Source organism: Flavobacterium anhuiense (assembly GCF_900101855.1).
In the GTDB taxonomy this organism is placed as follows: Bacteria; Bacteroidota; Bacteroidia; order Flavobacteriales; family Flavobacteriaceae; genus Flavobacterium; species Flavobacterium anhuiense.
Genome location: NZ_FMVC01000001.1, coordinates 1 through 57,671, shown reverse-complemented (window position 1 = coordinate 57,671; position 57,671 = coordinate 1). Strand labels below are relative to the sequence as shown.

Below are 57,671 nucleotides of genomic sequence, written 5' to 3'. Positions count from 1 at the left end.
GGCAACTTTGGCTTCAAAAGCCTTTCTTCCCGCAATAACCGCTTCCTTAAAAGCTTCGGCCATTAACTTTGGATTTCCAGCAACGGCAATAGCTGTATTCACCAATACAGCATCAGCGCCAATTTCCATTGCTTTGGCAGCATCAGAAGGAGCTCCAATTCCAGCATCGACAATAACGGGAACCGTACTTTGTTCGATTATGATTTCAAGGAAATCAATCGTTTTTAAGCCTTTATTGCTTCCAATTGGCGATCCTAAAGGCATTACGGCAGAAGTTCCAGCACTTTCTAAATGTTTGCACAAAATAGGGTCAGCGTGAATATACGGAAGCACAATAAAACCCAATTTCGCCAATTCTTCTGTGGCTTTTAAAGTCTCAATCGGATCAGGCATTAAATATTTCGGATCGGGATGAATTTCTAGTTTTACCCAGTTTGTTTCTAGAGCTTCTCGAGCCAATTGCGCCGCAAAAACAGCTTCCTTGGCATTTCTTGCACCCGAAGTATTAGGCAGTAAATTAATGTTTGGATGTTTTAAATGCGATAAGATAGCATCAGTATCTGTTTCGAGATCAATGCGTTTTAGTGCAACGGTAACCAATTCGCTTTCTGAAGCTAAAATGGCGCTTTCCATTTCTTCATTTGAACCAAATTTTCCCGTGCCGAGAAACAAACGAGATTTGAAGCTTTTGTCTCCTATATTAAACAATGATGTTTGCATACAATTTTTCTTTTAGTTGTTGAATTAATTTTTCCTTTTCATCACTTTCAGTAATGATTCCAGAAACGGCAATTCCGAAAATTCCGGTTTCCATTAACGGACTTACATCACGGAATGTGATGCCACCAATGGCATAAACAGGAATGCTTATTTTATTCTTTTTCAGTTTTTGTAGAATGTCATAATAACCTGATAAGCCTAAAATTGGACTCAGTTTTTCTTTTGTGGCAGTAAAGCGAAAAGGACCTAATCCGATATAATTACATCCATTTTTGACGTGATTTTGAATGTCTTCAAAAGTATTAGCCGTTCCTCCGATTACTTTTGAAGGGCCCAGAAAAATTCTAGCTTCGTCGATTTTAGTATCAGTTAAACCTAGATGAATGCCGTCAGCGTCTATTTCTTTAGTGAGTTGCAAATTGTCGTTTACAATAAAATTGGCTGTATATTTTTCGCATAAAGGTTTTACCGCTTCCGCTAAAGTAAAAGCGTCCTTTTGTGTCTGGTTTTTAAAGCGCATTTGCACCCAATTGCACCCTGCGTCCAGCGCTTGATGAATATTGTACAATTGTTTTTCGATAGTTTCGCCCTGCGAGATATATTGAAGTTTGCTATACATAATGATATCCGATTAAAGTTGACGTTGAACTCAGGTAATTTTCGATATAGATTTTAGCATTTTTGCAGGCAGTTTCCATATTTTGATTTAGTGCTAAATTTGAAGCGATTGCAGAAGAAAGCACACAGCCAGAGCCATGTTTTTCCGAACAATTTTTTTCTGTTGGGAATAATTCAATAATCTTATTTTTTATAAACAATTGGTCTTTTCCAACTTCATTTAAATTATGTCCTCCTTTAAGCAGAATAGCAGTCGAAATTTCATTCTCAATCCAAAGATGGTCTTTTATAAAGCCAGGAATCAATTGTTCAATTTCTATATAATTGGGCGTAATCAAATCGATTTTGGATAGTACTTGATTTAAGTTTGAATGATCTTCAATAGTAAGAAAATCAAATGCTGTGGTTGATTTTAAAACTGGATCCCAAACAATTTTTGTGCTTGGTGAAACTAGTTTTATACAGGAAAGAATCCGATTTAAATAAGACAAAGAAGGTACAATTCCGATTTTTGCGGCGCTGATTTTATAGCTTTTAAATAAAATTTCAATAGATCGTATCACAAAATTGATATTGACCCATTCAATCTTGTGAAATTCATTTTCAGTCTGAATTGTGTTAGCTGTCGCAATGGCAAAACCAGTAACTTTATGCTGTTCAAATGTTTTGATATCAGCCAAAATCCCAGCACCGCCAGACGGATCTAAACCTGCGATTGTGAGTACGAAAGGGCGATTTTCTGACATAATTTAAATTGTTTTACAGGATTTTCATTGTTCCAAATACTTCCCAAAAGAGCGATATCGTCAAAACCATTTTCAAGTGTTTTTTGAATGTTTTCAGCATCAATTCCGCCCAAAGCTATCACTTTTGTTTCGCTGTTGGTTTTTGATTTTAAAGCTTCGAAGAGATCAATTTCTGGATAATAATTTTCTTTAGAAATACTTTTAAAAACAGGACTTAAGAATGCATATTCAAAATCATTTTCTAACGAGTTAAAATCTTGAATCGAATGTGTTGACGTTGATTTAGACCTACAAGGTTTTGAAAACCTTGCAGGATCATTAGAATTACTTTTTCTCTCTTTTTCAGCAAAATGAAATCGGTTAATGCCAAAATCTTCTGCTAAATGATGATGATTGTGCAAAACCATTTTATTTCGAAATTCTAGTTTTATCTGATGAATAAATTGAGCCATTTCCAACTCAGAAAAATCAGGTTTCCGAATATGAAGCAAAGACAATCCTTCTTCTAATAAAGAATTCAGTATTTCAATTTCATCTTCAACAAAAAAAGGATTAGAAATTACAATCATATCTTTTTTCTATATTGTTTCCTTTATTTTCTAAAACACTAAATATAAATCTCTTTACCTTGCTCAATAAATTCCTCTGATTTCTCCTGCATTCCTTTTTCTGCGGCAGCGACATCTCTAATTTCTTGTGATATTTTCATTGAACAGAATTTTGGTCCGCACATCGAGCAGAAATGCGCCACTTTTGCACCATCGGCAGGAAGTGTTTCATCATGAAATTCTCTTGCTGTATCTGGATCTAAAGCCAGATTAAACTGATCTTCCCAACGGAATTCAAAACGCGCTTTACTCAAAGCATTATCACGATATTGCGCTCCCGGATGACCTTTTGCCAAGTCGGCAGCATGAGCCGAAATTTTATACGTGATTACGCCGTCTTTTACGTCTTTTTTGTTTGGCAAGCCAAGATGTTCTTTTGGCGTTACATAGCACAACATCGCACAACCATACCAGCCAATCATTGCGGCGCCAATAGCAGAAGTAATGTGGTCGTAGCCTGGCGCAATATCTGTGGTTAATGGGCCTAAAGTATAAAAAGGCGCTTCATGGCAATGTTCTAATTGTTTGTCCATGTTTTCTTTAATCATATGCATCGGAACGTGTCCTGGACCTTCTATAAAAACTTGCACATCATGTTTCCATGCAATTTTTGTCAATTCGCCTAAAGTTTCCAATTCGGCAAATTGTGCAGCATCATTCGCATCTGCAATCGAACCTGGACGTAAACCATCTCCTAGAGAAAAAGCAACATCGTATTGTTTCATGATTTCGCAGATTTCTTCGAAATGTGTGTACAAGAAGTTTTCTTTATGATGAAACAAACACCATTTTGCCATAATGGATCCGCCTCGTGAAACGATTCCTGTAACACGGTTTGCAGTTAAATGAATGTAACGAAGCAAAACCCCAGCATGAATTGTAAAATAGGAAACACCTTGTTCTGCTTGTTCAATTAACGTATCGCGGAAAATTTCCCAAGTTAAATCTTCTGCAATTCCTTTTACTTTTTCTAAAGCTTGATAAATCGGAACGGTTCCAATTGGGACAGGAGAATTACGGATAATCCATTCTCTGGTTTCGTGAATGTTTTTTCCTGTAGATAAATCCATAATCGTATCAGCTCCCCAGCGGCAAGCCCAAACGGCTTTTTCAACTTCTTCTTCAATACTCGAAGTCACGGCACTGTTTCCAATATTAGCATTAATTTTCACTAAGAAATTACGTCCCACAATCATTGGTTCGCTTTCTGGATGGTTGATGTTATTTGGAATAATAGCTCGTCCAGCCGCAACTTCAGAGCGCACAAATTCAGGAGTGATTTTGTTTTTTGGAGTATTAGCGCCAAAGCTATTTCCATTATGCTGGCATTGCATCGCTTTGGTTTGTTCGTTTAAAAGTTCAATACGCTGATTTTCACGAATAGCAATATATTCCATTTCTGGTGTAATAATGCCTTGTTTGGCGTAGTATAATTGTGTTACGTTCGCACCTTTTTTAGCACGTTTTGGCTGATGCAGATACTCAAAACGAAGATGATTCAGGCTTTCATCTTTCAGTCGGCTTTGGCCATAATCTGAAGTGATTTCATCCAAAATCTCAACATCATTTCGATCTAAAATCCATTGTTCTCTTATACGAGGAAGCCCTTTTCTAACATCAATTTCAACGTTTGGATCTGTGTAAGGTCCAGAAGTATCATAAACCGTTACGGGAGGATTTTTTTCTACTCCGCCATTTGAAAGTTTGGTGTCGCTCAAGGCAATTTCGCGCATGGCTACTTTTATAGGATGGATTTCACCATCGATATAAACTTTTTTGGAATTCGGAAATGGGGTTCTGGATATTTGTTCTTCTGTAGTCATAGTATTTTTTGTTTCAAGTTTCATGTTTAATCTGATTGGGGTATTTCACGTTGTTAATCGTAGAGGCGCGCTGCAGTGCATCAAAACCCAGTATATAATTGGAATTTTTATTTTTTGATTTAGAATTTAAATTTTAACCACCCTGCGTAGCAGAAATAATCAGAATTTCGTCAGTTTCCTGTACGAGGAATTCGTTCCATTTGAGTTTTGGAACAACGGTATTGTTGACAGCAACGGCGATTCCGTTTTGTTTATTCGGAATTTCGAGATCGAGCAATGATTGAATGCTTAGCGATTCAGCATTGAATTTTTTGGTTTGTTGATTGATTTTTAGTTCCATTCCTTTTTCAGTTTAGTGTATAGATACACATTAGGAATGGCTGCAATAACGCATAGAAATGCGTTCAAGAAGTCATCTTACTTTTCCCTACGCTAGTATGAACTAGATCAGGTTCAGAGGGTAAAATCTCAGCCTGCGCGATGCAGACACCCCTAAAGTGTGAAGCAAATATATGTAATTTTTTTTAAGTTTTCAGTCTCGGTCTCAGTTTGCAGTCCTTAAAATATAGTTTCAAGTTTTGAAATACTCAAAATTAGCACTGAAAACTGTGGCTGCGACTGATAACTATTTATTTCTCGTCCAACAATCTTCTACATGATCATTGACCATTCCAGTCGCCTGCATGTGAGCGTAAATGACTGTTGAACCTACAAATTTAAAGCCTCGTTTTTTTAAATCTTTGCTTATAGCATCAGAAATTGGAGTAGTGGCTGGAACATCTTTTAGAGTTTTAGGTTTATTGTCAATTGGTTTTCCATTAGTAAATTTCCAAATGTACTCAGAGAAGGTCCCAAATTCTTCTTGAATTTTCATAAAAGCCTGAGCGTTTGAAACGGCAGAGTTTATTTTTAGTTTATTGCGAATAATTCCTGTATTCTGCATTAATTCTTCGATTTTATCTTCAGAATAAATGGCGATTTTTTTATAATCAAAATTGTCAAAAGCAGTTTTGAAGTTTTCTCTTTTATTTAAAATGGTAATCCAGCTTAAACCTGCTTGAAAGGTTTCCAGAATTAAAAATTCAAAAATAGTTGGGTCGTCATAAACAGGATTTCCCCATTCTTCGTCATGATATTTTTTATATAAATCGCTAGCAGAACACCAGCCACATCTTATTGGTTCCATCTTTTTATTCTAAATTATCTTCCAATCTGCCAGCTATATCCTTTTACACTAGGAATATAAGCTGAACGTCCAACTATAACTAAATTATTGTAAACTTTTTTGTTGTATTTAATGCCAATCGCATTTCCAGAAGTATACATTTTATTGGCTTTAAAGACTACTTTCATTTTGCCGTCTTCCAGTTCTGCATCAGAGACTCTTTCGACAAACCAAGTGGACTGCCATTTTACAGCCAATTCATTTTCTGCTGTTTTAGTTACACTTTTTACTAATTTGAGAGCTTCTTCCGGAATTTCAAAGTTCTCAGTTAACTGCTTTTGGGTCATGGTCTGGCCCATTTTACATTTATCTAATATTTTGCGAATATTGACAAAATTTAATAGCTTCTCGTTAACTTCCTTTTTTATAGGAGTTGGTGGAGTGGCTATGTTATTTGTGGTTTGCGAACTTAATGGTTTAAATTCTATTGGGTTTTTGATTGCAAAAGGATCTTTTTGGACAACAGTCTTTTTTGAGTCAAACTCTTTTGGCGCCGTAATGCTTTTTGAAGAAATTTTAGGATTTACTTTTACAGAAGCAGGTGTCAACTTATTGACAGATTGAATGACTTTTTTAGGCTGTTTTTTTTCGTCATTGCCACAGCTGAAAAAGAGATAGGTAACAGAGAATAAAATATAAAAGTAATTTTTTTTCATGACCTAAATATTTTTTATCCTTTATGTGCAGGATCTTCGTCCAAATATTTTTTAATTAGATGATGTCCTAAATATATCGCTGGAGTCAATAAAATAGCTATTGCTAATTTAAAAGTATATCCTATTAATCCTGAAGATATAAAGGTGTCAAAATCAATTTTTCCAGGCAACCAAAAAGCAATTCCTAAAACAATAAATGAATCAAATAATTGCGAAATAACAGTAGAACCGGTTGCTCTCAGCCATATTTTCTTCTCGCCAGTTCTGTTTTTAAAAAACCAAAATATCCAAACATCGATAAGCTGCGAAGCCATGAAGGCTATTAAGCTCCCAACTATAATCCACATACTTTGCCCAAATACTGCTTGAAACTGATCATCATTTACTGGACTAATTCCTTTTGCAGCGGGAATAGTAACGGCCATAAAAAGGATCAAAAATGCATAAGCAATCAGACATGCGGTTATGAAAGAAAGTTTTTTTACACCCTTTTCACCGAAATATTCATTAATTAAATCGGTGGTTAGAAATACAATTGGCCATGGCAAAATTCCTATACTCATCACAAAAGGTCCAATTTGGATTAATTTACCTCCAATTAACTCAGCCACAACGGCATTGGTTATAAATATTCCTGCTAAAATTACAAAAACAATTTCTTTTCTGGTTCTAAACATTTGATTTTTGGTATTGATGTTTCAAAAATAAACTATTTCTTTAAATCTTTGAAACTATAATTTTTTAGCATATGAAGTTTGCTCTTGATTAGTTAATTTTGAGATTCTGTTGCATTTTTTGCCAGTCAAATTTTGCATAAAATTAATTAATGCATTTGTTATGAAAACACCTATAGAATTAGATAATCCATTGTTAAAAGATTGGTCTGGACCTTATGGAGGCGTTCCAGATTTTACAGCCTACAAAGTTTCAGATTTTAAGCTCGCAATAGAATTTGCTATTAAGGAAAAATTAGAAGAAATTGATGCAATTGCCAATAATCCAGAAGAGGCGACCTTTAAAAATACGATTGAAGCATTGGAACTTTCTGGCGAAAAATTGGATAGAATTCACGCAGTTTATGGTATTTACAGATCCAATTTAAGTACTCCAGAATTTAATGCGATTGATACCGAAATGTCTCCAAAATTGGCAGAGATTAATGATAAACTGTTTCAGAATGAAAAACTGTTCTCTAGAATTGAAAGCTTATACAAATCAGATGAAAAGCAAAATTTAACCAAGGAACAGCAGCGTGTGCTTTGGTTGTATTATACTGATTTTGTTAGGGAAGGAGCAGAGCTAAATGAAGAGAATAAAGAGAAAGTGGCTAAGATCAATCAGGAATTGGCAACACTTTTTACAGCTTTCAGTCAGAAGTTGTTGGCAGAAGAAAACAATCAGTATATAGAATTAAAAACAGAAGATGATTTTGAGGGTTTACCTGAAGAATTTAAAAATGCTGCTATTGCAGAGGCAAAAGAGCGAAATCTGACTGCTTTAGGCTGTATTGGAAACACTAGATCTTCAATTGAACCTTTTCTGACTTTCTCAAACAGAAGAAATTTAAGAGAAAAAGCTTTTGATATTTTCGTTAAACGAGGCGATAATAAGAATGAAAATGATACAAACAAAACACTTGTGTCGATTCTAAAATTAAGGGCTGAAAAGGCAAAGATTTTAGGTTTTAAAAACTTTGCAGAATGGAGTTTATCAAATAAAATGGCTAAAGATCCACAGAAAACGCTCGATTTGATGCGTTCTGTATGGAAACCAGCGGTAGAAAAAGTAAAAAATGATGTTTCAGCCATGCAAAAAATGGTTGATGAAGAAGGCGGAAATTTTAAAATTCAGCCTTGGGACTATCGTTTTTATGCAGAAAAAGTGCGTAAAGCAAAATACGATTTAGATCAAAATGAAATTAAACAGTATTTACAGCTTGAAAACTTGCGCGAAGGAATGTTCTGGACGGCTGGAGAATTGTTTAACTTAGGTTTTAAGCAATTATTTGATGTTTCTGTTTATCATCCTGATGTTCGTGTTTGGGAAGTGAATAATAAAAATACAGGAGAAGCGATAGGACTTTGGTATTTTGATCCTTATGCGCGTACAGGAAAGCGTTCAGGGGCATGGATGAATTCGCATAGGGATCAGCAGAAGATAAAAGGGAATGTACTTCCTATTGTGTCGAATAATTGCAATTTTATAAAAGGAAATAGCGAAGAACCTGTTTTGATTTCGTGGGATGATGCAACGACATTATTTCATGAATTTGGCCATGCGCTTCATGGTTTGTGCTCAAATGTTACTTATCCAAGTCTTTCAGGGACTTCTGTTGCCAGAGATTATGTGGAATTTCCATCTCAGCTGTTAGAGCATTGGCTGGCAACGCCTGAGGTTTTAAATAAGTTTGCACTTCATTATAAAACAAATGAACCATTGTCTCAGTCATTGGTGGAAAGAATAGGGAAGGCTGCTAATTTTAATGAAGGATTTGCAACGGTAGAAACGATTTCAAGTTCGTTTGTCGATATGGAATTGCATTTAACGACAGAAACGATTGATCCGCATGCATTTGAAAAGAAAGTTTTAGACGAGATTAATATGCCGTCAGAAATTGTAATGAGACATAGAATTCCGCAGTTTGCTCACATATTCTCAAGCGACGGATATGCGGCTGGCTACTATAGCTATTTATGGGCAGATGTCATTAATGCAGATGCTTATGAGGCTTTTCTGGAAGCAGATGGGCCGTTTGATAAAAGTGTTTCTGAACGTCTTTATAAAACAGTTTTAAGTGTCGGAAATACTATTGATAACGAAGAAATGTATGAGAATTTCAGGGGACATGCCCCAAAATCTGATGCATTGATGCGAGCAAGAAATTTTCCAGTTGAGAATTAGCTTTATATGAAAATAAAAAAGCCCGAATAAATAAAATATTCGGGCTTTTTATATTGAAAATAATATATTAACCTAAAGTAACTCTTTTGAAACCTGTAATTTCAACATTGAATCCTTTAACATAATCACCAACTTTTTTACTATCATCTTTGATGAAGTTTTGATCTAAAAGAGCTTTCTCTTGATCTAAAGTAGTGTTGTCAGAAATGAAACGTTGAACTTTTCCTGGAAGAATTTTGTCCCAGATTTGCTCTGGTTTTCCTTCAGCTTTTAATTCAGCTTTAGCATCTTCTTCAGCTTGTTTAATAACTTCAGGAGTTAACTGAGAGAAAGAGATGTATTTAGGAACATTTTTCAAAGTTTTTCCTAAACGTTTTGCTTCTTCGTTGTCTTTTTCGATTACAGCAATACGAGCAGCAAGTTCAGATTCAACGAAAGCAGGATCAAAATCTTTGTAAGATAAAGTATCAGCTCCCATAGAAGCAACTTGCATAGAGATATCTTTTGTTAAAGTTTCAGCGTTTGGAACTGGAGCAGAAATTGCAGTTAAAGCAGCAATTTTGTTAACGTGAACATAAGATCCAACGTAAGCACCTTCTAAAATTTCAAAACCGCCGATTTCGATTTTCTCACCAATAACTCCAGTTTGCTCGATTAATTTCTCAGCAACTGTAATTCCGTTGAAATCAGAAGCTAATAATTCTTCTTTTGTAGAGAAGTTGATAGCTCTTTCTACTAAATCTTTAGCTAAAGCAACGAAAGCCTCATTTTTACCTACGAAGTCAGTTTCACAGTTTAAAGTGATGATAGCTCCTTTAGTGTTGTCAGCATTGATAAAAGAAACAGCAGCACCTTCAGCAGACTCACGGTCAGAACGGTTAGCAGCAACTTTTTGTCCTTTTTCTCTAAGGATTTGTATCGCTTTATCGAAATCTCCTTCAGCTTCAACTAAAGCTTTTTTACAGTCCATCATTCCGGCACCTGTAGATTGTCTTAATTTATTTACGTCTGCAGCAGTAATTGTTGACATAATATTTTGAATTTTTAATGTTAAAAGTAAAAAATTCCAGCTTTTAAATCCCAAACTCCAATTTTATTAAATTATCAACATAACGTTTTTAATTTTGTATTTTGGAATTTGGAATTTAAAATTTGGAATTTAAAATTTGATTTATTCTTCAGTTTCAGTTGCAGGAGCAGCTTCAGCCTCAACAGCAGGAGCTTCTTCAGCAGCTTCAACTTCTTTTTCAGCACCTCTGTCAGAAAGACCTTCGATTACTGCAGTAGTTACTAAAGATAAAATTTTGTCAATTGATTTAGAAGCGTCATCATTTGCAGGAATCACGTAATCAACCTCTCTTGGGTCAGAATTCGTATCAACCATTGCGAAAACTGGAATGTTTAATTTTTGAGCTTCTTTTATTGCGATGTGTTCAGCTTTGATATCTACTACGAACAATGCTGCAGGTAGTCTAGACATATCAGCAATTGAACCTAAGTTTTTCTCTAATTTAGCACGTAGACGATCAACTTGTAAACGCTCTTTTTTAGATAAAGTGTTGAAAGTACCATCTTTCTTCATTTTATCGATAGAAGACATTTTTTTAACTGCCTTTCTGATAGTTACGAAGTTAGTCAACATACCACCTGGCCATCTTTCAGTGATGTAAGGCATGTTTGCAGCTTTTGCTTTATCAGCAACGATGTCTTTTGCTTGTTTTTTGGTAGCTACGAATAAGATTTTTCTACCTGATGCAGCGATTTTTTTCAAAGCTTCGTTAGCTTCTTCAATTTTAGCTGCAGTTTTATATAGATTGATAATGTGAATACCATTACGCTCCATATAAATGTAAGGAGCCATGTTTGGATCCCATTTTCTAGTCATGTGTCCGAAGTGAACACCTGCTTCTAGTAATTCTTTTACTTCTATTTTGTTTGCCATTTTTGTACTAGTTTACGTTCTGTTGATTAGCAATGTGTGAATGGCGATTTCTCTGGCTTCATACATTTAGATGCTAAACTATATCCTACCTCAATAGGAGAGCAACAATAACTGTGTTTTTTAATTTCAATAAATAATTGATAATGTCTTGTCCCATCTGAACAAGACAGGTAATATTAACGTTTAGAGAATTGGAATCTCTTACGAGCTTTCTTCTGACCGAATTTCTTACGTTCAACCATTCTTGGGTCTCTTGTTAATAAACCTTCTGGTTTAAGGATAGCTCTGTTTTCAGCGTTAACTTCACACATTACACGTGCTAATGCCATTCTTACAGCTTCTGCCTGACCAGTTGTACCACCTCCGTAAACGTTTACTTTTACGTCAAAGTTGCTAGCGTTTTCAGTCATAGAAAGCGGTTGTAAAACTTTGTATTGTAAAGTTGCAGTTGGAAAGTAAGTTGCGAATTCTTTTTTGTTTACAGTGATGTTTCCAGTTCCTTCAGAAACGTATACACGTGCAACAGCGGTTTTTCTTCTACCGATTTTGTGAATAACTCCCATTACTTAAGATCATTTAGGTTAACAGTTCTAGGTTTTTGAGCTCCGTGTTTGTGCTCAGATCCTACAACAACATTTAGATTTCTAAAAAGTTCAGCACCTAATTTGTTTTTAGGCAACATACCTTTTACAGCTTTTTCTACTAATGCAGCTGGATTTTTAGCTTGCAATACTTTAGCAGTTAAAGTTCTTTGTCCTCCTGGGTAACCTGTATGACGCATGTAAATTTTGTCATTCATTTTTGTACCTGTAAGGTTAATTTTTTCTGAGTTGATAACAATTACGTTATCTCCACAGTCAACGTGCGGTGTGTAACTTGGCTTGTACTTACCTCTTAAGATCATTGCAACTTTAGAAGCAAGACGTCCTAAGTTATGACCTTCAGCGTCAACAACAATCCACTCTTTAGTTACAGTGGCTTTGCTTGCTGAAACTGTTTTGTAGCTTAATGCGTCCATAATATTATTTTAATTAAACATTCCATCCCCAATAAAGGGGATGCAAAAGTACAATTAATTATTTTAAAACCAAATACCTGAAAAGAATATTTTATCTGCTGAAAATCAGGGCTTCAGTTTTTTAATTAAAACATTCAAAAAAGTATTTGAATTATTTGATGGAGAAAGCTTTTGAAATTGTATGTTTTTTGTGCAAAAATATTGTTTATAAGGTATATAGAACAATTTATAATATAGATTTCAGAAAAATCATATCGTTTGCTGGTTTTCTTTGGAAAAGGCTTGATTATTTTAAATACTGATAGGTGTTTTTTGTTTTATTTTAGGTAATTCTACTATATTTGTATTAATTACATAAAATTCAATTGGATGAAAGCTAAAGCAACTCTAAAACAAATTGCGAAGGAACTTGGTGTTTCTGTTTCGACTGTATCTAAAGCGTTGAATGACAGTCCAGAAATTAGTGAACAAACAAAGGTGAAGATTAAAGAGTATGCCAAACTCAAAAATTATAAGCCGAATGTTATTGGTTTGAATCTAAAAAATCGTAAAACAAAAACGATTGGGGTAATTATTCCTAATATTTTAAATTCTTTCTTTGCGAAAGTTTTTAGCGGTATTGAGAAAGTTGCCGATAAAAAAGGATATAATGTAATTACGTGTATCTCTAACGAATCTTTAGAGAAAGAAATCCACACGCTTGAAATGTTAAGCAATGGAACAATTGACGGATTTATTCTTTCGGTTTCAGAAGAAGCTCAAAAACTTCAAGATTACAATCACTTTTCGGAAATTATTAACGATGGAACGCCAATTGTGATGTTTGATCGTATTGCTGATGAAGTTGATTGTGATAAGGTTGTGGTAGACGATTTCGATTCGGCATTAAACTCAACTCAGCATTTAATTAATCTTGGATGTAAAAATATTGCTTTAATATCTTCTGTAGATAATCTAAGTGTTGGAAAACTAAGAGCTGATGGTTATTTAAAAGCTTTAAAAGACAATAATATTCCAGTTAACGAAAAAATTATTCTTCGTACCGATTCTGAAGAAGACATGAAAGCTAAAATAGATGCGCTTTTTGAGAATAAAATTGATGGAATTTTTGCTTTGGACGAAAATGATTCGGTTGCGGCTTTAAGAGTAAGTTTGAAAAAAGGATACAGAGTTCCAGAAGATATTTCGATCATTGGTTTTGCTGATGGTATTTTAGCTTCAAGACGTTTGTCGCCAAGTTTGACTACAGTAAGTCAGCATGGAGTTGAAATTGGAGAAGTGGCTGCCAAAAGATTAATCGAAAGATTAGAAGAGCCAGAAGGAACAGTTTCAGATTATGAAACAATCGTCATCAAAACAAAATTGAAAGAAAGAGAATCAACTCGAAAAAAATAAAATAAATATATTTTGACAAAAAAAAGGACTGTGTGAACAGTCCTTTTTTTATACGTTATTCTCCTTCGTCGAAATAGACAAGATTGGATGATTTTTTATTTATAAATCCAAAATCAACAATCTAATCTGAAATCTAAAATATATTAATGCGCTTCTAACCAATCTTTACCCATTCCAAGTTCTACTTCTAAAGGAACCGACATTTTAAAAGCATTTTCCATTTCGTGTTTAATCATAGGCTGGATTTTTTCGAGTTCATCGTTATGAACATCGAACACAAGCTCATCATGCACTTGCAGTAGCATTTTAGATTTCCAGTTTTCGTCACGAAGTTTTTTATGAATATTGATCATGGCAATTTTAATCACATCGGCAGCGCTTCCTTGAATTGGCGCGTTGACAGCATTTCGTTCTGCGGCGCTTCTTACAACGGCATTAGCAGAATTAATGTCTTTTAAGTATCTACGGCGCCCTAAAATAGTTTGCACATAGCCTTTTTCTCTTGCAAAATCTACTTGATCTGAAATATAAGATTTAAGACGTGGATAAGTTTTGTAATAAGCATCGATCAAAGCAGCACTTTCGCTTCTTGAAAGTGAAGTTTGGCTACTTAATCCAAAAGCAGAAACACCATAGATAATTCCGAAGTTTACCGTTTTGGCATTGCTTCTTTGTTCGCGGGAAACTTCTTCTAAAGCAACATTAAAAACCTTTGCAGCGGTTGCTCTGTGAATATCTTCTCCGTCTTGAAAAGCTTTGATCATATTTTCTTCGCCACTTAGAGCTGCAATAATTCTTAATTCAATTTGCGAGTAATCGGCAGAGATTAAAGTATAGTTTTCATCGCGTGCCACAAAAGCTTTACGAATCTGGCGTCCTCTTTCAGTACGAATCGGAATGTTCTGTAAGTTTGGATTGTTAGAACTCAAACGACCAGTTGCAGCAACTGCCTGCATATAATCGGTATGAACGCGTAAGGTCTTTTTGTCAACCTGTTCTGGTAATGCTAATATATAGGTGCTTTGCAGCTTTACCATTTGGCGCCAATCTAAAATATCTTTTACAATTGGATTGTCATTTGCTAAATAAGTCAAAACTTCCTCACCAGTTGCATATTGTCCGGTTTTGGTTTTCTTTTGCTTAGCTCCGCCAATTTTAAGTTTATCGAATAAAATATCTCCTAATTGTTTTGGAGAAGCAAGGTTGAATGTTTCGCCAGCTGTTTCGTATATTTTCTGTTCCAAAGATTTGATTTCAACATCCATTTCTTTAGACATTTGTTTTAAGAAATCAACATCTAAACGAATGCCTTCCATTTCCATATCAGCCAAAACGCTTACTAGTGGAATTTCGATATCATCAAACAGCTTCTTAGTTTCAGTTCTATCTAGTTCAGTTGTAAAGATTTCTTTCAGTTGTAATGTAATGTCGGCATCTTCAGCAGCATATTCTTTAATGTCTTCCAAAGGCACATCACGCATATTAAGCTGATTTTTTCCTTTTTTACCAATTAGAGTTTCAATTGATTTTGGAGAATATTTCAAATAAGTTTCTGCTAAAATATCCATATTATGACGCATATCTGGATTGATCAGATAATGTGCAATCATAGTATCAAAAAGCTTTCCTTTTACAGTAACGCCGTAATTAGAAAGGATTTTTAAATCATATTTTAAATTCTGCCCAATTTTTTCAATGTTTTCATTTTCAAAAAACGGAACAAATTTTTCAATCAAAGCTTTTGCTTCTTCTTGATTTTCAGGAAACGGAACATAAAATGCTTTTCCTTTTTCGTAAGAAAATGACATTCCTACCAATTCTGCGTGCAAAGCATCGATTCCTGTAGTTTCTGTATCGAAACAAACTGCAGACTGTTTTTGCAGATTCTGTAAAAGCAATTTAATTCCTAAATCACCTTGTATGGTCTGATAGGAATGTTCTGTGTTTTCTAAAGTGTTATAGAAAGAAGTTCTTGGAGCCTCTGTATCTTCATCTGCACTAGCACTTCCAAAAAGATCAAATTGATCTTCATTTTTGGCAGGAGTTTTTTTAGCTGGTTTTGCATCTGGAGCAGCATTGGCAGTCTGAGCGCCATCTGTTCTAAATAAATTGTCGAACTGCTCAGCCATTCTTCTGAATTCTAATTCTTGAAAAATAGCATCTGTTTTTTCTATATCTGGACGAGAAAGTTCGTAATCTTCCTCATTAAAAGTAACGTCGCAATCTGTAATAATGGCCGCCAGTTTTTTAGAAAGAATTCCTTTTTCTTTATTCGCTTCAATGTTTTCTTTCATTTTACCTTTTAGCTTGTCTGTATTAGCCAAAAGATTTTCCATAGAACCAAACTCTTTCAGGAATTTTTTCGCTGTTACTTCACCAACACCGGGCAATCCAGGAATGTTATCCACCGCGTCGCCCATCATTCCAAGAAAATCAATTACTTGCTCAGGTCTTTCAACTTCAAATTTTGCCAAAACCTCAGGAACTCCCCAAATTTCGATTCCGTTACCCATTCGGGCAGGTTTATACATAAAGATATTTTCAGAAACCAATTGCGCAAAATCTTTATCGGGCGTTACCATAAATACCTGATAGTTTTGTTTTTCGGCTTGTTTGGCAATTGTTCCAATCAAATCATCGGCTTCGCAACCTTCAAGTTCAATAATCGGAATATGCATGGCTCTTAATAGCTCTTGAATATACGGAACAGCAATTTTAATTGCCTCTGGAGTTTCATCTCGGTTTGCTTTGTATTCTACAAACATTTCGGTTCTCACATGGCTTCCCCCTTTATCGAAAGCAACAGCCAAATGATCTGGTTTTTCTCTTTTAATAACATCTAAAAGTGAGTTCATAAAACCCATAATTGCAGATGTATCCATTCCTTTTGAGTTGATTCTCGGGTTTTTTATAAATGCATAATAACCACGAAAAATTAGTGCATAAGCATCTAGAAGAAAAAGGCGTTTTTGAGTTGACATATTAAAAATATTAGTCTGTAAAAATAAACAATTGAGGTTGCAAAAATTAATCAAAAAAGAAATTTTTTACCATATCAAGGTATATAAGTTCATTTTAGCTGAGATGCGTCTGTAGGGAAGCACCGCAGTGCGTCTTCTATTTCATCTGTAATATTATTTTATAGTGAATATTTAAAATGAACTTATATACCTTGATATGGTGAAAATCTGCAAAGCGTTAATATCAAGTTAAAATTTTTTATTCAGGGATTTCTTCATTTTCTCTTCATGTTGCGAAGGTAATTTTGATCTGTAAAATAAAAGGTATTAATTCTTAAATCTTAGAAATCATGAGAAATTTATTAATGGTATTAGTGGCAGTTTTAGGAACAAGTGCAATGGTTCACGCATTTCCTGCAAAAGATGGTAAAGATGCTCCTGCAAAAGAGGTAAAAGCAACAAAACACCCAAAAAACAAATCTGATAAAAAAGTAAAATCAGGAAAAAGTGAAGCTTCAAAAACAGAAACAGCAAAAGTAAATAAAGAAACAAAAAAAGAAGCAAAAAAATAATTTAATATATAAAGTTGGTTAATTTAAAAATTTAAAGATCATGAAAAAATTAGTTTTATTAGCAGTAGCAGTTCTAGGAACAAGTGTAATGGTAAACGCTCAAACAACTCCAGCTCAGGCAGCGCCTGCAAAAGAAGTTAAAGCAACCAAACATCATCATCATAAAGGAAACAAAAAAGCAAAAGCTGAAGCGCCAAAAGAAGAGGCTGCAGCTGTGAAAAAATAAGAATTGCTCTCGTTTTGTTTTCGAAGCATTGTAACGGAGGCAAAAACAGGAATAATGATTATGAGAATGCGATTGAAGAAGCTGATGAAGAAATTTGTCAGCTTTTTTCATTCGTTAATTTTTTAATAATGTACAGCTGAATTTTTGATAATTGATTAATTTTAGTTGTGCTTAAATGCTTTGTCTATGAATGTTTTAATTGTTGAAGATAATAAAGAGCTTGCTGTAGAAATTTACGATTTTTTATGTAATGCAGGTTATATCTGTAAAATTGCCAATAGTTGTGCAGATGCTTTGGAGGAATTTGGAAGCAATGATTATGATGCCATGCTGTTGGATTTGGGTTTGCCTGATGGAGACGGTTTTGAGGTTTTGCAGACGATTCGAAAAACTAAATCAAAAATCGCAGTAATTGTGCTCACCGCCCGAGGAGAATTGGATGACAGGATTAACGGGCTTCATCTTGGAGCCGACGATTATTTGACTAAACCTTTTGCTTTAACAGAATTGGCGGCAAGATTGTTTGCAGTGATTCGTAGGATTCATGGTTTTACCTTAAACAATTTAAGTATTCATGGCTTTTTGCTACAGCTTCAAGATTATAAAGTAAGTTTTAATGAAATTCCTTTAAGTCTTACCAAAAAGGAGTTTGATATTTTCCAGTATTTAGTTCTTAATAAAAACCGTGTCATTACAAGATTGCAATTGACCGAACATATCTGGGGTGATATTTTAGAAGTGAATTCAGATTCTAATTTTATCGATGTCCATGTTCGAAATCTCCGAAAAAAATTAGACAAACATACTTCAATAGATTGGTTTGAAACAGTTCGAAATGTGGGTTATCGTATAAACGAATAAATTTATTCTTGTGAAAATAAAACATCAATTAGCCATTTTTAATGCCATGACCAGATTGTTGGTCATTTTGATTTTATGGCTAATGCTTCCTATTTTGGTCGAAAGTGTGGTATATCGCCATATTAATAACACATTGCTGGAGAAAAAGAAAAAATTTATTGAACATCTTAATCAAGAAGAAATAAATGATTTTATAGAAAATCCAGATGACACGACTGAGACTTTTGCTGAATTTTCAACTTTGCATAGTGAGTTTTTGGTGCTGTCTAGGGTTCCTATAAAGCCACATCAGAAAAAATCAACTTTTACGAACGAATATCGTAAGATTGAAAATGAAGAAAGCGAGTACAGAATATTACAGCATCATTTTACTTATGAAGGTGTAGATTATCAGCTTGAAATAGGCAGCAGTCTCAGTGAAGTCAACGATTTGACTTTTGTAATCAGACTGTTTATTATAATTGTATTTGTGGTGATTCTATTCATTACTTTTTTGGCTGATACTTTTTTTATCGAATACCTTTTAAAGCCATTTTATAAAATAATTGATACCAAAATTAGGCGTGTAAACGAACCTGAAACGTTTGACCATACTCCGATAAAAGCGGCTTCAAGAGATTTCAGAGAATTGGATTTTGTTTTGAACCAAATGATGGATCGAATTGCGGAGGTTTTTAAAAAAGAAAAACAGTTTATTTCGAATGTTTCGCACGAACTTTTAACACCGATAGCATTGCTCAAAAATAAACTAGAAAACTTGCTGCAGAATGAATCTTTAGATGACAATGCGGTTGATAAAATTGCGGGTTCTTTAAAGACGCTAGATATGCTCAAAAAGATTATCAATAATTTATTGCTGATTTCCAGAATAGATAATAATCAGTATGAATTGAATGAAGCAATTAATCTTCGCGAAATTATTTCTGATCTGCAAGAGGATCTTCAAGATCGTATTGACGATAAAGAAATTCACTTCCAAAATAAAATGGAAAACAATTTTGTTTTTACCGGAAACAAAACTTTAATTCATATCCTGATTTATAATTTGGTAACCAACGCCATAAAATATAATAAACCGCAAGGAAAGATTATTGTTGAAGATGGTTTTGCAGATCATCATTATTTTATTTCGGTAAAGGATTCCGGAATTGGAATGGATGAATCACAGCTTGAGAAAATATTCAGCCGTTTTGCCAGAATCAACTCCGATCAGGAAGGGCAGGGCTTAGGTCTTGCAATTGCTAAGAGTATTGCTTCTTTTCATCATATAGAAATTACTGTAGAATCTGAATTAGGAAAAGGAACTTCTTTTAAATTATGGTTTCAAAATCACAATTAAAAGTTAAACTTTTCTGTAAGACTTTTTCTTCATTTTGTCTTCATTTTCTGATTATACTTTTGACTTATAAATAATGAAAATAACAAATCATAAAAATTTAAAGTCATGAAAAAATTAGCAATTTTAACAGTAGCAGTTTTAGGAACATTTGCAATGGCAAGTGCGCAAACAACTCCAGCACCAGCAAAAACAAAAGAGGTAAAAACTGAAAAACAAGATAAAAAAGCAAACAAAAAAGCTAAAGGAGAGAAAAAAGCAGAAGCTGCAAAAAAAGAAACTCCAAAAGCAAAATAATTAAATAGTTTTAAAGGTTGGTAGATTGAAGCTGAAAGAGTGATCTTTCAGCTTTTTTATTTTAACAGCGTTAAATTTTTTATAATAAAAAGAAATAGAATTTTCATTCTTTGTTACTTTGTTTAAAACTATATATTAAATGATTTTTCGTTTTATAATTCTATGTGCTCTTTTATTATTTATTGAGTTCTATTCCTATCAGGCTTTTCGAACTTTAATCAAAACACGCTGGATTTTGATTGGTTATCAGGTTATAAGCTTACTGGTTTTAATTTTTATTATTTATTCTTTTTCGCAGGTAGATCGATCTGTCGGTCAAACTAGGCAATTTATGTTTACCACAGGTTTAATGCTAACGGTATATGTGCCTAAAATTTTGCTTACGCTAATAATGTTCAGCGAGGATATTTTTAGAATAGGAGCTAGTATCGTAAATTATTTTATTTACAATACTCCACGCAAAGAAATGATGCCTGACAGAAGGAAATTTGTTAGCCAACTGGCGTTAGGTTTGGCAGCGATTCCATTTCTTTCTATTATCTACGGAATTTTTGAAGGCAAATATAATTTCAAAGTAATCAAACAAACTGTGTTTTTTCCAGATCTTCCAGATGCTTTTGATGGATTTAAAATCACTCAGATTTCAGACGTTCATAGCGGAAGTTTTGATAATCCTGAGAAAATAAATTACGCTATTGATTTAATCAATGAACAAGAATCTGACTTGATTTTGTTTACTGGAGATATTGTAAACACGCATGCTAAAGAAATGCATCCGTGGTTGGAAACCTTTAGCCGTATTAAAGATTATAAATATGGAAAGTTTGCAGTTTTAGGAAATCACGATTATGGCGAGTATGTGACTTGGCCTTCTGAAAAGGAAAAAGACGAAAATTTTAAGGCAATTAAAAATTTGTATGGCCAGATTGGTTTTAAATTAATGCTGAATGAACATACTTACATTCAAAAAGGTGATGATAAAATTGCTCTGATTGGTGTTGAAAACTGGGGAGTGAATTTTAAGAAAGCAGGTGATTTAAATAAAGCGTCTGAAAATGTTCACAAAGACGATTTTAAAGTGTTAATGAGCCATGATCCAAGCCATTGGGATGCTGAAATCAAAGATCACCCAAAGAATTTCCATCTTACGTTTGCAGGCCACACGCATGGTATGCAGTTCGGAATTGAAATTCCAGGATATTTTAAATGGAGTTTGGCACAATACATTTACAAACAATGGGCAGGATTGTACGAAAATGTTGGAAGATACGTTTATGTTAACCGCGGCTTTGGTTTTCATGCTTATCCAGGACGAGTTGGAATTATGCCCGAAATAACAGTAATTGAACTAAAAAAAGGCCAGAATGTCGGTTAATTCGTTAAAAATGCTACATTTGTATAATATTTATTTCTTTTAGAGATTTAAAAAACTTAATTTTTTGGTTTTATGTCAAAATTTGGAGAACTAATAAATGCCCAAGTTCCAGTGTTAATTGATTTTTACACAGATTGGAATGAATCTTCAGTTTCTATGCATCCTGTCATTAAGGACGTAGCTGCTGCGCTTGGCGATAAAGCCAAAGTAATCAAAATTGATGTAGATAAAAATCAGGAACTAGCAGAAGCACTTCGTATTAAAGGGCTTCCAACTTTAATGATTTACAAAGAAGGCCAAATGATCTGGAGACAATCTGGAGAGCTTGATGCCAATACTATAATCGGAATTGTTCAGGAACAATTTAACGTCTAAATAACTTCTCTTTTGTTGATGTTATTTAGTGGATAATGTCAAACTTATATCCGTTTTCTTTTAAAAAATGCAGTGTTCTAGGCAAAGCAAATCTTAAATTTGGAGAAGCTTTAATGCTGTCATGAAAAACAATTACGCTGCCAGATTTTACATTTTTGGTTACATTTTCAAGGCATTTTTCTGGAGTAATGCTTTGATCGAAATCAGCGCTTAAAACATCCCACATCACAATTTTATAGCCCAAACTTCTAAGGATTTTAGATTGCGCTTTTTTAATTTTTCCATAAGGGGGACGGAATAATAAACGACGAGGAGCTTTTTCTTGCTCATCCAAAATAGCGGCACAATTTTTTACATTTTCGATATATTCATTGGTATGGATTTTCCATCCATTTACATGATTCATCGTATGGTTGCCAATGGAATGTCCGTCTGTAATTAGCTTTTCAAATAAAGCCAGATTCGCTTTAATGTTTTTACCGATGCAGAAAAAAGTAGCTTTTGCATCAAATTTTTTTAATTCAGATAAGACCCAGTCTGTAATTTCTGGAGTAGGGCCATCATCAAAAGTCAGGTATATTTTCTTTTCGTTGTTAGGGATGTCCCAGCAATATTTAGAAAATACCTTTTTTATAAATGCGTTAGTTTTTACCCAATAAAAGCTCATTTTGAATTAAAATTGTATTAGTATGCATAAAATTAAAAAATGCAGCGCTATTTATCAAACAGCGCTGCATTTTTTTAATAAGTAAGATTTTTGTATATTATTTATTCTTTTTCACGTCCAAAACGCTCAAAAACATTCACGTAAGTATTAAATGTTGTTTTGTGCTGGTTGTAAAAAGCAGTGTCTTTATTATCATCCATTACATGCAATAAGCTTCTGTAACGCTCAATATCTGTAATAATGTCTACAGCCAAATCAGTTTGATCAGAAGGAGTCAATGTACTGTAATAGTTTAGATTCTCTTTATATTTCTGAACCAATTTGTTTAATAGATCTTGTGCTTTGGCTTTTTCTCCAACTTTGTAATAACCATCTGCAAAAGCTTCAACTAATGAATAATATCCGTATTTGTCTAAAGGCATTTTGGTCATCGCTAAATTGATTACGTTTTTAGCTTTGTCAATTTTACCTTCTGCAATAAGCTGATTCATTAATCTCGAAAGATTAGTACGGTAAGTAATGCTATTTCTTCTCGTTTCAGGATCGTGATAGATGTTTCCATTGCTATTGCCCCAATCCCATTTCATTACAATATCGTACATTTTATCTGCATCAATTTGTCCCATATCTAATGGTCCGCCATCTTTAGAAGGAGTATTTTTAATTGGAACCAATTTATATACCATTCCGTCCAATTGCAGATAATCTTTTAACCATAAATAATCTTCATCATCAAAAGCTCCGCCGCTAAAATAAATTGGTCTCTTCCAATTGTTATTAGCTAAAATATCAAGCATCATTAAACGGTTTTTGTATAGCGCGCTTCCTTTGATATCAATGTCTAAGTAAGGAACAATAGAATCGTAATACTTAGGATTCACTACTTTATTTTGAATAATAGTGTTTTTGTCCACATTTACTCTAATCTTGTTTGTTGGGTAGAAATGAATAGTTTGTCCGTTTTGCAATCCAACAGTCGATTTAGGATTTTTGATGAAATCGATAAAATCTTTAATGTTCCAACGAGTATCAATTTTTTGAATATAAGCTGTGTAATCCAAGTTATCTCCCACATATTGGCTATGAACAAAAGAAATAGGCAACGGATTTGATTCATAAGACTTCGCTTTCATTTGGTCAATGTACCAGTCTGTCATAAATAAACTCGTATTTACAATCTTCACATCGGTTCTAAAATGCTCAATTTCCTGCGCATACCAAAGAGGGAAGGTGTCATTGTCTCCAATGGTAAATAAGATCGCGTCTTTGTCGCAAGAACTTAAATAAGCTTTTGCCATTGCAACTGCTGTATATCTTCCAGATCTATCGTGATCATCCCAGTTTTGAGAAGCCATTAAAACAGGCGCAGCTAATAAACTTCCAGCAATAATTACCGGTCCAGCAATTTTTGGAGCCAAGTATTTATACAAACTTTCATAGAGCGAATAAACACCAAATCCGATCCAGATGGCAAAGACATAGAATGAACCTACAAGAGCATAATCTCTTTCACGAGGTTCAAAAGGTCTTTCATTCAAATATATTTTTAGTGCAATTCCTGTAAATAAAAATAAAGCTAAAAGTACATAGAAGCTCTTCAAATCTTTGTTTGCATGATACATAATACCAATTAATCCTAAAATAAAAGGTAGGAAATAATAAGCGTTACGACCTTTGTTGTTTAAAACATCTGTTGGAAGGTTGTCTTGTGAGCCTAAATGAACAGAATCTAAAGCTTTGATACCGCTGATCCAGTTTCCGTCCAAATTATCATATTTACCTTGAACATCATTTTGGCGTCCAACAAAATTCCACATCAAATATCTCCAGTACATGTATCCAAACTGGTATTCAAACATAAAACTGAAGTTGTCCGCTGTAGATGGTTTTTCGATAATTAAATATTCTCCGTAGCTTCTTAAGAATTTTACATAACCTTCGTTGTCAATTTGTTTTTGAGCATACGCTCTTCTAAACTCAGAAACTGTTTTTTCAACTTCATTACGCAATTGAGCTGTAGCTTTGTTGTATTCGTCTTCGCTCAATTGACTAGCGTCGATTCCGTATTTTGCCAAATCTTCATCATAATTATAATTAGGATTGATTCGGAACTTTGGAGGATTTGTAAAGTTGATATAGTTTTGAATGTGTCCCGTTTCTGTACTCCACATTCTTGGCAGAATGGCTTTCTGGTTGTCATCAGAATTTTGTTCTGCATTTTTATAATTATTGGTAATAATATATTTACCTGTTTTATAATCTCTTTCGTAGTTTGGTTTTTTATCTAAATAAGGCGTTTTAGCGTCAAGACCAGCAAAAAGTTCCGTGTATTGAGGACCATAAAACAAAGGATTTACACCATATTGTTCACGATTATAGTAAGCTAAAACCTCTGTAGCGTCTGATGGTTTGTTTTCGTTAATAACCGTATTGGCATTTGCACGAACAGGAAGCATTAACCAAGTTGAGAAACCAATCAAAATGAATAAGATACATAATATAATAGTGTTGTAGAATATTAAACCTTTTTGTCTAGTGTATTTTAATCCAAAATAGAAAAACGCAATAAATAATAATGCTACAAAGATAGTTCCTGAGTTGAACGGAAGTCCCATGCTGTTTACCATGAAAATTTCGGTTTTTCCGAAAAATGCCATAGTAAGAGGAAGAAGTAATTTGAAAATGAATAATAAAATTCCAATAACAACTACATTGGCAATAAGGAAGTTTTTAATCGTAACTTTTTCGTAGTGTTTGAAATAGTATAAGAATCCAATAGAAGGAATGGTCAAAAGAGCCATGAAGTGAACTCCAAACGAAAGACCAACTACCAATGAAATGATTAAAAGCCATTTATTTCCTTTTGGTTTGTCCATGTCTTGCTCCCAGCGTAAACCAAGCCAGAAAAGCAATGCGATTAATAAAGAAGCCATTGCGTAAACTTCGGCTTCTACTGCATTAAACCAAAAGCTATCAGAGAAAGTGTAAGCCAAAGCACCTACAAAAGAACTTCCTAAAATTACAATCGAATTATTTTGGTCAATTTCGGTAAAGCGACCTACGATTTTTTTCAAAATCATAGATGATGACCAGAACATAAATAATATGGTAAATGCGCTAGAGAAAACAGACATCATGTTAACCATTAGAGCCACATGTTGAGCATCTATTGCAAACATGGCAAAAAATGCGCCCATCATTTGGAAAAGTGGAGCTCCTGGTGGGTGTCCCACTTCAAGTTTGGCTGCGGTAGCAATATATTCTCCGCAATCCCAAAAGCTCATTGTAGGTTCTACTGTTAAGGTGTAAGTTATTAAAGCGATTGCAAATGCAAACCAACCAATAATTGTATTCCATTTATTGAAATTGAATTGTGCCATATTTAGGTGTTAAAAATTTGAATGTTTTTCTATCCTACAAAGAAAATGTTTTTTTATGTAAAGAAACGAGCATTAACAAAAAATTCTATAAAACAATGCGCAATAAGTAATGCGTTGTCTATGAGGAGTTTTTAATATTGAAGCGGATTTGAATGTGAAAAAAATCAAAAAAAATGATTTTTTTTGGCCAAAAAGTTTGCACAAACTAAATAAAGACTTAAATTTGCACTCGCTTTACAGCACTGCTGGTCTATGGTGTAATGGTAACACTACGGTTTTTGGTGCCGTCTTTCTAGGTTCGAGTCCTAGTAGACCAACAGAAAAAGCCTCTCAGAAATGAGAGGCTTTTTTATTTGAAAAAAGTTTTCTTTAAAATTTGCATAAATTAAATAAAGTTTTAATTTTGCACCCGCTTAACCGCACTGCTGGTCTATGGTGTAATGGTAACACTACGGTTTTTGGTGCCGTCTTTCTAGGTTCGAGTCCTAGTAGACCAACAGAAAAGCCTCTCAGAAATGAGAGGCTTTTTTATGCTTTAAAGTTAGGTTTTTTAACGCAAAGCGCGCTAATTTTTTTAGAGTATAGAGTTTGTTAAGCTTTATGCGTCTTGTTTTGAATATAGCCCGTGATTTCAACCACGGGAAATGTTGTGAAAGGCATATTTTTTGGGAGGCTTATTGCGGATCTATTTATGATTTAAAGAAGAAGGAACAATTCCGAATTTCTTTTTAAATGAAAATGAAAAATGCGAAAGGTCTTCAAAACCAACGCCAATATATACTTCAGATGGCGGATTTCCTTGGCTGATTAGATAATAGGCTTCTTGAAGTCTTTTGTTTAAAAGCCATTTTCCGGGTGTTTCCTGAAATACTTTTTGAAAATCTCTTTTGAATGTTGCCAAGCTCCTTCCAGTCAGATAGGCGAATCGCTGCATTTGAACATTGAAATGGAAATTTTTATTCATAAAAGCTTCCAAGTCAATTTTTCCAGGTTCATTAAAATCAAATAAAATGTCTTTTAATTCTGGATTCACTTTTAATAAAAGATGAATGGCTTCCTTAATTTTTAAATTGAACAAAGTTTCGTTGTTTTCTTCTTCGACTTCGAGATAAGAAATCAGCGATTCCATGAAGGATTTGTAGAGCGGGTTGGGTGCTAGTGAAAACATGGCTTCTGTGTTAGCTTTTTTGTCAGCTTTCAAATTGTACTCTTTGCTAATTTCTTTTAAAATTTCCTGATCCAAAAAAAGAGAAATGGTTTTAAATTCTCCTCCTTCTGGCGGAATCTTGGTAAATTTTGCCAAATGGTTTCTTCTGCTAAAGCGAAAATCTCCCGGTTTTGAATGAAAGGTGTTTTTGCTGTCTGAAGCGATCATTTCGCCAGAAATCTGATAGCTGAAAACATGTTCGGGTATAAAATGCTCGCCTTCTCGACTGCGTGCGTAATAACACGAGTAAAGGATTTTGGGCTTTGTGTTTGGTTTGATGCTCATATTGTAAAAATACTAAAAGATCTGGAAATCTTTAGATCAAAGATTTCCAGATTGATGAAGATTATTTTGGCTGAATCAATGCTCTTGGTTCTAAATAAGCTTCAAGGCCAATTGTTCCAAACTCGCGCCCGATTCCAGATTGTTTAAATCCGCCAAAAGGAGCCATTGGGTCATGGCCAATTCCGTTAATCTGAACACGGCCAGCGTTAATTTGCGAAGCGACATTATATGCTCTTTTTGAATCTGATGAACTTACATAGGCTTGCAAGCCATAAGTGGTGTCATTGGCAATTTCAATGGCTTCTTCTTCTGTTTTGTAAGTAATGACAGATAGAACAGGGCCGAATATTTCTTCTCTTGCTATACGCATCTGATTGTTTACGTTGATAAAAACAGTTGGTTTTACGAAATTCCCGCTTTCAAGTCCTTCTGGTTTTCCCAGTCCGCCAATTAATATTTCTGCGCCTTCGTTAATTCCGGTCTGAATATAGTCTTGAACACGGTTAAATTGTTTTTCGCTAACCATTGGGCCAACTGCAGTGTTTGGATTTTTTGGGTCTCCCACAATGAAGTTTGGAATCGTTTCTTTAATAAGAGATTTTACTTCGTCTAATTTGTTTTCTGGGATTAATAATCTAGTTCCGGCAATACATGCTTGTCCGTTATTCATAAATGCTGCGGCAATGGCAAGCGGAATAGCTTTTGAGAAATCTGCATCATCTAGAATTATATTTGGAGATTTTCCGCCAAGTTCAAGGGTAACTCTTTTCATGGTGTTGATGGCTTCTTTTGCAATAATTTTTCCAACGTTTGTTGATCCTGTAAAAGAAATTTTAGAAATATCTGGATTTCTGCTTATTTCGGCACCCACTATTTCTCCTGATCCATTTACAATATTTACAATTCCCTTTGGAAGTTGTGCATCGAGTAAACATTCGATCATTAATTGAGTCTGTTGAGCGCTCATTTCGCTAGGTTTAATTACGGTTGTGCATCCTGCTGCAATTGCTGTAGATAGCTTGCTGCAAATGAAGCCATTGCTCGAATTCCACGGAATAATAATTCCAACAACGCCTATGGGTGTCATTTGAACTTCAGATTCGCCCATTGTTTTAATAAAGCTGTAAGAGTTGAGGAGATTGATTGCGGAGTCAAAGCTCTTCAGCATGTAATCGTAGCTTACACTGGCAAACTGAAATGTGCCTCCGTATTCTTCTGTCATTATATTAATAAAGTCATCTTTCCTTTTTTCAACAGAAGATTTGATTTTTTCAAGATATTGGATTCTTTCTGAAGGTGTTGTTTTAGAAAAGGTTTTAAAGGCATTTTTCGCTGCTTCGATTGCGTTTTGAGTGTCTTCGGTATTGCCCAAAAGAACTTTTCCTAATTTTTCATTTGTTACTGGGCTAATAAGGTCGAAATATTCAGTTCCTTTTGGAGTAACAAATTCTCCATTGATGTAAATTTTGTCTATTGTTTTCATTTTGTTGTTTTTAATGAATTTTTATTTGACAAATTTCCGCATTAAATGGATTGACCGTTTTGTTGAAAAGCTCAGTTAAACTTTGTTGAGAAGCTCATTTTTTTTGCATAAAAAAAGCTTCTCACTGGAGAAGCTTTAAGGAGAAAAAATAATCATGTTAGATTTTTAAAGTTATAACGGGTTTAACGGCGTGATTGACCAAGCCTTCGCTGATGCTTCCATTAAAGAAGTGTGCAAAACCAGTTCTGCCATGTGTGCACATTCCGATAACATCAGCGTCTATTTTGTTTGAGAAATTGATGATTCCTTTTTCGATATTGGTGTCGTTGTAAATTTGAGTTGTGTAATTAGTGATATTAAATTCCTCTACAAAATCGTTCATTGCTTTTTCGCTAACATGAGTTGGTTTGAAGCTGTTGGGTGTGCAAATAGTGACTAAGTGTAGTTTTGAATCAAATAGTTTGGTGAAATTTAAAAGTTTTTCAAATGGTTTTTTTGCCTCATCTGAAAAATCAGAAGCAAAAACAATGTTGGATGCATTAAAATTTGGAATATTTTTCTTGATGACTAAAACAGGGATTTCTGAGTTTCTAACTACTTTTTCTGTATTTGAGCCTATTAGTAGTTCTTCGACGCCAGAAGATCCATGAGAGCCCATAATAATTAGATCAATGTCGTAATCTTTGCTTATTTGGGTAATACCGTGTATGGGTTTGTCCATTTTTACAATTTCAGTTACCGGAATTCCTTCTAGATAATCTCTAGAGGCAACTTCGTCTAGCGTTTCGTTTGCTTTCTTCATAAAAAGCATGGTTTCAGGAATGCTGGTCCCTCCCAATATAGCGTCGTTTGATTGCTGTGGCAATTCAAGCATATGAAGAAGAATGAGTTCAGAATTGTTCTTTTTTGCGATTTGAGCCGCAACTCTTAAAGCGTCTTCTGCATGTTCTGAGAAGTCGGTAGGTACTAAAATTCGTTTCATGATTTTGAGGGTTAAAAATTATGAATAATTCGCGTTTTAATGCTATAATAAAGATAAGAAATTATTTTAGAGCAATCAATTTATTTGATTTATAAAAAAATCACTATATTTGCACTGTTATTTATTAAAATCTAAATAATGAGGGGACTAAGTGTCCCCTCTTTTTATAAAATTATGACATTTAAAGAAAAAGTAAACGGATTAATTACGGAAGCTCTTCTGGAAAAACCATCAATCTTTTTGGTTGATTTGGCTGTTTCGGATTCTTTTAAGATTAGTGTTGGTTTAGACGGAGATAATGGAGTGGCGCTGCAAGACTGTATAGATATCAGTCGCGCAATCGAGAATAATCTTGATCGTGAAGAACAGGATTTCTCGCTTGAAGTAGCATCGGTTGGAGTCGGAACTCCTCTTAAAATGATAAGACAATACAAGAAAAATGTTGGTAGAACGCTGATTGTTACCACAAATACAGAAAAAATCGAAGCGGAATTGGTAGAAGCTAATGATGTTTTTATAATTTTGTCTTGGAAAGCAAGAGAACCGAAAAAAGTAGGAAAAGGAAAAGAAACAGTTCAAAAAGAGCAACAAATACCTTATACAGAAATTAAAGAGGCAGTTGTTACGGTAACATTTTAATTTTAATTAAAAAATTCGCATGGAAAATTTAGCATTAATCGATTCATTCTCAGAGTTTAAAGATAATAAACTTATTGATCGTGTAACGCTTATGGCAATTTTAGAGGACGTATTTAGAAATGCATTAAAGAAAAAATACGGTTCAGATGAAAATTTCGATATCATTATAAACCCTGATAAAGGTGATATGGAAATCTGGAGAAGAAGAGTAATTGTTGCCGATGAGGATCTTGATTTTGAAAATGAGGAAATTACATTGACTGAAGCAAGAAAAATTGAGGCGGATTTTGAAATTGGTGAAGAAGTTTCTGAAGAAGTAAAATTGATTGATTTAGGAAGAAGAGCTATCTTAGCGCTTCGTCAGAATCTTATATCTAAAATTCACGAACACGATAATACAAACTTATACAAGCAGTTTAAAGATATTATCGGTGATATTTATACAGCTGAAGTACACCACGTACGTCCAAGAGTAGTTATCTTAGTGGATGATGAAGGAAATGAAATTGTGCTTCCAAAGGAAAAACAAATTCCATCAGATTTCTTCCGTAAAGGAGATAATGTTCGTGGAATTATTGAAAGCGTTGAATTAAAAGGGAACAAGCCTCAGATTATTATGTCAAGAACTTCTGAGAAGTTCTTGGAAAAATTATTTGAGCAAGAAATTCCAGAGGTTTTCGACGGACTAATTACAGTGAAAAATGTTGTTCGTATTCCGGGCGAAAAAGCAAAAGTAGCTGTTGATTCTTATGATGATAGAATTGATCCAGTTGGAGCTTGCGTTGGAATGAAAGGTTCTCGTATTCACGGAATTGTTCGTGAGCTTGGAAATGAAAATATTGATGTAATCAATTATACAAACAATATTCAATTATTTATTACAAGAGCATTAAGCCCAGCAAAAGTTTCTTCTATCAAAATTGATGAAGAAAATAAAAGAGCTGAAGTGTTCTTGAAATTAGAAGAAGTTTCAAAAGCAATTGGTAGAGGTGGTCACAACATTAAATTGGCAGGTCAGTTGACAGGTTATGAATTAGATGTTATACGTGAAGGAGATATCGCTGGAACCGTTGCAGATGAAGATGATGTTGAATTAACAGAGTTTTCAGATGAAATTGAAGAGTGGGTAATTGAAGAGTTTGCAAAAATAGGTTTAGATACTGCAAAAAGTATTTTAAAACACGACGTAGAAGATTTAGTAAGAAGAACAGATTTAGAAGAGGAAACAATTCTAGATGTTATGAAGATACTAAAAGAAGAGTTTGATAGTTAAGCTAAAAGCTTGCATCTGCTCTAACAACACAACGAAAAAGGTAATAATAAAAAGGTTATATGTCTGAAGAGAGAGTAATAAGAATAAACAAGGTTTTAAGGGAATTAAATATTTCGTTAGAAAGAGCTGTGGATTATCTAAAAGATAAAGGAATTGCTATTGATGCAAATCCTAATGCGAAAATTTCTGACACGGAATTTAATATCCTTCAAAGCCAATTTGCGGGCGATAAGGGGAATAAGGAGGCTTCTAAAGAGGTTGGAGAAGAAAAAAGAAAGGAAAAAGAGGCATTACGTGTAGAGCGTGAGAAAGAAATTGAAGACAAACGCAGACAAGAAGAAGAGCGTCTAAAACAGCAAGAAATAATTAAAGCAAGAGCTGTTGTTTCGGGGCCTGTACAAGTTGGTAAAATTGACTTGAATCCAAAAAAACCTGCGGTTACTCCTTCTGAGGAAGCAGCTAAGGTTGAAGAACCAAAAGTTGCTGCTGCTGTGCAGCCAGAAAAACCTGTTCAAAATGAAACAGTGAAATCTGAACCAGTTGTTTCAACTCCTGTTGCTGAAACTAAAAAAGAAGAACCTATTATTACTGAGAAAAAAGAAGTTAAAGCAGAATCTAAAGTTGCGCAGGAGCCAATCGTGTCTACTGATCCAACAACTTCGGAGGAAACTATTACTACTCAATATCAAAAGCTTACTGGAACTACTCTTACAGGTCAGACAATTGATTTATCTCAATTTAATAAGCCTAAGAAAAAGAAAGAAGATCCTAAAGCGGCTCAGAATAAACCTGGAGCTCCTGGAGTTGGAAATAATAATAACGCCAATAAGAATAAGCGTAAAAGAATTGGCCCAAAACCGGGTGTGCCTGGTGCACCAAAGCCTGTTACGGGTAATGCGCCTGGAACACCGAATCCAAACAAGCCGGCTCAAAATAACAATGGAGGAGGTTTTAATGCTAACAGAAGCCAAAGACCAGGTTTTGTAAAAGGAAACCGTCCTGCTATTGTGGCTAAAGTTGAGCCAACTGAAGAAGAAGTAAAAAACCAAATTAGAGAAACTCTTGAAAAACTTCAAGGTAAAGGAGGAAAATCTAAAGCGGCAAAATATAGAAGAGATAAAAGAGAAACACACCGTCAGAAATCTGATGACGAGCAAAGAGCTCTTGACGAAGGAAGTAAAACAATTAAAGTTACTGAGTTTGTTACTGTAGGTGAAATTGCAATCATGATGGATGTGCCGATTACTAAAGTAATTGGAACTTGTATGTCTCTTGGTATCATGGTTACCATGAACCAACGTCTAGATGCTGAAACATTAACTATTGTAGCAGATGAGTTTGGTTATGATGTTGAATTCATCACAGTAGATATTGAAGAAGCAATAGAAGTTGTAGAAGATAGAGAAGAAGACTTAGTAACAAGAGCGCCAATTGTGACAGTAATGGGTCACGTTGACCACGGTAAAACATCTTTACTGGATTATATTCGTAAAGAAAATGTTATTGCAGGTGAGTCTGGAGGTATTACTCAGCACATTGGAGCGTATGGAGTTACTTTGGATAACGGACAAAAAATTGCATTCTTAGATACTCCAGGTCACGAGGCGTTTACAGCGATGCGTGCACGTGGAGCTCAAGTTACGGATATTGCGATTATCGTAGTTGCGGCGGATGATGATATCATGCCACAAACAAAAGAGGCAATTTCTCACGCACAAGCTGCGGGAGTGCCAATTATATTTGCAATCAATAAAATTGATAAACCAAACGCGAATGTTGACAAAATTAAAGAACGTTTGGCTGGTATGAATTTACTTGTTGAAGATTGGGGTGGAAAAATTCAGTCACATGATATTTCTGCAAAAGTCGGAACGGGAGTTAAAGAATTATTAGAGAAAGTTTTATTAGAAGCTGAAATCTTAGATTTAAAAGCAAATCCAAATAAAGCGGCGCAGGGAACTGTTGTTGAGGCTTACTTAGATAAAGGAAAAGGATACGTTTCTACAATTTTAGTGCAACAAGGTACTTTGAAAATTGGAGATTATATGCTTGCTGGTAAACACCATGGTAAGGTAAAAGCAATGCATGACGAAAGAGGACATACAGTTTTATCAGCTGGACCTTCAACCCCTGTATCAGTTTTAGGTTTAGACGGAGCTCCAACAGCGGGTGATAAGTTCAACGTATTTGAAGACGAAAAAGAAGCAAAACAAATTGCATCAAAACGTTCTCAATTAATGCGTGAACAATCAGTTCGTACACAAAGACATATTACACTTGATGAGATCGGACGTCGTATTGCTCTTGGTCAGTTTAAAGAACTAAACGTAATTCTTAAAGGAGACGTGGATGGTTCTGTTGAGGCATTATCAGATTCGTTCTCTAAACTTTCTACAGAAGAAGTTCAAATCAATATTATCCATAAAGGTGTTGGTGCGATTACAGAAACAGATGTTAACTTGGCTTCTGCTTCAGATGCAATCATCATCGGATTTAACGTTCGTCCTGCAGGAAATGCTAGACAGCTTGCGGATAAAGAAGAAATTGATATCCGTTACTATTCTATTATTTATGCGGCAATCGATGACTTGAAAGATGCGATGGAAGGAATGTTAGCGCCAGAAATGAAAGAAGAAGTTTTAGGTAATGCTGAAATTCGTGAGATTTTCAAAATTTCTAAAGTGGGTTCAATTGCTGGATGTATGGTGACAGACGGTAAAATCTTAAGAACTTCTAAAATTAGAGTAATTAGAGATGGAGTTGTTGTTCATACAGGTGAATTAGTTGCCTTGAAACGTTTCAAAGACGATGTGAAAGAAGTGACTAAAGGTTACGATTGTGGTATCCAAATAAAAGGATTTAATGATATCGAAATTAATGATGTTATTGAAGCTTACCACGAAGTAGCAATTAAAAAGAAATTGAAATAAATTCAATTCATATATTAAAAGTCCCAATGAAAATTGGGACTTTTTTTATTTTAAAATTATGATATTAATGAATGTGGTGTTAGGAAATTAGTCATTGTAATGTGTTTCATTTTATAATATGAAACATAAATGAGAGATTTGACTACGGTCTGGTTCGTGGAATGTCCGTTTCTTTGTGTAGTAATTTTCTTTTGTTTTTTAGGTGAAATGAAATTAAGAAAATAGTTTGTCGAATGAAATATCTATACTGATATGAGGGTAAGTATAAATCATATTGTGAATGCAATTTTTGGCACGTTTTAAATCAGAGAATTCCGTTAGTAATTTTACAAATGTTCAGCAGTTAAGAGAAATAATGCCTGCTTTGCTTGAGGGGTATTTGACTGAAGCGGAAATGCCAAACAGTTTTCTTTTGTTATCGCCTCCTCCCGAACACAACTCCAGTTTTTTTGAGTTAGATTTGGAACATGCAAGAAAAGCATTGGAATCTAAGGACGAAGCACGTTTTTTGCAGGCGGCCATAGATGCAGACTTGTCCTTTCCTTTTGCGGTTAAATCATTTGAATCAATTATAGGTATGTAGATTAGTGAGTCAAAAACTCCTAAACTTTACGTGCTAATGCGAAGGGTGATGACAGATGCGGGATTGTCTACTTATGCGGCTAAAAATTATTACAAAAGGGAAAGGCCATTTATGGTAAATAATCAAAAGACATGCACTCCCGATCAGGAAAATATATTATATAAAGTTGGTTCGTTTCCTTCTGGTCATGCTGCTGTTGGCTGGGCGTGGTCATTGGTTTTAATTAAGCTTTTCCCTGAAAAAGAAAAAGAGATTTTGAAACGCGGGCATGACTTTGGTGAAAGTCGTATTGTTTGTAATGTACATTGGTATAGTGATGTTAAAATGGGAAGAACTATGGGGCAGGCGACTGTTGAATGTCTTTGGGGTAATTCGGATTTTCTGGCTGACTGGGATAGTGCTAAAAAAGAAATACAGGAGATTTTAGATTCTAATTTAGAATAAAGGCTTAGTGATTTTAAATTTAGAATGATATCTCAAATTTTAGTATTATTTTTGGGTATAAATAATATAAAAATGAAAAGAATTTTAATATACACAAGCTTGTTTTTTATAAGTTTTACGGCATTATCTTTTTCGCAAGAAAATGTTGAGAAACCTACGCCGCCAGCAGGAGATGCTTTAGTTGGGGATTATTATGGAACAGATGTTTCTGGAGCTGTGGTAAATAATGCTGTTTCTGTTGAAAAACTTGAAGGGGAATTAAAAACCACAAAAACAATAGAAGGAATTGCAGTAAAAGGTGAAGTAACGGATGTTTGTGCGAAAAAAGGGTGCTGGATAACTCTTAAGACTAAAGATGGTGAATCTTTCTTTGTAAAAATGAAAGATTACGCTTTTTTTGTACCTACTGCATTAAAAGGTAAAAATGTAGTTTTAGAAGGAAATGCTGAAAAGAAAGTAACATCTGTTGAAGAACTTAAGCATTATGCAAAAGATGCTAAGAAAACAAAGGCAGAAATAGATGCGATTAAAATGCCAAAAGAAGAAATACGCTTTTTAGCGAGCGGGATCAAAGTCGTAAATTAGATTTAAAAGTTGTATTTCTAAAATAGAAACAAAAAAAGCGAGATTTTTATATCTCGCTTTTTTTGTTTCTGCATGCATCATTTTCCGGGTTTAAGCAGGAAAACGCTTTTGTATCTTTTTTTGATTTCTGCTAAATTTCTTTCAGCTTCTATTCTGGTTTTGAAATTCCCAACAATTACTTTATAATTTGGAGTGCTGAAAATAATGGTTCCGTCAATATCAGAATTTTCTTTTTTGAAATCCGATAACGTTTTTTTTGCTTCGTCGCTTTTACCACTAAAGATTTGAATTCTATAGGTGTCGTTTGTATTTATCGACGTGTTAATTTTGCGCTTCTCGTTTAGTAATTGCTCAAATTTAGGATCTTGATTTAGTGTTAAATTTTGGTCTTGAGCATTAATATTGTGTGCGAAAGCAATCGTTGTAATTGTTAATAAAAGGCTTTTTGAAGGACTTAAAATTCTCATAATGTGATGGTTTTTATGCAAAAATACTATTTAAAGTTTGAGTGTAAAATTTTAATATTATTTAGAATTGATATAAATTGATAATTAAGACTATTTTAAGGTTTTGAGAATAGCTCATAAGTCGTATTTTTGTGCAAGTTTTAAAAGAGGGTATAGGTTTTTGCTGGATTTAGTACAGAAAAAATCATACCAAAAATTAGTAGACAATTATTTATACTATATGAAAAAGGTGGGTAACCATAATTCGATCTCAAGAAAATTGCTGCTTGGCTTATCGCTAACGTTAATTTTCTCCCTAACTTCATTTGCTCAAGAAGCTGCTGCTCCGGCGGCGCCTGAGGCTGCTGCGGCTGCTCCAGCTGCAGGAGGCGGTGATCCAGTAAAAGGGAAAGAACTTTTTAATGCAAATTGCGCTGCATGTCACAAATTAGATGCTAAATCAACTGGTCCTGCTTTAAGGGGAGTTGCTTCTAAGCATGATATGGCTTGGATTTACAAGTGGGTGCATAACAGTTCTGACATGATTAAGTCAGGTGATCCTGTTGCTGTTAAACTTTTTGAGGAAAATAACAAAGCTGTTATGACTTCGTTTCCTCAATTGTCTGAAGGAGATATTGATAATATTATAGCGTATACTTCTGAGCCTAAGGCTGAGCCTGCTGCGTCACCAGGAAATGCTGCTACGCCTCCTGGGACTAACGTAGAAAGTGGTGCTATTTCAAATAACATTATTTTAGGAGCTCTTGCTCTTGTAATGGCTATTTTAGTTGTAATGTTGTTTATGGTAAACAAAGTTTTAACTAAAGTTGCTAATAAAAACGGTATTGAGGTTGCTCCAAAAGAAGCAAGACTTCCAATCTGGAAAGCTTTCGCTAAAAACCAATTCTTGGTTTTGGTAACTGCAATCTTCTTGCTTTTGGCTAGTGGTTATTTTGTTTACGGATACTTAATGCAAGTAGGTGTAGATCAGAATTATGAGCCAATTCAGCCAATTCACTACTCTCACAAAATTCACGCTGGTGATAATGAAATCAATTGTAAATATTGTCACTCTGCTGCTCGTGTAAGTAAAACAGCTGGTATTCCTTCTTTAAATGTTTGTATGAACTGTCATAAAAATATTTCTGAGGTTGCTGAAACTACTGCTACTCCTGAGTACAGCAAAGCATTCTACGATGCTCAAATCCAAAAATTATATGATGCTGTTGGATGGGATAAGACTAAACAAGCTTATACTGGAAAAACAATGCCTGTAAAATGGGTTCGTATTCACAACTTACCTGACTTTGTTTACTTCAACCACTCGCAACACGTTTCTGTTGCAGGTATTGAATGTCAAACTTGTCACGGACCAGTACAGGAATTTGAAATCATGAAGCAATACTCTAAATTAACAATGGGATGGTGTGTTGATTGCCATAGAAAAACTGATGTTAAGATGGAAGGTAATGCTTACTATGACAAAATTCATGCTGAGCTTTCTAAAAAATACGGTGTAGAGAAATTAACTGCAGCGCAAATGGGAGGTTTAGAGTGTGGTAAATGCCACTATTAATCGATTTATTAAGATTTTAATATATATATACAATGTCATCAAACAAAAAATACTGGAAAAGTGTTGAGGAGCTAGAAAATAGCTCTATTGTTGAGGCGCTTAGAAATAACGAATTTGTTGAAGAAATTCCTACTGATGAGTTTTTAGGTAATGCTGAGGCTTTATCTACTTCAGGAACTTCACGTCGTGACTTTTTAAAGTACGTAGGGTTTAGTACGGCGGCTGTAACATTAGCTGCTTGCGAAGGTCCGGTTCACAAGTCTATCCCTTATGTATTACAACCAGAGCAAATCATTCCTGGTGTTGCTGATTATTATGCAACTACAGTTTTTGATGGATTTGATTTTGCTAATCTTTTGGTGAAAACTCGTGAGGGTCGTCCAATTAAAATTGAAAACAATACAATTGCTGGAGCTAAATTTTCAGCGAATGCTAGAATTCATGCATCTATCTTAGGTTTGTATGATAGCACTCGTTTAAAAGAGCCAAAAGTAGACGGTAAAAATTCTTCTTGGTCAGCTGTTGATTTGAAAATCAAATCTAGTTTAGCAGAGGCAAAAGCTAAAGGCGGTCAAGTTGTATTATTAACTAATACTTTAGCAAGTCCATCTACAGAAAAATTAATTGGTGAGTTTATTGCAAAAAATCCAAACGCTAAGCACGTTGTATATGATGCAGTTTCTTCATCTGAAGCTTTAGATGCTTTTCAAGCTGTTTATGGTCAAAGAGCTTTAGTTGATTACGATTTTTCAAAAGCTTCTTTAATCGTATCTGTTGGAGCTGATTTCTTAGGAGACTGGCAAGGTGGAGGATATGATGCTGGATATGCGCAAGGACGTATTCCTCAAAACGGAAAAATGTCTCGTCACTTTCAGTTTGAATCAAACATGACATTATCTGGAGCAGCTGCTGATAAGCGTGTTCCTATGACTGTAGCTGCTCAAAAGCAAGCTTTAGTTCAAATTTATAATATTGTTGTAGGTGCTTCTGTTCCTGTAGCTTTAGAAGGAAACTTTAAAGCTGAAGTAGTAAAAGCTGCACAACAGCTTAAAGCTGCTGGTTCAAAAGGAGTTTTAGTATCTGGAATTGAAGATAAAAATGCTCAGTTATTAGTTTTAGCTATCAATCAAGTATTGGCTAGTGAAGCTTTTAGTACTGCTGGAGCAAGACAAATTAGAAAAGGTTCTAATGCTGCAGTTGCACAATTAATTAAAGATTTGAATGCAGGAAGTGTTCATACTTTAATTATGAGCGGAGTTAACCCAGTTTATACTTTAGCTGATTCAGCTTCTTTTGTATCTGGATTGAAAAAAGTTAAAACATCAGTTGCATTTTCATTAAAAGAAGATGAGACTGCATCAATTGTTTCAATTGCTGCGCCAGCTCCTCACTATTTAGAGTCTTGGGGGGATCTTGAGCTTACAAGCGGAACATATAGCTTAACTCAGCCTACAATTCGTCCTATCTTCAATACAAAACAATTTCAAGATATTTTATTGTCAGTAAATGGTACTGCTGGTACTTATTATGACTACTTAAAAGCAAATTCTGGAGCTTATACTGCAGGTACTTCTTGGAATAAAGTATTGCACGATGGTGTAGCTGTTTTGGGAGCTTCAGCATTATCAGGAGGAGCTATTGATGCTGCTACTGCTGCAAATGCGGTTGCAAGATCTAAATCTGCTGGTGATTTTGAATTAGTATTATATACTAAAACAGGATTAGGAGATGGACAACATGCTAACAACCCTTGGTTGCAAGAGTTTCCAGATCCAATTACTAGAGTTTCTTGGGATAACTATGTTACAGTGTCTAATGCTGATGCTAAAAAACTTGGTTTATCTAACGAAATTGTTGCAAACGGAGGTTTAAATGGTAGTTATGCTACTATTACAGTAGACGGAACTAAATTGGAAAACGTTCCAGTTATTGTTCAGCCAGGTCAAGCAGTTGGTACTTTAGGTCTAGCTCTTGGTTACGGACGTAAAGCTGCTCTTAAAGAAGAAATGCAAGTAGGTTTAAACGCTTACGCTTTATATAAAGGTTTCAATAATGTTCAATCTGTGTCTATCGTTAAGGCTGGTGGAGTACACGAATTTGCTTGTGTTCAAGGTCAGAAAACTTTAATGGGTAGAGGAGATATTATTAAAGAAACTACTTTAGAAATATTCAATACTAAAGATGCTGAACATTGGAATGAAAAGCCAATGGTATCTCTAGATCACCAAGAAGTTGAGGCTACTACTGTAGATCTTTGGGAATCATTTGATCGTACAACTGGTCACCACTTCAACCTTTCAATTGACTTAAATGCTTGTACAGGATGTGGAGCCTGCGTTATCGCTTGTCATGCTGAAAACAACGTTCCAGTTGTAGGTAAAGCAGAGGTAAGAAGAAGCCGTGATATGCACTGGTTACGTATCGATAGATACTATTCTTCTGAAAGTACTTTTGAAGGTGATAATGAAAGAAAAGAAGGAATTGCTGGTTTATCTAGTTCATTATCTACATTTAATGAAATGGAAAAAGCAGGAGATAATCCTCAAGTTGCATTCCAACCTGTAATGTGTCAACACTGTAACCACGCACCTTGTGAAACAGTTTGTCCTGTTGCTGCAACTTCTCACGGTCGTGAGGGACAAAACCATATGGCTTACAACAGATGTGTGGGTACTCGTTACTGTGCAAACAACTGTCCATATAAAGTACGTCGTTTTAACTGGTTCTTATACAACAAAAACAGCGAGTTCGATTATCATATGAACGATGATTTAGGACGTATGGTTCTTAATCCAGACGTTAACGTACGTTCTCGTGGTGTTATGGAGAAATGTTCTATGTGTATCCAAATGACACAAGCAACTAAATTAAAAGCTAAAAACGAAGGCCGTCCAGTTAGAGATGGAGAATTCCAAACAGCTTGTTCTAGTGCTTGTTCTTCAGGAGCGATGATATTTGGTGATGTAAATGATAAAGAAAGTAAAGTTGCTAAATTAGCTGCTGACGAAAGATCATACCACTTATTAGAGCATGTAGGTACAAAACCTAATGTGGTTTACCATGTTAAAGTTAGAAATACTTAGTAAAATTATTAATTAAGAAACAATATAAAGGATTATGTCGTCTCACTACGAAGCACCCATTAGAAAACCTTTAGTTATAGGTGATAAATCTTATCACGATGTAACTGTAGATGTAGCTGCACCTGTTGAGGGGCCTGCAAACAAGCAATGGTGGATTGTATTTTCAATCGCATTAATAGCCTTCCTTTGGGGGTTAGGTTGTATAATTTACACCGTATCTACCGGTATCGGAACATGGGGATTAAATAAAACAGTTGGCTGGGCTTGGGATATTACTAACTTCGTTTGGTGGGTTGGTATTGGTCACGCCGGAACATTAATTTCTGCGGTATTATTACTTTTCCGTCAACGTTGGAGAATGGCCATCAACCGTTCTGCAGAAGCTATGACTATTTTCTCTGTAGTACAAGCAGGTCTTTTCCCAATCATTCACATGGGACGCCCATGGTTAGCATACTGGGTATTGCCTATTCCAAACCAATTTGGATCTTTATGGGTAAACTTTAACTCACCTTTACTTTGGGATGTATTCGCGATTTCAACGTATCTTTCAGTATCATTAGTTTTCTGGTGGACTGGTTTATTGCCTGACTTTGCAATGCTTCGTGATAGAGCCATTACTCCTTTTAATAAAAGAGTTTATTCTATCTTAAGTTTTGGATGGAGCGGTAGAGCAAAAGATTGGCAGCGTTTTGAAGAAGTATCTTTAGTATTAGCTGGTCTGGCTACTCCACTTGTACTTTCTGTACACACAATTGTATCTATGGACTTTGCAACTTCTGTAATCCCTGGATGGCATACAACAATTTTCCCTCCATACTTCGTTGCTGGAGCGGTTTTCTCTGGATTCGCGATGGTAAACACATTGCTTATTGTTATGAGAAAAGTATCGAACCTTGAAGCATACATCACATTACAGCATATCGAGTTAATGAACATCATTATCATGATTACTGGATCTATCGTAGGTGTTGCTTACATCACTGAGTTATTTGTAGCTTGGTATTCAGGGGTAGAATATGAGCAGTATGCATTCTTAAACAGAGCTACTGGACCTTACTGGTGGGCATATTGGTCAATGATGACATGTAACGTGTTCTCTCCTCAGTTCATGTGGTTCAAAAAATTAAGAACAAGTATCATGTTCTCATTCATCATTTCGATTGTAGTAAACATCGGTATGTGGTTTGAAAGATTCGTAATTATTGTTACTTCTTTACATAGAGATTACCTTCCATCTTCTTGGACAATGTTCTCACCAACATTTGTTGATATTGGAATTTTCATCGGAACAATTGGTTTCTTCTTTGTATTGTTTTTATTATACTCTAGAACATTCCCTGTAATTGCTCAGGCAGAGGTTAAAACAATTTTGAAAGGAACAGGAGATAATTACATTAGAGAAAGAGCAAACAGTAAAGATTCACATCATGAGTAATAAAGTTATATACGCCATTTATAATGACGATGACGTTTTGATGAATGCAGTAAAGAAAACTAGAGCTGCTCATCATCATATTGAAGAGGTTTTTACTCCATTCCCGGTTCACGGATTGGACAAAGCCATGGGACTAGCACCAACAAGATTAGCAATATGTGCTTTTTTATATGGATGTGTTGGTATTTCTGTTGCAACAACTATGATGGGTTACATCATGATTCATGACTGGCCGCAGGATATTGGAGGTAAGCCAAGTTTCAGTTTCATCCAAAATATGCCATCTTTTGTGCCAATTATGTTTGAGATGACTGTATTCTTTGCAGCTCACTTAATGGTAATTACTTTTTATATGAGAAGTAGATTATGGCCTTTTAAACAAGCTGAAAACCCAGATGTAAGAACAACTGATGACCACTTTTTAATGGAGGTTGCTGTAAATGATAACGAAGCTGAATTAGTTTCTTTCTTCGAAGGAACTGGAGCTGTTGAAGTTAAAGTAATAGAAAAGAATTAATTGTAGCTATGAAAAGGATATATAAAATAACACTTTTAGTTGGTATAACTATTTTAGTTTCATCTTGCCACAATAATTCGGCACCAAACTATCAGTATTTCCCAAATATGTATGAGTCTGTTGCTTACGAGCCATATTCAGAAGCAAAAGTATTTAAGGGAGGAAAAGAAGGACAGCTTCCTGTTGCAGGAACTATCAATAGAGGTTTTGAACCTTATGAATATGAAAACTCAACGGCTGGTTATGAATTAGCAAAAGCTAATTTAAAATCTCCATTGACAGAAGAAGAGAAAAACTCTGGAAAAGGGAAAGAACTTTTCGAAATTTACTGTATCAGCTGCCATGGTGCTACTGGTAACGGTAAAGGTAAATTGGTTGAAAGAGAAAAATTTCTTGGAGTACCTAGCTATAAAGACAGAGAGATCACTGAAGGAAGTATTTTTCATGTTGAAACTTATGGTTTAAATGCAATGGGTTCACATGCAAATCAATTAAGTGCTCACGAACGTTGGTTAGTTGCTGACTATGTTCTGAAACTAAAAAGCCAATTATAATTGTTGAACAAACTGATCGTAATAGATATGTATACATTTTCAAGTAAATTAAAAACTTTTTCTATCATCTTAATGGCCGTTGGTTTATTAGGAATTGGGTATGGTTTTTTAAGTGCACCAAAAGATATTCAAGAAGTTGAAAAAATACTAGCTGCAGATGAACATGGTTCTCATGGTGCTGCACATGAAGAAAAAGCGGAGGCATCTCACAAAGAAGCAGGTCATCATGAAGCTGCTGAAGCTACACATGACGCTCATAAAGGAGCTGCACATGCTGAAGTTTCTGGTGCAAATGAGCACGAAAAACATTTAGAGCACGTATTGCACCAATTACAAAATAAGCCTTGGTCTGCTGTATATGTAGCTTGTATTTTCTTTTTACTGCTTTCAATGGGAGTTTTAGCCTTCTATGCTATCCAACAAGTTGCTCAAGCGGGTTGGTCTCCAGTTTTGTTTAGAGTTATGCAAGGTATCACAGCTTATTTACCAGCTGGTTCTGTTATCTTCTTTATCATCTTAGTTTTATGCGGATTACACTTCAATCATATCTTTGTATGGTTAGGTGAAGGTGTAACAGATCCTAAAAACGCTAATTATGATGCAATTATTGCTGGAAAATCTGGTTATTTAAACTTTCCTTTCTGGATTGTAAGAGCTGCTATCTTTTTATTAGGATGGAACTTATACCGTTACTACTCAAGAAAAAATTGTTTGGAGCAAGATGAGGCAAATGACGATCTTTACTACAAAAAGAACTTCAAAGCTTCAGCAGGATTCTTAGTATTCTTCATTGTTTCTGAGTCTATTATGGCTTGGGATTGGATTATGTCTTTTGATCCGCACTGGTTTAGTACATTGTTTGCTTGGTATGTATTTGCTTCTTTCTTTGTAAGTGGTATTACAACTATTGCATTAGTAACAATTTATTTAAAATCTAAAGGATATTTAGAGTATGTAAATACAAGTCATATCCATGATTTAGCTAAGTTCATGTTTGGTATTAGTGTATTTTGGACTTATTTATGGTTCTCTCAATTCATGTTGATTTGGTACGCTAACATTCCAGAAGAGGTAACTTATTTTGTAACAAGAATTCAATTATATAACCTTCCTTTCTTTGGAGCGGTTGTTATGAACTTTGTTTTCCCATTATTAATATTAATCAATACTGACTTCAAACGTCTTAACTGGGTTGTTGTAATGGCTGGTATTGTAATATTATTAGGTCATTATGTTGATTTCTTTAATATGATTATGCCTGGAACAGTAGGAGACAAATGGTTTATTGGAGTTCCTGAAATTGCATCGATTCTTTTCTTCTTAGGTTTATTTATATTTGTTGTATTTACTGCATTAACTAAATCTCCTTTGCTAGCAAAAAGAAATCCTTTCATCGAAGAAAGTAAACATTTTCATTATTAATATTTAAAGAAGTAAACAGATGACAAGTTTGTTGGTAATTATAGTTTTAGTTTTATTAGCAGTTGCATTATGGCAATTGACGAAGATATTTGATCTTACTCAGGTAGGAGCTTCTTCTGATGATTCTCAGGTTGCATCGGATAATGACAATAACGTTCAGGGATATATTATGTTTGGCTTTTTAGCTTTCATTTATATATTTACGATTTATGGTTTACTAAAATGGGGTAATTTGGCACTTCATACTCCTGCTTCTGAGCATGGTAGTTTAGTAGATAATTTAATGAATATTACTTGGGTTTTAATTTTTATAGTTCAAGTAATTACACAAGGTTTGCTATACTGGTTTTCTTTTAAAAATAGAGGGAACAAGGATAGAAAAGCATTGTTCTTTGCTGATAGTAATAAACTAGAAGCAATCTGGAGTATTATTCCTTCAGTTGTTTTAGCTTGTTTAATTCTTTACGGATTATACGCTTGGAATAACATTATGTTCGTTGATAAAGATGAAGATGTAATCGAAATCGAATTATACGCTCAACAATTTAAATGGACTGCAAGATATGCTGGACAAGACAATGTTTTGGGGAAAGCTAACGTACGTTTAATTGAAGGTGTAAATACATTAGGAGTTGACATGTCTGATCCTAATGCTCAAGATGATATTGTAGTTTCAGAACTGCACATCCCTAAAGGTAAAAAAGTTCACTTTAAAATGCGTTCTCAGGATGTATTGCACTCTGCTTACTTCCCTCATTTTAGAGCACAAATGAACTGTGTTCCTGGTATGGTTACTGAATTTGCTTTCGTTCCAACTTATACTACTGCGGAATATAGAGAATTACCATTTATGGTTGAAAAAGTTGCAAACATTAACAAACTTAGAGCTGAAAGAAGCGCTGAGTTAGTTGCAAAAGGAGGTACGGCTTTGGATCCTTACACATTTGATTATTTATTATTATGTAATAAAATTTGTGGAGCTTCTCACTATAACATGCAAATGAAAGTGGTAGTTGATACTCCAGAAGATTACAAAAAATGGTTAAGTGAGAAAACTACTTTAGCTCAAGATATTAAAGCGGCGGCTGCTGCTGAGAAACCAGCTGAAGGAGCTGCACCAACTACAGATACTGCTGCAAAAGTAATTGATACTGTTAAAACGGTTGTTGATACTGTTAAAGCTGCTGTAGCTAAAGTTGCGATGAAATAATATTATTAAGAAAATTTAAAGTACAAATATATGTCAGCAGAAGCGCACGGTCACGATCACGGACACGATCACGAGCACGAACATCATCATAAAGACACGTTCATTACTAAATATATTTTTAGTATTGATCACAAAATGATTGCTAAACAATACTTGATTACTGGTATTGTTATGGGAGTAATTGGGATTGCAATGTCCTTGCTTTTCAGAATGCAGTTAGCGTGGCCAGAAGAGTCTTTCAAAATATTTAATGTTTTATTAGGAGATAAATTTGCACCTGATGGTGTAATGGCAAATGATATTTATCTGGCTTTAGTTACAATTCACGGTACCATCATGGTATTCTTTGTACTGACGGCAGGTTTGAGTGGAACATTCAGTAACTTATTGATTCCACTTCAAATTGGAGCAAGAGATATGGCATCTGGATTTATGAATATGATTTCATACTGGTTGTTTTTCTTATCAGCAGTTGTAATGTTATGTTCTTTATTTGTTGAAGCTGGACCAGCATCTGCAGGATGGACAATTTACCCTCCTTTAAGTGCTTTGCCACAAGCAATTCCTGGATCTGGAACAGGTATGACTTTATGGTTAGTATCTATGGCTATTTTCATTGCATCTTCTTTAATGGGATCTTTGAACTACATCGTTACTGTACTTAACTTAAGAACTAAAGGAATGTCTATGACTAGACTTCCTCTTACAATCTGGACATTTTTCGTAACAGCTATTATTGGTGTTATTTCATTCCCAGTATTATTATCAGCTGCTTTATTATTGATTTTTGATAGAAGTTTTGGTACTTCATTCTTCTTATCTGATATCTATATTGCAGGAGAGGTTTTACACTATCAAGGAGGTTCTCCTGTATTGTTTGAGCACTTATTCTGGTTCTTAGGTCACCCTGAGGTTTACATCGTAATCTTACCAGCTATGGGTCTTGTTTCAGAAATTATGGCTACAAATGCTCGTAAACCAATTTTTGGTTATAGAGCGATGATTATGTCAGTTCTTGCAATTGCATTCTTATCAACTATCGTTTGGGGGCACCACATGTTTATTTCAGGTATGAATCCTTTCTTAGGATCTGTATTTACTTTTACAACTTTATTGATTGCAATTCCATCTGCTGTAAAAGCATTTAACTGGATTACAACTTTATGGAAAGGTAACCTACAATTTAACCCTGCAATGTTATTCTCTATTGGAATGGTTTCTACTTTCATCACTGGAGGTTTAACAGGAATCATTTTAGGAGATAGTACATTAGATATTAACGTTCACGATACTTACTTCGTAATTGCTCACTTTCACTTAGTAATGGGTATCTCTGCACTTTACGGAATGTTTGCTGGTATTTACCACTGGTTCCCTAAAATGTATGGTAGAATGTTAAACAAAAACTTAGGTTACATCCACTTTTGGGTAACTGCAGTTTGTGCTTATGGAGTTTTCTTCCCAATGCACTTTATAGGATTAGCTGGTTTACCAAGACGTTACTATACTAATACAAACTTCCCATTATTTGATGATTTACAAAATGTGAATGTTTTAATTACAACATTTGCTCTTGTAGGAGGTGCGTTTCAATTAGTATTCTTATATAACTTCTTTAGCAGTATTTTCTACGGTAAAAAAGCGACTCAAAACCCATGGAAATCTACTACTTTAGAGTGGACTACTCCAGTTGAGCATATTCACGGAAACTGGCCAGGAGAAATTCCTCACGTATACCGTTGGCCGTATGACTACAGTAACCCTAATCACGATGTAGATTTTGTTCCTCAAAATGTACCAATGAAAGAAGGTGAAGAAGTTTTACACCACTAGAAATAATCAAAGGCTGTCAGAAATGACAGCCTTTTTTGTTTAGTTAAAGTTTTAATCGTTCAGTTTAACTATTTTAGAAACTGATTAGTTTATATATCTTTGTGGGATGAATGAAAATCTAGATCCTACTACTAAAGGATATAACTCAGAAGAGTTAGATCTTGAAAAAAGATTGCGTCCGCTGTCATTTGATGATTTTGCTGGGCAAGATCAAGTTTTGGAAAATTTGAAAGTGTTTGTTGCTGCAGCTAATCAACGTGGTGAAGCGCTTGATCATGCGCTTTTTCATGGTCCTCCAGGTTTAGGAAAAACTACTTTAGCGAATATCTTAGCCAACGAATTGCAGGTAGGCATTAAAATTACTTCTGGTCCAGTATTGGATAAGCCTGGTGATTTGGCTGGTTTGCTGACTAACTTAGACGAAAGAGATGTTTTGTTCATTGATGAAATTCATAGATTAAGTCCAGTTGTTGAGGAGTATTTGTACTCGGCAATGGAGGATTTCAAGATAGATATTATGATTGAATCGGGACCAAATGCAAGGACAGTTCAAATCAATTTGAACCCATTTACTTTGATTGGTGCAACAACTCGATCTGGATTATTAACAGCTCCAATGCGTGCTCGTTTCGGAATATCTTCCAGATTACAATATTATACTACTGAACTTTTAACTACAATTGTTGAGAGGAGTGCGTCTATATTAAAAATGCCTATTGATTTGGAAGCGGCAATTGAAATTGCAGGTAGAAGTCGTGGTACTCCTCGTATTGCAAATGCTTTATTGAGACGAGTACGTGATTTTGCTCAAATTAAAGGAAATGGAAGAATTGATTTAGAAATTTCTAGATACGCTTTAAAAGCGCTTAACGTAGATGCTCACGGTCTGGATGAAATGGATAATAAAATATTACTGACCATCATCAATAAATTCAAGGGAGGTCCAGTTGGACTTTCAACTTTGGCAACGGCCGTTAGTGAAAGTAGCGAAACCATCGAAGAGGTATACGAACCTTTTTTAATTCAAGAAGGATTTATAATGAGAACACCTCGTGGAAGAGAAGTTACGGATAAGGCTTATAAACATCTTGGAAAAGTAAATACAAATACTCAAGGAGAATTGTTTTAATACTGATAGAAATGTCTATAGGTAAAAAATATAATTATCCTCCTAAGCTCTCAATTTTAAGATTTTTTGTTGATGCAGAAGGAGTTCGTAGAAATCCGATACCTTATCATGAAAGATATTTTGAGCGTTTTGGAGATTCTTTTTCTATACGAATTGGAAAATCGAGGCACATTATTTTGTCAAGGGACAATGAAGTGGCGCAATATATATTGCAAAAAAATCAGAGGAATTATTATAAATCCAAATTTCAATCTGTTTATCTTTCTAAATATTTAGGCAAAGGTCTTTTAACAGTTGATGGGGAATTTTGGCTGAAACAAAGAAGACTTATTCAACCTGCTTTTCATAAGCAAAAAATGAATCAGTTAGTTGATAACATGAAGCTAACTATCGTGTCTGAGCTAAAAGAAATTTTTACAGATAAAAAAGTTGATCTTTTTCCTATGATGAGTGAAGTAGCATTTAATGTTGTTGCTAAATCATTATTTCAATTTTCTATTGAAGAAGAAAAGCTTAATCGTATAAAATACATTATTGAAGCTGTTCAGAATTTTCTAATCAAAGAAATTAGATTACCCCATAAGGCATGTTGGTTTTCGATTAGTGGCCAAGTAAAAAAACACCTTCAGTTAGCAGAAGAAAACGATGCGATCATTAGAGGTATCATAGAAGAAAGAGTTGCTTCTCAAAATGAAGTGAATGATTTGTTGAACATGCTTTTGGAAACTCGTTATGAAGATACTGGCGAAGGTATGTCTGTTGAGCAGCTAATAGATGAGATTAAAATTCTTTTTATAGCTGGACATGAAACAACTGCTAATGCTTTGACTTTTACATTGCAATTGCTAGGAAGTCATTTAGATGTACAGCAAAAAGTATTTGAAGAAATCCTTAAAGTTGAATCGGAATGTGAGGATGTTGTAGAGCAGCTCCAAAAAATGACTTATATAAATGCAGTTTTGAATGAATCAATGCGTTTGTATCCGCCTGCTTGGATTACAGATCGTCAAAATGTTGACGATGATGTTTTAGGAAAGTTTACTATCAAAAAAGATACGCTCATTGGTGTTTCTTTTTATGAATTACATAGAAATCCGAAATATTGGGAGAATCCAGATCAATTCGACCCAAATCGTTTTTTAGGAGAGCAGAAGAAACATTCTATGCAATATTTTTATCCTTTTGGAGCAGGACCAAGAATGTGCATTGGTGCTGGTTTTGCTATCTATGAAATGTGCTTGGTTATTTCCTATATCATAAAAAAATATAACGTTGTTTCAGTACAAAATACAGTCAATTTTAATCCTTTGATTACCTTAAAGCCTGTTGGTGTTGAAGTTGTTTTTTCTGAAAGATGATTAATGCTAAAGAGAAATATTCGAAATTTATCAAAGAAGAAGCCAAAAGACTTGGATTTCTTTCTTGCGGTATTTCGAAAGCAGGTTTTTTGGAGCAAGAAGCTCCTCGACTTGAAAATTGGCTAAAAAATAATCGGAATGGTCAGATGGCGTATATGGAAAACCATTTTGACAAGCGTTTAGATCCGACTTTATTGGTTGATGACGGTAGAAGTGTTGTATCGCTTTTACTGAATTATTATCCAGATTCTTTTCAAAATGATGAAAGTTTTAAGATTTCTAAATATGCCTACGGACAAGATTATCATTTTGTAATTAAAGATAAGCTGAAAGAACTTCTTCATTCTATTCAAGAAAATATTGGTGAAGTTTCTGGACGTGCTTTTGTTGATTCTGCACCTGTTTTGGATAAAGCTTGGGCGGCCAAAAGCGGTTTGGGCTGGATTGGAAAAAACAGCAATTTAATTACTCAAAAAGTTGGCTCATTTTATTTCATTGCCGAGCTTATTATTGATTTAGAATTAGAATACGATCATGTTGTAACAGATCATTGCGGTTCTTGTACCGCCTGTATCGATGCCTGTCCCACTCAGGCAATTGTAGCTCCCTACATTGTAGATGGAAGTAAGTGCATTTCGTACTATACCATCGAATTAAAAGAAAACCTTCCAGAAGAAATGAAAGGAAAATTTGATGAATGGATGTTTGGCTGCGATACCTGTCAAGATGTTTGTCCATGGAATCGATTTTCAAAACCACACTCAGAACCTTTGTTTAATCCGAATCCAGACTTGCTTTCTTTTACCAAAAAAGACTGGTTAGAAATTACAGAGGAAACTTTCAGAACAGTCTTTAAAAATTCCCCTATCAAAAGAACAAAATTTGACGGTTTAAAACGCAATATCAATTTTTTGAAATAGCATTTAGCTATTGATTGTTTTGTATTTATGTTGTTGATTTTCAGTGCATTCATTTAAAGTACCATTCTTTTTTTGGCTTTATTGTTTCTTACGTTAATTTACTTATTTGTCAACAAATTCTGTAAGAATTTTAAATTGTCATAATTATTTAAGAAAATTCAGCTATTTCATTATCAAATATTTATAAAAATTTGATTTTCAAGCGATGAACAATTGTTAAAAACTGTTGTTTGACGACTTTATGTGCACTTTGTCGAAATAATGATGTAAGGTTTCATTCCTCGATATACTTTCGCGCTTTCCAAATCTACGTAATTTAAAACCAAAGAGACTTTTTTAGTCTTTTTAATACAATGTAATGGTCTACATAATATCCTTTTTTTGTGTAAGTCTTAGAAAAACTTTTTCAAGTTTTTCAAAATCCAATTTGTTTTTTTTCACGTATCTCACACATATGCTAAAAACGATCATCCGTTTTTTAGTGTCCGAAATTTCTGTTCCACAAACACAAATCGTCTATGCGTAACTCTACTTTTTGTAAGTCTGGATTTTCTAGACTAATTTTTCTTATTGTTTTATTATTAACCGCACACAATGCTTCTGCTCAATTTTATACTAAGCATTACATTGCACCAGCACCTTGGCAATATTTCAGTAAAGCCAATGAAATTGTAATTTCTACAAATTCGCTTACTGAAATTGACATTACAGTCGCGAAAAGTGATGGTACAACAGTGACAACTTTGAAGGCTAAAAAAGGAAATCCAGCAGTTTATAGGTTTTCACTTTTAGCAAGAAATCTTCCTATGAATGCTTTGAATACTGTTCTTAACGGAGCAGGATTAATCGTAACAAGTACTGGGCCTACAGCTGTAAACTTGAGGAATATTGCTTCAGATGATTATAGTAATGATGAAAATAGGGATGCCAATATTAAAGGAAATGCAGCTCTGACAAGTTTTGGAGATGCTGGACTTGGAATAAGATTTAGGGTAGGCTACTATCGAGATGGATCATTGGGATCCTTTAGCACTTTTGGAGATCAAAGACCGATATATAGTATTATGGCTACAGCCAATAACACTACGATAAAAATTAATAATGCTGTTACAACTACACTAAATCAAGGTCAGAGCTATTTGTTTAAAGCTCCGATTGGAACATTAGTGGAGTCATCGAATCCAGCAGTTATGAATACGTCAGCAGCGATAGACATGCCTGGTGGTTGTGGAGATGGTGCTTTTAATCAAATTCCGCCCGAATCAGTATTAGGAACTGAATATTTTCTTGAAAGAGGAACAGGTAATGATACTGCTGAACAAACTACAGTTGTGGCAACAAAAGATGATACTAATATTACAGTGGAGAGTTACTCAACTACAGGAGTTTTAGTAAATAGAACAACTAAGAATTTAGCATTGGCTGGCTCTTTTTACACTTTTGTTAATGGTGTGCAAAATACAAATTTTACAGCTTCGAGAATTGTCGCAGATAAGAGAGTAGCAGTTTATTCAGGTACGGCACAAAATTGCGAAGTTGATATTTCGACAATTGCACCAGTATCAGAATGTGGTGGTTCAGAGTTTGTAGAAACTACCAAATTTAAAAGCTATAACTCATCTAATTTAGATTATTTTGGATATATTTTATTGAGAAGTGCTACTGAGGATGTTACAATTAATGGTGTAAAAACAACTAGCATATCTGGAGTTGGGGCTCGTTATCAGATTGGTTCTACAGGCTGGTACATAATAAATTTTAATAGTGAACAAATTGGAAGACCTGAAGTTCTTTCAATTGAGAGTAAAGCCAAACTTACCGTTTCTATCGTGCAGCAAGCAGGAGGTTTTTCGATGGCTGGTTTTTTCTCGACTTTTGCATCTCTACCAGAAGATCCTACTTTAACTTATATTGAAGGAGGTGGATGTACAAACAATACTGCCAAATTAACAACACAATCAGGTTTTGATCCTTATCAGTGGTATTACAATGGCGTAGCAATTAGTGGAGCTAATTCTTCGACATATATTGCAACAAAGACAGGTAATTATTCAGTGTCTTATACATTGGCATGTGGAGCCCAAACCCCCTCTAAAACAGCTGCAGTAACTTTATGTACAGATTTAGGAATTACTAAAACAGTTGATAATGCAACGCCTTGTATTGGATCTAATGTAGAATTTACAGTTAAAGTTAGTAATTTGGGAGGAAACAATGTATCTGGAATCTCAGTAACCGATTTGCTTCCTTCTGGTTATACTTATGTTAGTTCAACACCATCAGTTGGAGTGTATGATTCAACAACAGGGATTTGGACGATTGGTGATGTAGAGGCTCAATCTTCAATGACATTAAAGATTGTTGCAACGGTGAATGCATCTGGAAATTATACCAATACAGCATCATTGCCAAATGGAATAGATAACAATACAGCAAACAATTCTGCAAGTGCAGCGATAAATCCAAAATCTGCGAATCTTGTTGTAACAAATCCAACTTCAGTTTGTGCGCCTGCGACTGTAAATTTAACAGCTTCTGCTGTTACAGCAGGAAGTTCTTCAAATCTAACACTTTCTTATTGGACAAATTCGGGAGCAACGGCGGCACTATCATCGCCGAATGCTGTTACTACTTCTGGAACTTATTATATAAAAGCAGTTTCTGCAGATGGATGTACATTTGTAAAACCAGTTGTGGTGACAATTAATCCGCAACCTAGTGCGCCTAGTATTACTTCAAGAACTAGTGGTGCTAATATAATTAATGGTTCAATTAGTTGTTTTGGAGGAGCGAATATCACGTTAAGAGCAACTAGCAGCACGGGTTATTTGTGGTCAACAGGAGAAACTACACGTGATATTGTTGTTACCACAGATGGTACTTATTCAGTTAAAGTGCTTAACAGTACAGGTTGTATAAGCGATAGCTCTTCTGGTATTTTTGTTACATTTACACCAGCAGCACCAACAGCTTCTGACCAATCATTTTGTGCTTCTGAAAATAAGAAAGTAAGTGATTTGGTAGCGACAGGAACAAATTTAAGATGGTACAATCAATCATCAGGAGGAACGCAATATGCAGCAAATGCTACATTAACTGCTGGAAATTATTATGTTAGTCAAACTTCAGCAAATGGGTGCGAAAGTCCAAGAGCTCAAGTTAAAGTGACAATAAGTGCTTCATCAGCGCCAGTTGCTTCAGCACAAACATTTTGTTTTGCTGAAAATAAAAAAATAAATGATTTAGTGGCTTCTGGTGATAACTTAAAATGGTACAACCAATCATCAGGAGGAACACAATATACAGGTACAGAAACATTAGTTACAGGAAACTATTATGTAAGTCAAACAGCTGGTACTTGTGCGGAAAGCGCTAGAACATTAGTTGCAGTAACAATAAATAATGTTCCCTCTGCACCAACAGCATCACCTCAGACTTTTTGCGCAACAGATAAAAAAACAATAAATGATTTAACAGTTACTTCGGGAAGTAATCTTAAATGGTATATTGCCTCAACAGGTGGTAGCCCATTAGCAACGACAGATGTTTTAACAACAAGAAGTTATTATGTAAGTCAAACAAATAGTTGCGGTGAGAGTGCAAGAACAGCTGTATCTGTAACAATAAATACTACAGCTGCGCCAACTGCTTCGGCTCAAACTTTTTGCTCTGGAGAATTAAAAAAAGTAAGTGATTTATCTCCTTCAGGAGCATCATATAAATGGTATAATGCTAACACAGGCGGGACTTTGTACGGAGGAAATGAAACACTTGTAACAGGAACTTATTATGTAAGCCAAACAGCAAATGGATGTGAAAGTGTAAGAACAGCTGTAAATATAACTGTAAATCAAACTCCGGCGGCACCTGCAGCATCAGCACAGACTTTCTGTTCATCAGAAAATAAAAAAGTAAAAGATTTAGTTGCAACAGGATCTAATTTAAAATGGTATGATTCAAGTGCAGGAGGTACACAATATTCAGGAGACGAAACTTTAACTTCAGGTAATTATTATGTAAGTCAAACTATTAATAGTTGTGAAAGTACAAGGCTTTTAGTATCTGTCACTGTAAATCCTACACCGACAGCACCTTCAATTTCAGCAGATGGAGCAACAACTTTCTGCCAAGGAGGTAGTGTAACTTTGACTTCTACAGGAGGAAGCAGTTATTTATGGTCAACAGGAGCAACAACACAATCAATTATTGTATCAGCTTCAGGAAATTATAGTGTTAAAGTATCTAATGCTTCAGGATGTTATAGTGCATTTTCAACAGCAACAACTGTTACGGTAAATGCTATACCATCAGCACCGACAGCTTCAGCTCAAACATTCTGTTCGTCGGACAATAAAAAAGTAGGCGATCTGTCTCCATCAGGAGCATCATATAAATGGTACAGCGCAAGCACAGGTGGGACTTTGTACACGGGAACAGAAACGCTTTCAACTGGGACCTATTACGTAAGCCAGACTTTAAACGGATGCGAGAGTTCAAGAGCTTCGGTATCGGTTACGGTAAATGCAACGCCATCAGCGCCGACGGTTTCGGCTCAGACGTTCTGTTCGGCGGACAATAAAAAAGTAGGCGATCTGTCTCCATCAGGAGCATCGTATAAATGGTACAGCGCAACCGCAGGCGGGACTTTGTACACGGAAAGTGAAGCTCTTGCAACGGGAACGTATTACGTAAGCCAGACTTTAAACGGATGCGAGAGTTCAAGAACTTCAGTATCGGTTACGGTAAATGCAACGCCATCCGCGCCGACGGCTTCGGCTCAGACGTTCTGTTCGGCGGACAATAAAAAAGTAGGCGATCTGTCTCCATCAGGAGCGTCATATAAATGGTACAGCGCCAATACAGGCGGAACTTTATACGCAGGAACAGAAGCGCTTGCAACGGGAACATATTACGTAAGCCAGACCTCAAACGGATGCGAGAGTTCAAGAACTTCGGTATCGGTTACGGTGAATACTACGCCATCGGCACCAACGGCTTCAGCTCAAACATTCTGTTCATCAGACAATAAAAAAGTAAGCGATCTGTCTCCATCAGGAGCATCATATAAATGGTACAGCGCCAGCACAGGCGGGACTTTGTATGCAGGAACTGAAATGCTTGCAACGGGAACTTATTACGTAAGCCAGACATCAAACGGATGCGAGAGTTCAAGAACTTCTGTATCGATTACAGTGAATACTACGCCATCTACGGCAGTATTAAGTGCTATAACACAGCCAACATGTTTAGATGCGATGGGAAGCTTTACTATTAATAATTACAATTCAGCTTATAATTATACAATAACTCCTTCAGCCGGAGTTACAAATAATGCAGGTACAATTACGGCACCTACAGGAAATTATACTATTTCTGTATCGTCTAATGGATGCTCTTCGGGAGATGTAAGTTTTGTTATAAAGCCAATCTTATGTGCTAATGATGATAATTTTGGAACAAAATCTTCAGGATCTGTAGCAGCAACTATTGGTAATGTAAAAACAAATGACACTTTAAATGGAGTGGCTGTTACTAATGCAAACACAATTGTTACCATTGACAGCGAAGGACCATTAAGCGTTGATGCAAACGGAGATGTAACTCTAGCGGCAAACACGCCAAGCGGAACTTACAGCATCACATATGAAATCTGTGAGAAAAACGCGAATCCTGCAAACTGTAAAACAGCAACAGCGGAAGTTAAAGTTGTAAATACAATAGACGCAGTACTAGATGCTATTGATTCAATTAATGGAAATATAGGCGGAACAACGGTATCTGTAATAGGAAATGATACATTAAATGGAAAACAAGCTGCAATTGGAATCAATTCTGGAGAAGTTGCAATAAATATTGTTGGCACTTTACCATCAGGATTGACATTAAATGCAAATGGAACTATTACTGTTGCGCCAAATACGCCAAAAGGAAATTATAATGTAGAGTATAGAATTTGCGAAATAGACGCAGTTCCTGCTAATTGCGATTCAGTAACTATTACCGTACCGGTTACGGCAGGAAATCTGGTTGCAAATGCAGATGAAATTCCATCAGTTTTAGGATCGAATGCTCC

Annotated in this window: 47 protein-coding genes, 2 tRNA genes and 1 riboswitch (1 of these 50 running past the window's edge); of the genes, 29 read left to right on the top strand and 20 right to left on the bottom strand. The window is 35.0% G+C overall.

Annotated elements, in window-relative coordinates; genetic code table 11:
* The 9 genes from BLP44_RS00240 to BLP44_RS00200 all read right to left on the bottom strand — a co-directional run.
* Window positions 1–720: the 5' portion of a thiazole synthase gene (locus BLP44_RS00240; RefSeq protein ID WP_091128006.1), read on the bottom strand. Its footprint begins 57 nt before the window's first position; the window shows 720 of its 777 coding nt (coding positions 1–720); its start codon is at window positions 718–720; its stop codon lies off the left edge, out of view.
* Window positions 701–1,339, bottom strand: coding sequence for a thiamine phosphate synthase (locus tag BLP44_RS00235; protein ID WP_091128002.1), 639 nt, complete (start codon window positions 1,337–1,339; stop codon window positions 701–703). Before BLP44_RS00235 ends, BLP44_RS00240 begins: the two co-directional genes overlap by 20 nt.
* On the bottom strand, window positions 1,332–2,084 hold the full coding sequence (locus tag BLP44_RS00230) for a hydroxymethylpyrimidine/phosphomethylpyrimidine kinase (protein ID WP_091127999.1): 753 nt from the start codon (window positions 2,082–2,084) through the stop codon (window positions 1,332–1,334). The genes BLP44_RS00235 and BLP44_RS00230 overlap by 8 nt, the downstream gene beginning before the upstream one ends.
* Window positions 2,042–2,653 carry a thiamine phosphate synthase gene (locus BLP44_RS00225; protein WP_091127996.1) on the bottom strand — a complete coding sequence of 204 codons (612 nt, stop codon included), beginning with the start codon at window positions 2,651–2,653 and terminating at the stop codon, window positions 2,042–2,044. Before BLP44_RS00225 ends, BLP44_RS00230 begins: the two co-directional genes overlap by 43 nt.
* A 38-nt stretch (window positions 2,654–2,691) precedes the next feature.
* The gene (gene thiC, locus BLP44_RS00220; protein WP_035691672.1) at window positions 2,692–4,515 is read right to left on the bottom strand and encodes a phosphomethylpyrimidine synthase ThiC; all 1,824 of its coding nucleotides are present in this window, start codon (window positions 4,513–4,515) and stop codon (window positions 2,692–2,694) included.
* 133 nt (window positions 4,516–4,648) lie between these two features.
* Entirely contained in the window at window positions 4,649–4,855 is a 207-nt protein-coding gene (gene thiS / locus BLP44_RS00215) for a sulfur carrier protein ThiS (RefSeq protein ID WP_091127994.1), read from the bottom strand.
* A gap of 67 nt (window positions 4,856–4,922) precedes the next feature.
* Window positions 4,923–5,019: riboswitch (TPP riboswitch) on the bottom strand.
* Between the two features lie 121 nt (window positions 5,020–5,140).
* The gene (locus BLP44_RS00210; RefSeq protein ID WP_091127992.1) at window positions 5,141–5,701 is read right to left on the bottom strand and encodes a DNA-3-methyladenine glycosylase I; all 561 of its coding nucleotides are present in this window, start codon (window positions 5,699–5,701) and stop codon (window positions 5,141–5,143) included.
* A gap of 14 nt (window positions 5,702–5,715) precedes the next feature.
* Window positions 5,716–6,396, bottom strand: coding sequence for a hypothetical protein (locus tag BLP44_RS00205; RefSeq protein WP_066032812.1), 681 nt, complete (start codon window positions 6,394–6,396; stop codon window positions 5,716–5,718).
* A gap of 14 nt (window positions 6,397–6,410) precedes the next feature.
* Window positions 6,411–7,073: a queuosine precursor transporter gene (locus BLP44_RS00200; protein WP_091127989.1), complete on the bottom strand. Its 663-nt coding sequence runs from the start codon at window positions 7,071–7,073 to the stop codon at window positions 6,411–6,413.
* Window positions 7,074–7,233: 160 nt separating this feature from the next.
* Here BLP44_RS00200 and BLP44_RS00195 point away from each other — a divergent pair, with 160 nt between their 5' ends.
* Window positions 7,234–9,297: a M3 family metallopeptidase gene (locus BLP44_RS00195; RefSeq protein ID WP_091127986.1), complete on the top strand. Its 2,064-nt coding sequence runs from the start codon at window positions 7,234–7,236 to the stop codon at window positions 9,295–9,297.
* 67 nt (window positions 9,298–9,364) lie between these two features.
* Here the strand turns inward: BLP44_RS00195 and tsf are convergent, their stop codons facing one another.
* The 4 genes from tsf to rplM all read right to left on the bottom strand — a co-directional run bounded on the left by tsf (window position 9,365) and on the right by rplM (window position 12,257).
* The gene (tsf, locus tag BLP44_RS00190) at window positions 9,365–10,327 is read right to left on the bottom strand and encodes a translation elongation factor Ts (protein WP_091127982.1); all 963 of its coding nucleotides are present in this window, start codon (window positions 10,325–10,327) and stop codon (window positions 9,365–9,367) included.
* A gap of 141 nt (window positions 10,328–10,468) precedes the next feature.
* Window positions 10,469–11,239 carry a 30S ribosomal protein S2 gene (gene rpsB, locus BLP44_RS00185; RefSeq protein WP_008466790.1) on the bottom strand — a complete coding sequence of 257 codons (771 nt, stop codon included), beginning with the start codon at window positions 11,237–11,239 and terminating at the stop codon, window positions 10,469–10,471.
* Window positions 11,240–11,415: 176 nt separating this feature from the next.
* Entirely contained in the window at window positions 11,416–11,802 is a 387-nt protein-coding gene (gene rpsI / locus BLP44_RS00180) for a 30S ribosomal protein S9 (RefSeq protein WP_008466792.1), read from the bottom strand.
* Window positions 11,802–12,257, bottom strand: coding sequence for a 50S ribosomal protein L13 (rplM, locus tag BLP44_RS00175; protein ID WP_008466793.1), 456 nt, complete (start codon window positions 12,255–12,257; stop codon window positions 11,802–11,804). Before rplM ends, rpsI begins: the two co-directional genes overlap by 1 nt.
* Before the next feature lie 369 nt (window positions 12,258–12,626).
* Here rplM and BLP44_RS00170 point away from each other — a divergent pair, with 369 nt between their 5' ends.
* Entirely contained in the window at window positions 12,627–13,652 is a 1,026-nt protein-coding gene (locus BLP44_RS00170) for a LacI family DNA-binding transcriptional regulator (RefSeq protein WP_008466794.1), read from the top strand.
* Window positions 13,653–13,795: 143 nt separating this feature from the next.
* On the opposite strand, the gene polA is transcribed toward BLP44_RS00170, so the two are convergent.
* The gene (gene polA, locus BLP44_RS00165) at window positions 13,796–16,633 is read right to left on the bottom strand and encodes a DNA polymerase I (RefSeq protein WP_091127979.1); all 2,838 of its coding nucleotides are present in this window, start codon (window positions 16,631–16,633) and stop codon (window positions 13,796–13,798) included.
* 329 nt (window positions 16,634–16,962) lie between these two features.
* Between polA and BLP44_RS00160 the strand changes: the two genes are divergently transcribed.
* The 7 genes from BLP44_RS00160 (at window position 16,963) to BLP44_RS00130 (ending at window position 21,654) form a co-directional block, all read left to right on the top strand.
* Window positions 16,963–17,184, top strand: coding sequence for a hypothetical protein (locus BLP44_RS00160; RefSeq protein WP_008466797.1), 222 nt, complete (start codon window positions 16,963–16,965; stop codon window positions 17,182–17,184).
* A 40-nt stretch (window positions 17,185–17,224) separates the two neighbouring features.
* Window positions 17,225–17,410 carry a hypothetical protein gene (locus tag BLP44_RS00155; RefSeq protein WP_066032808.1) on the top strand — a complete coding sequence of 62 codons (186 nt, stop codon included), beginning with the start codon at window positions 17,225–17,227 and terminating at the stop codon, window positions 17,408–17,410.
* A gap of 186 nt (window positions 17,411–17,596) precedes the next feature.
* The gene (locus tag BLP44_RS00150; RefSeq protein ID WP_008466799.1) at window positions 17,597–18,271 is read left to right on the top strand and encodes a response regulator transcription factor; all 675 of its coding nucleotides are present in this window, start codon (window positions 17,597–17,599) and stop codon (window positions 18,269–18,271) included.
* 10 nt (window positions 18,272–18,281) lie between these two features.
* Window positions 18,282–19,610 carry a sensor histidine kinase gene (locus BLP44_RS00145; protein WP_244511641.1) on the top strand — a complete coding sequence of 443 codons (1,329 nt, stop codon included), beginning with the start codon at window positions 18,282–18,284 and terminating at the stop codon, window positions 19,608–19,610.
* Window positions 19,611–19,715: 105 nt separating this feature from the next.
* Window positions 19,716–19,904 carry a hypothetical protein gene (locus tag BLP44_RS00140; protein WP_066032807.1) on the top strand — a complete coding sequence of 63 codons (189 nt, stop codon included), beginning with the start codon at window positions 19,716–19,718 and terminating at the stop codon, window positions 19,902–19,904.
* Window positions 19,905–20,043: 139 nt separating this feature from the next.
* Window positions 20,044–21,279 (top strand): metallophosphoesterase, encoded by a 1,236-nt coding sequence (locus tag BLP44_RS00135; RefSeq protein ID WP_066032806.1) that lies wholly within the window; start codon window positions 20,044–20,046, stop codon window positions 21,277–21,279.
* A gap of 72 nt (window positions 21,280–21,351) precedes the next feature.
* Window positions 21,352–21,654 carry a thioredoxin family protein gene (locus tag BLP44_RS00130; RefSeq protein WP_008466807.1) on the top strand — a complete coding sequence of 101 codons (303 nt, stop codon included), beginning with the start codon at window positions 21,352–21,354 and terminating at the stop codon, window positions 21,652–21,654.
* 25 nt (window positions 21,655–21,679) lie between these two features.
* Here BLP44_RS00130 and BLP44_RS00125 read toward each other — a convergent pair whose 3' ends face one another.
* The gene (locus BLP44_RS00125) at window positions 21,680–22,321 is read right to left on the bottom strand and encodes a polysaccharide deacetylase family protein (protein WP_066032805.1); all 642 of its coding nucleotides are present in this window, start codon (window positions 22,319–22,321) and stop codon (window positions 21,680–21,682) included.
* Window positions 22,322–22,422: 101 nt separating this feature from the next.
* Window positions 22,423–25,701 (bottom strand): glycosyltransferase family 117 protein, encoded by a 3,279-nt coding sequence (locus tag BLP44_RS00120; RefSeq protein ID WP_091127976.1) that lies wholly within the window; start codon window positions 25,699–25,701, stop codon window positions 22,423–22,425.
* A gap of 246 nt (window positions 25,702–25,947) precedes the next feature.
* Between BLP44_RS00120 and BLP44_RS00115 the strand changes: the two genes are divergently transcribed.
* Window positions 25,948–26,018 (top strand) — tRNA-Gln (locus BLP44_RS00115).
* A 109-nt stretch (window positions 26,019–26,127) separates the two neighbouring features.
* Window positions 26,128–26,198, top strand: a tRNA-Gln gene (locus BLP44_RS00110).
* Between the two features lie 188 nt (window positions 26,199–26,386).
* Here BLP44_RS00110 and BLP44_RS00105 read toward each other — a convergent pair.
* From BLP44_RS00105 to BLP44_RS00095, 3 genes are all read right to left on the bottom strand, one after another.
* Complete coding sequence (locus tag BLP44_RS00105; protein WP_008466823.1) at window positions 26,387–27,193, bottom strand: helix-turn-helix domain-containing protein; 807 nt, start codon at window positions 27,191–27,193, stop codon at window positions 26,387–26,389.
* Window positions 27,194–27,254: 61 nt separating this feature from the next.
* Window positions 27,255–28,676 (bottom strand): aldehyde dehydrogenase family protein, encoded by a 1,422-nt coding sequence (locus BLP44_RS00100; protein WP_091127972.1) that lies wholly within the window; start codon window positions 28,674–28,676, stop codon window positions 27,255–27,257.
* A gap of 157 nt (window positions 28,677–28,833) precedes the next feature.
* Complete coding sequence (locus BLP44_RS00095) at window positions 28,834–29,658, bottom strand: universal stress protein (protein WP_008466826.1); 825 nt, start codon at window positions 29,656–29,658, stop codon at window positions 28,834–28,836.
* 174 nt (window positions 29,659–29,832) lie between these two features.
* Between BLP44_RS00095 and rimP the strand changes: the two genes are divergently transcribed.
* The 6 genes from rimP (at window position 29,833) to BLP44_RS00070 (ending at window position 36,112) form a co-directional block, all read left to right on the top strand.
* Window positions 29,833–30,297 carry a ribosome assembly cofactor RimP gene (rimP, locus tag BLP44_RS00090; RefSeq protein ID WP_008466827.1) on the top strand — a complete coding sequence of 155 codons (465 nt, stop codon included), beginning with the start codon at window positions 29,833–29,835 and terminating at the stop codon, window positions 30,295–30,297.
* A gap of 19 nt (window positions 30,298–30,316) precedes the next feature.
* Complete coding sequence (nusA, locus tag BLP44_RS00085; protein ID WP_008466828.1) at window positions 30,317–31,570, top strand: transcription termination factor NusA; 1,254 nt, start codon at window positions 30,317–30,319, stop codon at window positions 31,568–31,570.
* Window positions 31,571–31,629: 59 nt separating this feature from the next.
* Window positions 31,630–34,500, top strand: coding sequence for a translation initiation factor IF-2 (gene infB, locus BLP44_RS00080; RefSeq protein WP_091127969.1), 2,871 nt, complete (start codon window positions 31,630–31,632; stop codon window positions 34,498–34,500).
* Window positions 34,501–34,780: 280 nt separating this feature from the next.
* Complete coding sequence (locus BLP44_RS23095; RefSeq protein ID WP_244511640.1) at window positions 34,781–35,083, top strand: phosphatase PAP2 family protein; 303 nt, start codon at window positions 34,781–34,783, stop codon at window positions 35,081–35,083.
* A 36-nt stretch (window positions 35,084–35,119) separates the two neighbouring features.
* On the top strand, window positions 35,120–35,527 hold the full coding sequence (locus BLP44_RS23090) for an acid phosphatase (protein ID WP_244511638.1): 408 nt from the start codon (window positions 35,120–35,122) through the stop codon (window positions 35,525–35,527).
* A gap of 72 nt (window positions 35,528–35,599) precedes the next feature.
* Window positions 35,600–36,112, top strand: coding sequence for a DUF4920 domain-containing protein (locus BLP44_RS00070; RefSeq protein ID WP_066032800.1), 513 nt, complete (start codon window positions 35,600–35,602; stop codon window positions 36,110–36,112).
* Between the two features lie 77 nt (window positions 36,113–36,189).
* Here BLP44_RS00070 and BLP44_RS00065 read toward each other — a convergent pair whose 3' ends face one another.
* Window positions 36,190–36,579, bottom strand: coding sequence for an SPOR domain-containing protein (locus BLP44_RS00065; protein WP_091127965.1), 390 nt, complete (start codon window positions 36,577–36,579; stop codon window positions 36,190–36,192).
* A 220-nt stretch (window positions 36,580–36,799) separates the two neighbouring features.
* Here BLP44_RS00065 and BLP44_RS00060 point away from each other — a divergent pair, with 220 nt between their 5' ends.
* From BLP44_RS00060 to BLP44_RS00005, 12 genes are all read left to right on the top strand, one after another.
* On the top strand, window positions 36,800–38,134 hold the full coding sequence (locus BLP44_RS00060) for a c-type cytochrome (RefSeq protein WP_091129749.1): 1,335 nt from the start codon (window positions 36,800–36,802) through the stop codon (window positions 38,132–38,134).
* A 32-nt stretch (window positions 38,135–38,166) separates the two neighbouring features.
* Window positions 38,167–41,217 carry a TAT-variant-translocated molybdopterin oxidoreductase gene (locus tag BLP44_RS00055; RefSeq protein WP_091127960.1) on the top strand — a complete coding sequence of 1,017 codons (3,051 nt, stop codon included), beginning with the start codon at window positions 38,167–38,169 and terminating at the stop codon, window positions 41,215–41,217.
* Between the two features lie 34 nt (window positions 41,218–41,251).
* The gene (nrfD, locus tag BLP44_RS00050; RefSeq protein WP_008466839.1) at window positions 41,252–42,655 is read left to right on the top strand and encodes an NrfD/PsrC family molybdoenzyme membrane anchor subunit; all 1,404 of its coding nucleotides are present in this window, start codon (window positions 41,252–41,254) and stop codon (window positions 42,653–42,655) included.
* Window positions 42,648–43,172 (top strand): DUF3341 domain-containing protein, encoded by a 525-nt coding sequence (locus BLP44_RS00045; RefSeq protein WP_066032798.1) that lies wholly within the window; start codon window positions 42,648–42,650, stop codon window positions 43,170–43,172. Before nrfD ends, BLP44_RS00045 begins: the two co-directional genes overlap by 8 nt.
* Before the next feature lie 8 nt (window positions 43,173–43,180).
* On the top strand, window positions 43,181–43,726 hold the full coding sequence (locus BLP44_RS00040) for a c-type cytochrome (RefSeq protein ID WP_035691680.1): 546 nt from the start codon (window positions 43,181–43,183) through the stop codon (window positions 43,724–43,726).
* 27 nt (window positions 43,727–43,753) lie between these two features.
* Window positions 43,754–45,148 (top strand): cation-translocating P-type ATPase, encoded by a 1,395-nt coding sequence (locus BLP44_RS00035; protein WP_091129746.1) that lies wholly within the window; start codon window positions 43,754–43,756, stop codon window positions 45,146–45,148.
* A gap of 19 nt (window positions 45,149–45,167) precedes the next feature.
* A complete protein-coding gene (locus tag BLP44_RS00030; RefSeq protein WP_066032796.1) occupies window positions 45,168–46,358 on the top strand; it encodes a cytochrome c oxidase subunit II in 1,191 nt (396 codons plus the stop codon).
* 30 nt (window positions 46,359–46,388) lie between these two features.
* On the top strand, window positions 46,389–48,191 hold the full coding sequence (locus tag BLP44_RS00025; protein ID WP_008466848.1) for a cytochrome c oxidase subunit I: 1,803 nt from the start codon (window positions 46,389–46,391) through the stop codon (window positions 48,189–48,191).
* A gap of 106 nt (window positions 48,192–48,297) precedes the next feature.
* Window positions 48,298–49,320, top strand: a complete 1,023-nt coding sequence (gene ruvB / locus BLP44_RS00020) for a Holliday junction branch migration DNA helicase RuvB (RefSeq protein ID WP_008466849.1) — start codon at window positions 48,298–48,300, stop codon at window positions 49,318–49,320.
* 11 nt (window positions 49,321–49,331) lie between these two features.
* Window positions 49,332–50,678 carry a cytochrome P450 gene (locus BLP44_RS00015; protein ID WP_091127955.1) on the top strand — a complete coding sequence of 449 codons (1,347 nt, stop codon included), beginning with the start codon at window positions 49,332–49,334 and terminating at the stop codon, window positions 50,676–50,678.
* Entirely contained in the window at window positions 50,675–51,598 is a 924-nt protein-coding gene (gene queG, locus BLP44_RS00010; protein WP_091127951.1) for a tRNA epoxyqueuosine(34) reductase QueG, read from the top strand. The genes BLP44_RS00015 and queG overlap by 4 nt, the downstream gene beginning before the upstream one ends.
* A gap of 518 nt (window positions 51,599–52,116) precedes the next feature.
* Window positions 52,117–57,671 (top strand): Ig-like domain-containing protein (locus BLP44_RS00005; protein WP_139159157.1); only part of this gene is annotated, 5,555 nt, incomplete at its 3' end.

Bases quoted from the DNA above. Each gene is read 5' to 3' on its own strand.
- BLP44_RS00235 (WP_091128002.1), bottom strand. From the start codon at position 1,339: ATGTATAGCAAACTTCAATATATCTCGCAGGGCGAAACTATCGAAAAA.
- BLP44_RS00230 (WP_091127999.1), bottom strand. From the start codon at position 2,084: ATGTCAGAAAATCGCCCTTTCGTACTCACAATCGCAGGTTTAGATCCG.
- BLP44_RS00225 (WP_091127996.1), bottom strand. From the start codon at position 2,653: ATGATTGTAATTTCTAATCCTTTTTTTGTTGAAGATGAAATTGAAATA.
- thiC (WP_035691672.1), bottom strand. From the start codon at position 4,515: ATGACTACAGAAGAACAAATATCCAGAACCCCATTTCCGAATTCCAAA.
- thiS (WP_091127994.1), bottom strand. From the start codon at position 4,855: ATGGAACTAAAAATCAATCAACAAACCAAAAAATTCAATGCTGAATCG.
- BLP44_RS00210 (WP_091127992.1), bottom strand. From the start codon at position 5,701: ATGGAACCAATAAGATGTGGCTGGTGTTCTGCTAGCGATTTATATAAA.
- BLP44_RS00205 (WP_066032812.1), bottom strand. From the start codon at position 6,396: ATGAAAAAAAATTACTTTTATATTTTATTCTCTGTTACCTATCTCTTT.
- BLP44_RS00200 (WP_091127989.1), bottom strand. From the start codon at position 7,073: ATGTTTAGAACCAGAAAAGAAATTGTTTTTGTAATTTTAGCAGGAATA.
- BLP44_RS00195 (WP_091127986.1), top strand. From the start codon at position 7,234: ATGAAAACACCTATAGAATTAGATAATCCATTGTTAAAAGATTGGTCT.
- tsf (WP_091127982.1), bottom strand. From the start codon at position 10,327: ATGTCAACAATTACTGCTGCAGACGTAAATAAATTAAGACAATCTACA.
- rpsB (WP_008466790.1), bottom strand. From the start codon at position 11,239: ATGGCAAACAAAATAGAAGTAAAAGAATTACTAGAAGCAGGTGTTCAC.
- rpsI (WP_008466792.1), bottom strand. From the start codon at position 11,802: ATGGGAGTTATTCACAAAATCGGTAGAAGAAAAACCGCTGTTGCACGT.
- rplM (WP_008466793.1), bottom strand. From the start codon at position 12,257: ATGGACGCATTAAGCTACAAAACAGTTTCAGCAAGCAAAGCCACTGTA.
- BLP44_RS00170 (WP_008466794.1), top strand. From the start codon at position 12,627: ATGAAAGCTAAAGCAACTCTAAAACAAATTGCGAAGGAACTTGGTGTT.
- polA (WP_091127979.1), bottom strand. From the start codon at position 16,633: ATGTCAACTCAAAAACGCCTTTTTCTTCTAGATGCTTATGCACTAATT.
- BLP44_RS00160 (WP_008466797.1), top strand. From the start codon at position 16,963: ATGAGAAATTTATTAATGGTATTAGTGGCAGTTTTAGGAACAAGTGCA.
- BLP44_RS00155 (WP_066032808.1), top strand. From the start codon at position 17,225: ATGAAAAAATTAGTTTTATTAGCAGTAGCAGTTCTAGGAACAAGTGTA.
- BLP44_RS00150 (WP_008466799.1), top strand. From the start codon at position 17,597: ATGAATGTTTTAATTGTTGAAGATAATAAAGAGCTTGCTGTAGAAATT.
- BLP44_RS00140 (WP_066032807.1), top strand. From the start codon at position 19,716: ATGAAAAAATTAGCAATTTTAACAGTAGCAGTTTTAGGAACATTTGCA.
- BLP44_RS00135 (WP_066032806.1), top strand. From the start codon at position 20,044: ATGATTTTTCGTTTTATAATTCTATGTGCTCTTTTATTATTTATTGAG.
- BLP44_RS00130 (WP_008466807.1), top strand. From the start codon at position 21,352: ATGTCAAAATTTGGAGAACTAATAAATGCCCAAGTTCCAGTGTTAATT.
- BLP44_RS00125 (WP_066032805.1), bottom strand. From the start codon at position 22,321: ATGAGCTTTTATTGGGTAAAAACTAACGCATTTATAAAAAAGGTATTT.
- BLP44_RS00120 (WP_091127976.1), bottom strand. From the start codon at position 25,701: ATGGCACAATTCAATTTCAATAAATGGAATACAATTATTGGTTGGTTT.
- BLP44_RS00105 (WP_008466823.1), bottom strand. From the start codon at position 27,193: ATGAGCATCAAACCAAACACAAAGCCCAAAATCCTTTACTCGTGTTAT.
- BLP44_RS00100 (WP_091127972.1), bottom strand. From the start codon at position 28,676: ATGAAAACAATAGACAAAATTTACATCAATGGAGAATTTGTTACTCCA.
- BLP44_RS00095 (WP_008466826.1), bottom strand. From the start codon at position 29,658: ATGAAACGAATTTTAGTACCTACCGACTTCTCAGAACATGCAGAAGAC.
- rimP (WP_008466827.1), top strand. From the start codon at position 29,833: ATGACATTTAAAGAAAAAGTAAACGGATTAATTACGGAAGCTCTTCTG.
- nusA (WP_008466828.1), top strand. From the start codon at position 30,317: ATGGAAAATTTAGCATTAATCGATTCATTCTCAGAGTTTAAAGATAAT.
- infB (WP_091127969.1), top strand. From the start codon at position 31,630: ATGTCTGAAGAGAGAGTAATAAGAATAAACAAGGTTTTAAGGGAATTA.
- BLP44_RS23095 (WP_244511640.1), top strand. From the start codon at position 34,781: ATGCAATTTTTGGCACGTTTTAAATCAGAGAATTCCGTTAGTAATTTT.
- BLP44_RS23090 (WP_244511638.1), top strand. From the start codon at position 35,120: ATGCGAAGGGTGATGACAGATGCGGGATTGTCTACTTATGCGGCTAAA.
- BLP44_RS00070 (WP_066032800.1), top strand. From the start codon at position 35,600: ATGAAAAGAATTTTAATATACACAAGCTTGTTTTTTATAAGTTTTACG.
- BLP44_RS00065 (WP_091127965.1), bottom strand. From the start codon at position 36,579: ATGAGAATTTTAAGTCCTTCAAAAAGCCTTTTATTAACAATTACAACG.
- BLP44_RS00060 (WP_091129749.1), top strand. From the start codon at position 36,800: ATGAAAAAGGTGGGTAACCATAATTCGATCTCAAGAAAATTGCTGCTT.
- BLP44_RS00055 (WP_091127960.1), top strand. From the start codon at position 38,167: ATGTCATCAAACAAAAAATACTGGAAAAGTGTTGAGGAGCTAGAAAAT.
- nrfD (WP_008466839.1), top strand. From the start codon at position 41,252: ATGTCGTCTCACTACGAAGCACCCATTAGAAAACCTTTAGTTATAGGT.
- BLP44_RS00045 (WP_066032798.1), top strand. From the start codon at position 42,648: ATGAGTAATAAAGTTATATACGCCATTTATAATGACGATGACGTTTTG.
- BLP44_RS00040 (WP_035691680.1), top strand. From the start codon at position 43,181: ATGAAAAGGATATATAAAATAACACTTTTAGTTGGTATAACTATTTTA.
- BLP44_RS00035 (WP_091129746.1), top strand. From the start codon at position 43,754: ATGTATACATTTTCAAGTAAATTAAAAACTTTTTCTATCATCTTAATG.
- BLP44_RS00030 (WP_066032796.1), top strand. From the start codon at position 45,168: ATGACAAGTTTGTTGGTAATTATAGTTTTAGTTTTATTAGCAGTTGCA.
- BLP44_RS00025 (WP_008466848.1), top strand. From the start codon at position 46,389: ATGTCAGCAGAAGCGCACGGTCACGATCACGGACACGATCACGAGCAC.
- ruvB (WP_008466849.1), top strand. From the start codon at position 48,298: ATGAATGAAAATCTAGATCCTACTACTAAAGGATATAACTCAGAAGAG.
- BLP44_RS00015 (WP_091127955.1), top strand. From the start codon at position 49,332: ATGTCTATAGGTAAAAAATATAATTATCCTCCTAAGCTCTCAATTTTA.
- queG (WP_091127951.1), top strand. From the start codon at position 50,675: ATGATTAATGCTAAAGAGAAATATTCGAAATTTATCAAAGAAGAAGCC.